We start from the raw sequence: 57,671 nt of genomic DNA on the forward strand, positions 1-57,671 counted from the left end.
GTAATGAATTACGTGTTCACTCGTTGAGACTTGGTATTCATTTAGTGTCCGAGGACATTAAGAATCCATGTCACTTTGAGTGCCCACACAGATTGTCTGATAAATTGTTAAAGAGCAGTACCGCTTCGTTTTCGCTGCGGCGCGGGGTGTGCATATTACGCTTTCCCGCTTCAGAGTCAAGCGTTTGTTTTGCTTTTCTCTGCTGACCCGGCGGCTTGCGTGCCGTTTTTCCGTGTCAGTGGAGGCGCATTATAGGGAGTTCTTCTGAAGTGACAAGAGGAAATTTAAAAAAAGTTTCTGACCGTGTTTTTTTTCACCAAAAGCGATGAGTTCAAGCTACAAATTGTTCTATTTGATGTATCTGCAACCACAATCACACCTGAGATGGCATAATTAACCGCATCAATATTTAAGGAATAAAAGCGATGCCATTAAGCGCACAACAGCTGGCAGCTCAAAAAAACCTGTCCTATGTGCTGGCAGAGAAACTGGCGCAGCTGATCTTAGCGGGTAAATATGCTCCAGGTAGCATCCTGCCAAGCGAGATGGAGCTGGGAGATCAGTTTGGCGTTAGCCGTACCGCCGTTCGCGAAGCGGTAAAAACATTAACGGCGAAAGGGATGGTGCTTCCACGCCCGCGCATTGGCACCCGCGTTATGCCTCAGGGAAACTGGAACTTTCTCGATCAGGAGTTACTCACCTGGTGGATGACCGAAGATAACTTTAATCAGGTCGTCGATCACTTTCTGGTCATGCGCAGCAGTCTTGAGCCTCAGGCCTGCCTGCTTGCCGCCACGCTCGGCACAGCAGAGCAAAAAGCGCAGCTCAATACTTTGATGGAAGAGATGGTGGATCTGAAAAAGCACTTTAACCGCGAGCGCTGGATAGCGGTCGATATGGCCTGGCATGAACATATCTATAATATGAGCGGAAATCCTTTCCTGACCTCCTTTGCTTCTTTATTCCATTCTGTGTACCACACTTACTTTACCTCTATTACGCAGGATGAGGTGGTGAAGCTGGATCTGCATCAGGCGATAGTCGATGCCATTCAGGAGAGCGACGGGCAGCGAGCCCTGAGTGCGTGCCAGGCGTTGCTGGCCGCGCCAACCCACCAGCAGGTAAATAAATGACAGAGAAAAAAGCACGCAGTATGGCCGGACTGCCGTGGATTGCAGCCATGGCGTTCTTTATGCAGGCACTGGATGCCACTATCCTCAATACCGCCCTTCCCGCCATAGCCCAAAGCCTTAACCGCTCCCCGCTGGCGATGCAATCCGCCATCATCAGCTACACCCTGACGGTGGCGATGCTTATTCCGGTCAGCGGCTGGCTGGCCGATCGTTTCGGCACACGCAAAGTGTTCATGCTGGCGGTGACGCTGTTCACGCTCGGTTCTCTGGCTTGCGCCCTCTCCACCTCTCTGACGGAACTGGTTATCTTCCGCGTTCTACAGGGGATAGGCGGCGCGATGATGATGCCCGTCGCGCGTCTGGCGTTATTACGCGCCTATCCGCGCAGCGAACTGCTCCCGGTGCTCAACTTTGTGACTATGCCGGGGCTGGTCGGCCCGATACTTGGCCCGGTTCTCGGCGGCGTACTGGTGACCTGGGCTAGCTGGCACTGGATCTTCCTGATTAATATTCCGATTGGTATGGCAGGGCTGATTTATGCCCGCAAATATATGCCGAACTTCACCACGCCAAGACGCAGCTTCGATATGGGTGGTTTCTTCCTGTTTGGCCTGAGCCTGGTCCTGTTCTCCAGCGGGATGGAGCTGTTTGGCGAGAAAATCGTAGCGACGTGGCTGGCGCTGGCCGTCATCCTCAGCGGTATTCTGCTGTTCCTTCTATATATACGTCATGCGCGTCGCCATCCGACACCGCTTATCTCTTTATCTCTGTTTAACACCCGAACGTTCTCCGTCGGGATCGCGGGCAATATTGCCTCGCGTCTGGGCACGGGCTGCGTACCGTTCCTGATGCCGCTGATGCTCCAGGTCGGTTTCGGCTATCCGGCCCTGATTGCTGGCTGCATGATGGCGCCCACGGCGATGGGCTCGATTCTGGCAAAATCGACGGTCACGCAGGTGCTGCGCTGGTTTGGCTATCGTAAGACGCTGGTTGGCGTGACGATCTTTATCGGATTGATGATTGCGCAGTTCTCCCTGCAATCTGCGGCGTTACCAATCTGGATGCTGATCCTGCCGCTGTTTGTGCTGGGTATGGCCATGTCGACGCAGTTTACGTCGATGAACACCATCACCCTTGCGGACCTCACCGACGAGAATGCCAGCAGCGGCAACAGCGTACTGGCGGTCACTCAACAGCTGTCGATCAGCCTCGGGGTTGCCGTGAGCGCGGCGGTACTGCGGTTTTATGAAGGGTTCGAGGGAACTAATACCGTTGAGCAGTTCCACTATACCTTTATCACTATGGGCGCGCTTACCGTGGTATCGGCGGTGGTCTTTATGTTGTTAAAACCAAAAGACGGCCGGAACCTGATTAAAGAGCGTCACAAAGAGAAGGCTAAACCGAACCGCGTTCCATCAGAACAGGAGTAAGCTGCAAACGTTGCTGTTGCAGCGTGGGCTGGGCCATGCGGTGGATCAACACATCGATGGCCAGCTCGCCCAGTTCATCCTTCGGCTGATGGATGGTGGTCAGTGGGGGCGTCATGTAGCGCGCCAGTTCGATATCATCGTAACCGACGATCGCCATGTCGTCCGGAACACGTAATCCCGCCTGATACAGCGCCTGATAAGCTCCGAATGCCATCGCATCGTTACCGATAAACACCGCCTGCGGGCGCAGCTCTTGCGCCAGCAGTTTCTGCATTGCTTCAAATCCACCGTTAAATTCGAAATCGCCGGTGATGCGATAGCCATCAGGAATGGCAAGCCCCGCCCGTTCCATGGCCGAAAGATAGCCTTCCAGACGCAAGCGCGCCGGGGTTTTATCCAGCGGGCCGGTAATACAGGCAATGCGGGTATGACCTTTATCGATCAGATGCTGAGTCGCCATATCGCCGCCCAGCAGCGAGTTATCCTGGATTAGATCGCTGGTGCCGTCGAACGGCGCCCAGTCCATCATCACCGTGGGAATAGAAGGGTAACGCTGGATGATCTCTTTCGAAGGTTGATGCGTTTCGGTACAGAGCAGCAGCAGCCCGTCGACGCGTTTTTGCATCAGCGTTTCCAGGTTACGGTTCATGCGCTGCTCATCGCCTTCGGTATTGCACAGCACCAGGCTGTAGCCGCGCTCGAAGCAGCTGCGCTCCACGCCGCGCACCAGTTCAGAATAAAAAGGGTTGGTACTGGCCGTGATCAGCATGCCGATGGTGCGCGTCTGGTTGAGCTTCAGGCTGCGGGCCAGCGCAGACGGCGCATAGTTGAGTTCTTTAATTGCAGCGTCAACTTTCTCCCGAATCGCCTCGCTGACGAAGCGATCGTTATTGATTACGTGGGAGACAGTCGAGGTAGAAACGCCCGCCATACGGGCGACATCTTTCATTGTGGCCAAGCGTTACCCCTGCTGACTTAAGAATTCATCAATCTCTTTACGCCATGGAACAGAAGGCTGAGCGCCTTTACGCGTCACCGCAATCGCAGCGGCGGCATGCGCGAAGCGGATCGCGTCATCCATTGCTTTTCCTTCCAGCAGCGCCGTTACCAGTGCACCGTTGAAGGTGTCTCCTGCGGCGATGGTATCAATGGCTTTGACCTTAAAGCCCGGTACGCGACGGCCTTCGCCATTGACGCTAGCCCACACCCCACGGCTGCCGAGGGTGATGATTACGGTGCCGATGCCTTTTTCATGCAGTGCAAGCGCGGCACGCGCTGCATCGTCATCATTTTCGACACGGATACCCGTCAGCTTTTCCGCTTCGGTTTCGTTCGGGGTAATGATATCCACCAGCGCCAGCAGCTCGTCTGATAATACACGGGCAGGCGCAGGGTTAAGTACGACAGGAGTATGATTTTCATGCGCAATTTTCGCGGCGGCCAGCACGCTTTCAACCGGTGACTCCAGCTGCATCAGCAGGGCTTCCGCTCCGGCGATGATTCCACGCTGCGCTTCGACGCGTTCAGTCGTTAACGCGGCATTAGCCCCCGCATGAATACCGATGACATTCTCACCTTCCGCATTGACGAAAATCAGCGCCACGCCGGTAGATTCCCCTGCAACCACGCTGACGGGTGCAATGTCGATGTTGTCGCTTGCCAGCTGTTTGCGTACGCGCTCGCCGGTATCGTCATCACCCGTACAGGCGATAAACGCGATATTCGCCCCGCTGCGTCCGGCGGCAACCGCCTGGTTTGCGCCCTTACCGCCGAACGCCACCTGATACTGATTGCCAGTGACGGTTTCGCCCGGAGTGGGGAACGTTTCAAGGTTAAGAATGTGATCGGCATTGATACTGCCAAGGACGACGAGGTTGCCTGCGGTTTTCATGTATTGAGGTGTCCATCTGAGAGCGCCACCGGTCTTACCCGGTGGCGTATGCCACACTTTTCTTTTATTTGGTGTCCCTCAGGCAGCCAGCGACTGCCTGAATCGCCTTTACTGCTTAATGACCAGTTTCAGGTCAACAGGATATTTGGCCTGAACTTTTTCGCCCTTCAGCACTTTATCGGCAGTTTGCACGCCAGTCGCGCCAATTTGCTCAGGCAGCTGAGCGATGGTCGCAGCCAGTTTGCCATCATTTACTGCTTTTTCACCATCCGGCGTGCCGTCAAATCCGACAACCATCACATCTGATTTACCCGCAGTCTGGAGCGCACGCAGCGCACCGAGCGCCATTTCGTCGTTCTGTGCGAATACCGCCTGCACATCAGGATGCGCGGTCAGCAGGTTCTGCATGACGTTCAGGCCCTTTGTACGGTCGAAGTCTGCCGGCTGGCTCGCCAGCACGTTGAATTTGTGCGCCGCTACAGCCTGCTGGAAACCTTCACCACGTTCACGGGCCGCGGAAGTCCCGGCGATCCCCTGCAACTCGATCACTTTCGCGCCTTCACCTGCTTTCTTCGCGATGTAGTCGCCAGCGATTTTACCGCCCAGTACGTTATCAGACGCAATGTGGCTGACCACATCCCCTTTCGTTGCCTGACGGTCAAGGGTGATGACCGGGATCTTCGCCTGGTTTGCCATCTTCACGGCGTTACCGACCGCGTCGGAATCGGTTGGGTTGATCAGCAGGATTTTGGTACCACGAACGGTTAAGTCCTGAACGTTAGCCAGCTCTTTCGCCGGGTTGTTCTGAGAATCCAGCACCACCAGGTTGTAGCCCAGTTTATCTGCTTCTTTCTGCGCGCCATCCTTCAGGGAGACGAAGAACGGGTTGTTCAGGGTAGAGACAACCAGCGCGATGGTGTCCTTCGCCATGGCGTTAGCACTTACGGTTGCGCTCAGCGCGACAGCAGAAACCAGGGTAGCCAGTTTTTTCATGTTCATATCTAAGATGTCCTGTAGTGTCGTCAGTTACTGTTTTTTGTTGTCTACCAGTACCGCCAGCAAAATCACCACTGCCTTAACGATCATCTGGTAATAGGAGGAAACACCTAACAAATTCAAACCATTATTCAGGAAACCGAGGATCAGTGCGCCGATCAATGTCCCAACAATGCGACCTTTACCACCCGCAAGGCTCGTACCGCCCAGAACCACTGCCGCGATGGCATCCAGCTCATAGCCCGTACCCGCCGTTGGCTGCGCGGAAGAGAGGCGCGCCACTTCGATGATGCCCGCCAGAGACGCCAGCAGGCCGCACAGGGAGTAAACGATAATTTTGACTTTATTAACGCTGATACCGGACAGGCGCGTTGCCGCTTCGTTACCGCCCAGCGCATAGATATAACGACCCAGACGGGTATGGTGCAGCATGTACCATGCCGCCAGGAAGACGATAGCCATGATCCAGACCGGGGTCGGGACACCCAGCGGGCGACCGATACCGAACCAGCCAAACAGATCGGCGTTATCGGTAAAACCGGTATTAATCGGGCTGCCGTTGGTGTACACCATGGTCACACCGCGCAGCAGCAGCATCATCACCAGCGTGGCGATGAACGCCTGAACGCGACCTTTCGCCACAATCACGCCGGTTACGGCGCCAATTGCCGCACCTGCCGCCAGGGCAGCGGCAACGGCCACCAGCGCGTTGACCTCAATACCAACAATCGACGCGGCGATCGCGCCGGTGAGGGCCAGCAGGGAACCGACGGACAGATCGATACCCGAGGTCAAAATCACCAGCGTCATCCCCACCGCCATAATGGCGTTGACGGAGGTCTGCTGAAGAATGTTGAACAGGTTATTGACGGTAAAAAAGTTCGGGCTCATGGTCGAGACAATCGCGATCAGCACCAGCAGGGCAATCAGCGATTTTTGTTCCATCAGCCATGCCTTTGTGAAATAGCGGCGACCAGAAACAGCCTGGGTAGTCATCTTCTTACTCCTGATTCACGCGATTAAGCTTGCCCACAGCGGCAGCCATCAGAACTTCCTGGGTGGCCTGCTCGCGAGTGAATTCACCGCCGAGATGCCCTTCATGCATGACGATAATGCGATCGCTCATGCCTAATACCTCTGGCATCTCGGAAGAGACCAGAATGATGCTCAGACCGTCGGCCTTGAACTGGTTAATCAGCTGATATATCTCTTTCTTCGCGCCCACGTCCACGCCGCGGGTGGGCTCATCCAGGATCAGCACTTTCGGGCGCGTCATCAGCCCGCGGGCAATCGCCACTTTCTGCTGATTCCCGCCGGACAACAGGCCAATAGCCTGCTCCATCGATGGGGTTTTAACGTTAAAGAGACGGATAAAATCGCTGACCGCCTGCTGCTCATCTTTGTGTTTCAGGCTGCCGCCGCTGCGGCTGAAATAGCCTAGCGCCGTCAGGGACATGTTCTCTTTCACCGACATGCCCAGCACTAAGCCGTCGCGCTTACGGTCTTCGGAAATATAGACAATGCCGTTCGCCAGGCCATCCTGCGGCGAGCGGGTGACCACCTCATGGCCGTCGAGGGTAACGTAGCCGCTGGTGCGCGGCAGTGCGCCATAGAGCACTTTCATCAGTTCGGTGCGCCCCGCGCCCATCAGGCCCGCGACGCCAAGGATCTCGCCCTTGCGCAGGGTAAAGGAGACGTCATTCACGCCCGGCCCGCAGAGATTATCCACCTTCAGGCGGATCTCTCCCGGCGCTTTGTCCAGATGCGGATACTGATCTTCGAGCTTACGTCCCACCATCATTTCAATCAGGGTATCTTCGGTCAGGGTTGCCACTTCGCGCTCGGCAATAAACTGCCCATCGCGAAAGACGGTGACGTCGTCGCAGATCTCGAAGATCTCTTTCATGCGGTGTGAGATATAGACAATGCCGCGGCCCTGGGATTTCAGCTCACGGATCACGCGGAACAGGGATTCGGTTTCGGTATCGGTCAGGGCGTCGGTCGGTTCATCCATAATGATGACCTTCGACTCGAAGCTCAGCACCTTCGCGATTTCCACCATCTGCTGATCGCCGATGGAAAGGTCGCCCACCAGTCGGTCGCTCTTAAAGCGCAGATTCAGCTTCGCCAGCAGTTTGTCCGCTTCGGCATACATGGTTTTCCAGTCGATTTTGCCAAACCGGTTCACGAACTCACGGCCGAGGAAGATGTTCTCCGCAATGGTGAGCTGCGGGATCAGGTTCAACTCCTGGTGGATGATGCCGATGCCCGCTTCCTGAGAGGATTTCGGGCCGTTAAAGGTGGTCTCTTTACCCAGCCACAGCAGCGAACCGGCATCGCGTTGGTAGATACCGGTCAGCACTTTCATCATGGTGGATTTGCCGGCGCCGTTTTCGCCCACCAGCGCCATGACGCGCCCGGAATAGACGTTCAGCGCCGCACCGGAGAGGGCTTTTACGCCCGGGAACGACTTATCGATCCCTTTGAGTTGCAGTAATGCGTCCATGATGGCCTCAGAAGGTGACGCCAGCACAGAGAATGATATTCGCATACGGGGAGCACTCCCCGCTGCGAATCACCGCCTGACTGTCTGCGGTTTGTTGTTTGAACTGCTCGTGCGTTGTGTAACGAATTTCTATGATGTTTCCCTGGTGCTGTTGCAGTTGCTCAATGTGGCTGAGCAACGTTTCGTGGAGTTGCGGATTATGTTGTTTGATTTCCGCCGCGAGAATGGCCGCCTCAACCTGCATCTCCGCGGTGACCACTTCCAGTACCTGCATGAACGAGGGTACGCCCTGCGTTAACGCCATATCGATACGGGTTGTGCTGCGCGGAACCGGTAAGCCTGCATCGCAAACCACCAGCGTATCGGTATGCCCAAGACGGGAAATCACCGATGAGATTTCTGAGTTGAGTACTGTGCCTTTCTTCATTTTTTGCTCCACTAGCGAAACGTTTCGCTAAAAACAGTGTAGCCGCAGAAGTGTTCAGAAAACCATCATGACGTAACGGATTTGTGATCAACGTCGAAACGTTTCGCTAAGTGAAATGCAATAGAGGAAAATTGCCCGGCGGCGCTACGCTTGCGCGGGCCTACGGGTCTGGTAGGCCGGGTAAGCGCAGCGCCACCCGGCATATTCAGAAGGGTTAAATCTCGACCTGCGTCCCCAGCTCAATCACGCGGTTAGGCGGGATCTCAAACTGGTCAGGCGCACGCAGGGCGTTACGTTGCAGAATGAGATACAGCTTGCCGCGCAGGCGCAGATACCATGGGCGCTTGCCGATGATCAGCGACTCATGGGACATAAAGAACGACGTCTCCATCATGCGGCAACTCAGGCCTTCCAGACCGCAGCGGTGGAACACCTCTTCCACGTTCGGCGTTTCGCGCCAGCCGTAGCTTGCCACCACGCGCCAGAAGGTTGGCGACAGCTGTTCAATCTGTACGCGACGCACGTTGTGAACGTACGGCGCATCTTCGGTACGCAGCGTCAGCAGGATCACGCGCTCGTGCAGCACTTTGTTGTGCTTGAGGTTATGCATCAGCGCAAATGGGATCACGTTCAGCGCGCGAGACATATACACCGCCGTGCCCGGCACGCGCACCGGTGGGGACTTCTCCAGCGAGGCGATCATCGCCTCCAGAGAGTTACCGTGCTCGTGCATACGACGCAGCAGGCGGAAACGTTCGCTCTTCCACGTCGTCATCACAATAAACATCACCAGACCCAGCGTCAGCGGCAGCCAGCCGCCGGAGACAATCTTGTCGAGGTTCGCAGAGAACAGCGGCACGTCGATGCAGAGGAAGCCAACCAGGATCAGCCCCACGAGGAACTTATTCCAGTGCCAGTTACGGTACGCCACGGTGGTGGAGAGAATAGAGGTCAACACCATCGTTCCGGTTACCGCGATACCGTACGCCGCCGCCAGATTACTGGAGTGCTCAAAGCTGACGATAACAATCACCACCGCGAAATAGAGCAGCCAGTTGACGAAGGGAATGTAGATCTGGCCAGACTCCATCTCCGAGGTATGGATAATGCGCATTGGGGAGAGATATCCCAGACGCACGGCCTGACGCGTCAGGGAGAATACGCCGGAAATGACAGCCTGAGAGGCAATGACCGTCGCCAGCGTCGCCAGGATCAGCATCGGAACCAGCGCCCAGTCCGGCGCCAGCAGGAAGAACGGGTTTTTAATCGCTTCAGGGTGTGCAAGCAGCAGCGCGCCCTGACCGAAGTAATTCAGCACCAGTGAAGGCAAGACCACGCTAAACCAGGCGACGCGAATAGGGAGTTTCCCGAAGTGGCCCATATCTGCATACAGCGCTTCAACACCGGTAATGGACAGCACCACCGCGCCCAGCGCCACAAACGACACCACTTTATATTCAAGGAAGAAATGCACCGCCCACATTGGGTTCAGCGCGTGCAGGACATCCGGGTTGGCGATAATACTGCGTAAGCCCAGCGCCGCCAGGATCAGGAACCAGGCCAGCATAATAGGCGCGAACAGCTTACCCACCAGCCCGGTACCGTGTTTTTGTATGGCAAACAGCAACGTCAGCACGATAATAGCGAGTGGCACCACCCACGTATCAAGCTGTGGCGCGACAATCTCCAGCCCCTCTATGGCCGACATTACAGAAATCGCCGGCGTAATCACGACTTCTCCATAGAAGAAGCTGCCGCCAATCAGGCCGATGATGACCAGCACGGAGGTCATTCTTGCGGACGTATTGCGCCCGGCAAGGGACATCAGGGTCAGAATACCGCCCTCGCCCGCGTTATCAGCCCGCATTACGAAAGAGAGATACTTAAGGGAGACCACCAGGATCAGCAGCCAGAAGATGAGCGAGAGGAAACCAAATACGGCGTCACGCTCTACACCAAAACCAAACTGACCGGACAGACATTCACGAAGCGTATAAAGCGGGCTGGTGCCGATATCACCGTAGACAACCCCGATCGCCGCAAGCGTTACAGCGGGTAATGATTGCTTATTATCAGTGCTCATAGACTAGTCTTTTCGTTTGAATAACAAATGTGTGCTTAGTCCCTTGGCCCACAAAAAGCGCACAGTATGCACGATTCAATGCAAAATCGTACCCCTAAATGCAGCCGCATTAATGTAGCGCAAAGAAAATAGCGCCGCACTTCAGCCTATTACCAGGCCAGACCGAAACGTCTATACTCGCTTCAATTAGCCGCCACGACGGCGAAAGGATGCAAAACTATTATGGCTCACTCACATTTATTAGCAGAAAGAATTTCCCGCCTCAGCAGTGCGCTGGAGAAAGGCCTTTACGAGCGTAGCCACGCCATTCGCCTCTGTTTACTGGCGGCGCTGAGTGGGGAAAGCGTATTTCTGCTGGGCCCGCCGGGCATTGCCAAAAGTCTGATCGCACGCCGCCTCAAATTCGCTTTCCAGAACGCGCGCGCATTCGAGTATTTGATGACGCGCTTCTCCACGCCGGAAGAAGTTTTCGGCCCACTCTCCATTCAGGCGTTAAAAGATGAGGGACGCTATGAACGTCTGACGGCGGGCTATCTTCCGGAAGCGGAAATCGTCTTTCTTGATGAGATCTGGAAAGCCGGCCCGGCCATACTGAATACCCTGTTGACGGCAATTAACGAACGCCGCTTCCGCAACGGCGCCAGCGAAGAGAAGATCCCCATGCGCCTGCTGGTGGCCGCGTCTAACGAATTGCCCGAAGCCGACAGCAGCCTGGAAGCGCTGTATGACCGTATGCTGATCCGCCTGTGGCTGGATAAAGTCCAGGATAAATCAAACTTCCGTTCTATGCTGGTAAGCCAGCAGGATGAAAACGAAAACCCGGTGGCAGCGTCATTGCAGGTCACGGACGAGGAATACCACCAGTGGCAGGAGGAGATCGGCAAGATAAAACTGCCCGATCCCGTTTTTGAGCTGATCTTTATGCTGCGCCAGCAGCTTGATTTGCTGCCTTCCGCGCCGTACGTCTCCGATCGTCGCTGGAAAAAAGCCATTCGCCTGCTCCAGGCAAGCGCGCTGTTTAGCGGCCGCGATGCTGTCGCCCCAATCGATCTGATCCTGCTGAAAGACTGCCTGTGGCACGACGCAGAAGGGATGAATCTGATGCAACAGCAGCTGGACGTTTTGATGACCGGACACGCGTGGGGTCAACAATCCATGCTTAATCAACTGGGCGCGATTGCCCAACGTCGCCTTCAGCTCCAGCAGCAGCAAAGTGACAAAACCGCGCTGAAGGTGAACCGTCTTGGCGGGATGTTTGCCCGTAAACCGCACTATGAACTGCCCGCCGGGCTGACTGACGCCTCGCTCACGCTTCTTCTTCAGCAACCGCTGAAGCTTCATGATATGCAGGTTGTGCACGTGACGATCGAACGCGTTGCGCTGGTTCAGTGGCTGGATAAAGGCGGTGAGATCCGCGGTAAACTCAACGGTATCGGCTTTGCACAGCCGCTGTCGATGGAAGTCGACAGCAGCCAGCACCTTGTGATCCGCGACGTCAGCCTTCAGGGATCGCGCCTGGCGCTGCCGGGCACGGCCTCCGATACTGTTCCGGAGGAGATCAAACAGCAGCTCGACGCGCTGGATAACGAATGGCATCAGCAGCACACGCGCTTCAGCGAACAGCAGAAATGCCTCTTTATCCATAGCGACTGGTTAGGTCGCATTGAAGCCAGCTTGCAGGATGTCAGCGCGCAGATCAAACAGGCGCGTCAATGCTAACGCTGGACACGCTTAACGTCATGCTGGCGGTTAGCGAGGAAGGGTTGATCGAAGAGGTCGTCATTACCCTGCTCGCTTCACCGCAGCTGGCGGCCTTCTTTGAAAAATTCCCGAAGCTCCGAAAAGCAATGACGGACGATCTGCCCCGCTGGCGCGATAACCTGCGACAGCGGTTTAAGGAGACGGAAGTCCCGCCGGAACTGACAGAGGAAGTGGCTGGTTACCAGCAGTGCCAGCGGCTTTCAACACCGCAGTTTATTGCCCAGCTACAGCAAACCCTGACGCTGCTTGATAACGTTCACTCCCCGTTTGCCAGCCAGGCCAGAGCGCTGGTCACTGACAACCCCAGCTTTACTCCCGCCCTGCATACGCTGTTTTTACAGCGCTGGCGTCTGAGCCTTGTGGTCCAGGCCACGGCCCTTAATCAGCAGTTGCTGGACGAAGAGCGCGAACAGTTGCTCAGTGAAGTCCAGGAGCGAATGACCCTGAGCGGCCAGTTAGAACAGGTGCTGGTGGAGAATGAAAACGCCGCCGGTCGACTCTGGGATATGAGTGCCGGCCAGTTAAAGCGGGGCGATTATCAGCTGATCGTGAAGTACGGCGACTTTCTGGCGCAACAGCCGGAGCTGATGAAGCTTGCAGAACAGCTCGGCCGCTCCCGGGAGGCCCGGTCGGTCCCAAAGAAAGATGCGCCGATGGAGACCTTCCGTACGCTGGTACGCGAACCCTCCACCGTACCGGAGCAGGTGGACGGGCTACAGCAAAGCGATGACATCCTGCGCCTGCTGCCCACGGAACTCAGCACGCTGGGAATGACCGAACTGGAGTATGAGTTTTATCGTCGGCTGGTGGAAAAACAGCTCATTACCTATCGACTGCATGGCGAAGCCTGGCGCGAGAAGATCAGCCAGCGTCCGGTAGTGCACCAGGATTTTGATGAGCAACCGCGCGGCCCATTTATTGTTTGCGTCGATACGTCCGGATCGATGGGGGGCTTTAATGAACAGTGCGCAAAAGCGTTCTGCCTGGCCCTGATGCGCGTGGCGCTCGCCGATCGTCGTCGCTGCTACATCATGTTATTTTCCAGCGAAGTGGTGGGGTATGAACTGACCAGCCCACAGGGGCTGGAGCAGGCGATCCGCTTTTTAAGCCAGCGCTTTCGCGGCGGCACCGATCTGGCCAGCTGTTTTCGCAGCATCATTGAGCGCATGCAGGGCGGAGACTGGTACGACGCGGATGCGGTGGTGATTTCCGATTTTATTGCCCAGCGGCTGCCGGACGACGTCGTGAATAAAGTGAAGGAGATGCAGCGCGTGCACCAGCACCGTTTCCATGCCGTGGCGATGTCTGCACATGGAAAACCCGGCATCATGCGCATCTTCGATCATATCTGGCGCTTTGATACCGGGTTGCGTAGCCGCCTGCTCAGACGCTGGCGACGTTAATTAAAGAAGAGAACCGACGCTCTCACGTACCTGCTGCGGCCAGACCCCACACTGTACCTGACCAATGTGAGAGAGTTGCAGCAGCAGCATGGTCAGACGAGACTGGCCAATACCACCGCCGATGGTCTGCGGCATTTCACCGCGCAGCAGTGCCTGGTGCCACTCCAGTTGCAGACGATCTTCATCACCGGTCACGGCCAGCTGACGCTTCAGTGCTTCAGCATCCACGCGGATCCCCATCGAAGAGAGTTCAAACGCATCTTCCAGAACCGGGTTCCAGACCAGAATATCGCCGTTCAGACCGGCATATTCGCTTTCGCCCACGGTGCTCCAGTCATCGTAATCCGGCGCACGGACGTCGTGACGTTTACCATCAGACAATTTCCCGCCAATGCCGATAAGGAATACCGCGCCCAGCTCTTTGGCGATCGCGCGTTCACGGCCTTTGGCATCCAGATCCGGGAAACGGCTCAGCAATTCCTGACTGTGAACAAAGTGGATCGTTTCCGGCAGGAACGGTGCCAGACCAAACTCTTTGCTCACGGCCGCTTCGGTTGCTTTGATCCCGGCGTAGATCGCCTCAACGGTGGATTTCAGCGTACCGACGTGACGCTCGCCATCTCCCATTACGCGCTCCCAGTCCCACTGGTCAACGTAGACAGAGTGAATCGGGGAAAGGCGGTCTTCATCGGGGCGAAGGGCTTTCATGTGCGTGTAAAGCCCTTCGCCCGCGCTGAAGTCGTGTTGTCCCAGGGTTTGACGCTTCCACTTCGCCAGGGAATGAACCACTTCGAACTGGGCGTCTGGCAGTGTTTTCACTTTTACCTGTACCGCTTTTTCGCAACCAGACAAGTTATCCTGCGTCCCGTCACCCACGCGGCTCAGAATCGGCGCCTGAACTTCAATAAGGCCAAGCTTCTCTTCCAGCTGGCGGGAAAAATGGGATTTTACGAAACTGATCTGGCGTTGTTTTGCGATGTAAGCGGTTTTCATTATTTATACTCCTGCGTCCTGTTGATACTGATTAAGCAACAGAACAGGCGCTTAATTCAATAACCCATCAACAAAAAGCCGCCTTCACTTTTTATTCGTTAAAATAAGACGCTAGAATAGAGGGAATCATTAATCTTCATAAGAAAAACCTATGGAAAATTATCAGATCGACAATCTGGACCGCGGCATTCTGGAAGCGCTAATGGCCAACGCACGCACCGCGTATGCCGAACTGGCGAAACAATTTGGCGTCAGCCCGGGGACCATTCACGTTCGCGTAGAGAAAATGAAGCAGGCCGGGATCATCACCGGCGCACGCATTGATGTCAGCCCGAAGCAGCTCGGCTATGACGTCTGCTGCTTCATTGGCATTATTCTGAAAAGCGCCAAAGATTACCCCTCCGCGCTGGAGAAACTGAACGCGCTGGATGAAGTCACCGAGGCGTACTACACCACCGGGCACTACAGCATCTTTATAAAGGTGATGTGCCGATCCATTGACGCCCTCCAGCAGGTACTTATCAACAAGATCCAAACAATCGATGAAATTCAGTCCACTGAAACCCTGATCTCCCTGCAAAACCCGATCATGCGTACTATCCGCCCGTGATCGGGCAATTTCATTCCCACATTTTCCACAGGTAGATCCCAGCTCGTTCACAGCGTACAATGGCCGCCTCTTTATCTGAGCGAGCGATCAATGGCGGACATTACTCTTATCAGCGGCAGCACCCTGGGCGGTGCGGAATATGTAGCGGAACATCTGGCTGAGAAGCTGGAAGATGCGGGCTTTTCTACACAAACGCTGCACGGACCGCTGCTGGAAGATCTCCCGACTGACGGGGTCTGGCTGCTGATCACCTCCACGCACGGCGCGGGCGATCTGCCGGATAACCTGCAACCTTTATATGACGAACTGCTGGAACAACAGCCCGATCTGTCAAACGTCCGGTTTGGCGCTGTGGGGATCGGCAGCCGTGAATATGACACTTTCTGTGGCGCCATAGAGAAAGTAGAAGCTGCGGTGACCGCCTGCGGAGCAAAACAGCTGGGTGAAACGCTGAAGATCAACATCCTCGATCATGACATTCCCGAAGATCCAGCCGAGATCTGGCTCGCGGAATGGAAAAATTTACTCAAAAACGATTAAAGATCGCGCGATCAGATGTGGATAACTCTGGTTAAAAGCTCGTATTAAGCCGTAGTTATCCAAAGAACAACGTTGGTTTAGTTTTTGACCTGTGTATAAAGTGGCGATCTGATCCCAGCTTATACGGTCCAGGATCACCGATCATTCACAGCAAACGATCCTTCCTAACTGCATGATCTTATTTATGGGATCGGACTTATCCACAGAGGTCTGCGATCCTAATAAGAGATCACAATAGAACAGATCTCTAAATAAAAAGATCTTCTTTTTAATAGCCCAGGATCCCAATGCTTTCTCGAAAGACTAAAGTTGAGTAGAATCCACGGCCCGGGCTTCAATCCATTTTCATACCGCTTTACGCGAGGCAGACCACCATGTTTTATCAGGATCCTTTTGACGTCATCATCATTGGCGGGGGTCACGCAGGCACTGAGGCCGCAATGGCCGCAGCGCGAATGGGTCAGCAGACCCTGCTTTTGACACACAATATCGACACGCTGGGACAAATGTCCTGTAATCCGGCGATTGGCGGCATTGGGAAAGGACACCTGGTAAAAGAAGTGGATGCGCTTGGCGGCCTGATGGCGAAAGCGATCGATCATGCGGGCATTCAGTTTAGGATACTAAACGCGAGTAAAGGTCCGGCTGTTCGCGCCACCCGTGCACAGGCAGACCGCGTGCTTTACCGTCAGGCTGTGCGCACCGCGCTGGAAAACCAACCGAACCTGATGATCTTCCAGCAGGCCGTAGAAGATCTTATCGTGGAGAACGATCGCGTCGTGGGTGCCGTAACCCAGATGGGGCTTAAGTTCCGCGCAAAAGCGGTGGTGCTGACGGTCGGGACATTCCTGGACGGTAAAATCCATATTGGTCTGGACAACTACAGCGGTGGCCGTGCTGGCGATCCGCCGTCGATTCCGTTATCTCGTCGTCTGCGTGAACTGCCGCTGCGCGTAAGCCGCCTGAAAACCGGTACGCCGCCGCGTATTGATGCGCGCACCATTGATTTCAGCGTGCTCGCACAGCAGCACGGCGATAACCCGATGCCGGTGTTCTCGTTCATGGGCAATGCGGCTCAGCATCCGCAGCAGGTGCCGTGCTACATCACGCACACCAATGAAAAAACCCATGACGTGATCCGCAATAACCTCGATCGCAGCCCAATGTACGCCGGTGTGATCGAAGGGATCGGCCCACGTTATTGCCCGTCGATCGAAGACAAGGTGATGCGATTTGCCGATCGTAACCAGCACCAGATCTTCCTCGAACCTGAAGGGCTGACCTCTAACGAAATTTATCCAAACGGCATCTCCACCAGCCTGCCGTTCGACGTGCAGATGCAGATTGTGCGTTCAATGCAGGGCATGGAAAACGCGAAGATCGTTCGTCCTGGCTACGCTATTGAGTACGATTTCTTCGATCCGCGCGACCTGAAGCCGACGCTGGAAAGCAAATTCATCCAGGGTCTGTTCTTCGCAGGCCAGATTAACGGTACCACCGGGTACGAAGAAGCTGCCGCACAAGGGTTGCTGGCCGGTTTGAACGCCGCTCGCTTCTCTGCCGAGAAAGAGGGCTGGGCACCGGCGCGTTCTCAGGCTTACCTGGGCGTTCTGGTCGACGATCTCTGCACGCTGGGGACCAAAGAACCGTACCGCATGTTTACTTCTCGTGCGGAATATCGCCTGATGCTGCGCGAAGACAATGCCGATCTGCGTCTGACTGAGGTGGGCCGTGAATTGGGTCTGGTGGATGACGAACGCTGGGCGCGCTTCAACGAGAAGCTGGAGCGTATCGAACAGGAACGTCAGCGCCTGAAAACCACCTGGGTGAATCCGCAGGCGGAAACCGCTGCCGAAGTAAACGCTCACTTAACAGCACCGCTGTCGCGCGAAGCCAGCGGGGAAGATCTGCTGCGTCGTCCTGAAGTCACTTACGAGAATCTGGTCAAACTGACCGCGTTCGCGCCGGGCCTTGAAGACGCGGAAGCGGCTGAACAGGTCGAGATCCAGGTGAAATACGAAGGCTACATCGCGCGTCAGCAGGATGAGATCGAAAAACAGCAGCGCAACGAAAACACGCTGCTGCCGGAAATGCTGGACTATCGTCAGGTGACGGGCCTTTCCAACGAAGTGATCGCTAAGCTGAACGATCACAAACCTGTGTCGATTGGCCAGGCCTCACGTATCTCCGGCGTCACACCTGCCGCGATTTCGATTCTGCTGGTGTGGCTGAAAAAGCAGGGTATGCTGCGCCGCAGCGCGTAATGCTCTGAAAATTGCCCGGTGGCGCTGCGCTTACCGGGCCTACTGAACCCGTAGGGCGGGTTAGCGAAGCGCCACCCGCCACTTAAGTTTCTCAACAGGTATCCACCGTGCTCAATAAACTCTCTCGTCTGCTGGAACAGGCAGGTATTTCGCTCACCGATCACCAGAAAAATCAGCTGGTGGCCTATGTCGATATGCTGAACAAATGGAATAAAGCGTACAACCTCACCTCCGTACGCGATCCCAACGAGATGCTGATTCGTCATATTCTCGATAGCATCGTCGTGGCGCCATATCTGAACGGGGAACGTTTTATCGACGTGGGCACCGGCCCGGGCTTGCCGGGCGTTCCGTTGTCTATTGTTCGACCGGAGAGTCAATTCACGCTGCTGGACAGCCTGGGTAAGCGCGTACGCTTTTTACGCCAGGTCCAGCATGAGCTGAAGCTGGAAAACATCACGCCCGTGCAGAGCAGGGTAGAGGAGTTCCCGGCTGAGCCACCGTTTGACGGCGTTATCAGCCGCGCATTTGCGTCACTCAATGACATGGTGAGCTGGTGCAAACACCTGCCGGCGGAGAAGGGGCGTTTTTATGCGCTGAAAGGGCAACTTCCGGGGGACGAAATCGAGCAGCTTCCGGACGGTTTTGCTGTCGAATCCATTGAGAAACTTCAGATCCCTCAGCTCGAAGGTGAGCGTCATCTGGTGATAATTAAGCCAAACACTTTTTAAAAATTAATAAAAAATGTGGAATTTGTGCTGTTCTGATCGTGTTAAAAAGCAGCACATCCCGTCTGTTTTGGCCGTTGTTAATTTAACCTTGTTGTTACCATGGGTTTTCTTATGGTTAACCTGAAGTGAGTTGTTCACTCTGAGGATAATCAACCATGAAAATATCAGCCTGCTAAAAGTGGGTAAAGGCAACAAGAATGGAATGTTAAATATTTATTAAGAATGTCAATAAAAGGTTTTTGTTGTATACGGCTCTGTTTTAAAAATAGTTGCGATTTTTTTGCTTTAATTTCATACAGATGAAATAACTCGTTTTACGTCTTTGATAAATACCACTTTATCGCAAATGTGTATTTTGTGATCTCGTGCACGCTTTATCACCAACGTTTCCGCGCTTTTTGCAGTTTTGCCTGAAGGTCGGCACTTAGGTCAAAAGTTGAAAAATAGGACTGGGGAAAAATATTTAAACATTTATTCACCTTTTCGCTACTTAATGTTTGAAATCACGGGTACGCACCGTATAATTTGACCGCTTTTTGATGCTTGACTCTGAGCCTTAAAGGACGTTTTATACGACACGCGGCATACCTCGAAGGGAGCAGGAGTAAAAACGTGATGTCTGTGTCGCTCTTGAGTAGAAACGTTGCTCGTAAGCTTCTGTTCATTCAGTTTCTGGCTGTGATAGCAAGTGGACTGCTGTTTAGCCTCAAAGACCCCTTCTGGGGCATCTCCGCCGCGTGCGGAGGTTTGGCGGTGGTTCTGCCAAACGTGTTGTTTATGATTTTTGCCTGGCGTCATCAGGCGCATACACCCGCCAAAGGCCGCGTGGCCTGGTCCTTCGCTCTCGGCGAAGTGTGTAAGGTGTTGCTGACCTTTGCTCTACTGGTGATGGCGCTGGCGGTTTTGAAAGTGGTATTCATGCCGCTGATAGCAACGTGGGTTTTGGTGCTGGTGGTACAAGTTCTGGCTCCAGCTGTAATCAATAACAAAGGGTAAAAGGCATCATGGCTTCAGAAAATATGACGCCGCAGGATTACATAGGTCACCATCTGAATAACCTTCAGCTGGACCTGCGTACATTCTCGCTGGTGGATCCACATAACCCCCCGGCCACCTTCTGGACGATCAACATCGACTCCATGTTCTTCTCGGTGGTTTTGGGTCTTCTGTTCCTGGCCATGTTCCGCAGCGTTGCTAAAAAGGCGACCAGCGGTGTTCCAGGGAAATTCCAGACGTTCATCGAGATGATCATCGGCTTCGTCCATGGCAGCGTGAAAGACATGTACCATGGTAAGAGCAAACTGATTGCTCCGCTGGCCCTGACCGTGTTCGTTTGGGTCTTCCTGATGAACCTGATGGACCTCCTGCCTATCGATTTCTTACCTTGGATCGGTGAGCACGTACTCGGCCTGCCTGCACTGCGCGTGGTTCCGTCTGCCGACGTGAACATCACCCTGTCTATGGCGCTGGGCGTATTTATCCTCATTCTGTTCTACAGCATCAAAATGAAAGGCGTAAGCGGCTTTGTGAAAGAGCTTACCTTGCAGCCGTTCAACCACTGGGCGTTTATTCCGGTCAACCTGATCCTGGAAGGCGTTAGCCTGCTGTCCAAACCTGTTTCACTGGGTCTGCGACTGTTCGGCAACATGTATGCGGGTGAGCTGATTTTCATTCTGATCGCGGGTCTTCTGCCGTGGTGGTCACAGTGGATTCTGAATGTGCCATGGGCCATTTTCCACATCCTGATCATTACGCTGCAAGCCTTTATCTTCATGGTTCTGACGATCGTCTATCTGTCGATGGCGTCTGAAGAGCACTGATTTTTTACCAACACTACTACGTTTTAATTGAAACAAACTGGAGACTGTCATGGAAAACCTGAATATGGATCTGCTGTACATGGCTGCCGCTGTGATGATGGGTCTGGCGGCTATCGGTGCTGCGATCGGTATCGGCATCCTCGGGGGCAAATTCCTGGAAGGCGCAGCGCGTCAACCTGATCTGATTCCTCTGCTGCGTACTCAGTTCTTTATCGTTATGGGTCTGGTGGATGCAATCCCAATGATCGCTGTAGGTCTGGGTCTGTACGTGATGTTTGCTGTCGCGTAGTAGTTGTTTTAAAACCCCAAGCCACAGAAATTTAAGAGGTATTGTGCTGTGAACATGAACGCAACAATCCTCGGCCAGGCCATCGCGTTTATTCTCTTTGTCTGGTTCTGCATGAAGTATGTATGGCCGCCTTTAATGGCTGCCATCGAAAAACGTCAGAAAGAAATTGCTGACGGTCTGGCTTCCGCAGAACGCGCTAAGAAAGATTTGGACCTTGCACAGGCCAACGCGACAGACCAGCTGAAAAAAGCGAAAGCTGAAGCTCAGGTAATCATTGAACAGGCTAACAAACGCCGTTCTCAGATCCTGGACGAAGCCAAAGCTGAAGCAGAACAGGAACGTACTAAGATCGTGACACAGGCTCAGGCTGAAATTGAAGCTGAGCGTAAACGTGCTCGTGAAGAACTGCGTAAGCAGGTTGCGATTCTGGCTGTTGCTGGCGCCGAGAAGATCATCGAACGTTCCGTGGATGAAGCTGCTAACAGCGACATCGTGGACAAACTTGTCGCTGAACTGTAAGGAGGGAGGGGCTGATGTCTGAATTTGTTACGGTAGCTCGCCCCTACGCCAAAGCAGCTTTTGACTTTGCTGTCGAACACCAAAATGTCGATCGCTGGCAGAATATGCTGGCGTTTGCCGCTGAGGTGACGAAAAACGAACAAATGGCCGAGTTGCTTTCTGGTGCGTTAGCGCCTGAAACTCTCGCCGCGTCGTTTATCGCCGTGTGCGGAGAGCAACTGGATGCCAACGGCCAGAACCTGATTAAGGTGATGGCGGAAAATGGTCGTCTCCGTGTGCTCCCGGATGTTCTCGAGCAGTTTGAGCACTTACGTGCCCTTAGTGAAGCTACCGCTGAAGTTGAAGTAACTTCTGCGACTGAACTGAGTAACGAACAGCTTGCGAAAATCACCGCCGCGATGGAAAAACGTCTGTCACGCAAAGTTAAGCTGAATTGCAAAATCGATAAGTCTGTAATGGCAGGCGTAATCATCCGCTCGGGTGATATGGTCATTGATGGCAGCGTACGCGGCCGTCTTGAGCGCCTTGCAGACGTCTTGCAGTCTTAAGGGGACTGGAGCATGCAACTGAATTCCACCGAAATCAGCGAACTGATCAAGCAGCGCATTGCTCAGTTCAATGTTGTGAGTGAAGCTCACAACGAAGGTACTATTGTTTCTGTAAGTGACGGTGTTATCCGCATCCACGGCCTGGCCGATTGTATGCAGGGTGAGATGATTTCCCTGCCGGGTAACCGTTACGCTATCGCACTGAACCTGGAGCGCGACTCCGTAGGTGCCGTTGTGATGGGTCCATACGCTGACCTTGCCGAAGGCATGAAGGTTAAGTGTACTGGCCGTATTCTGGAAGTACCGGTTGGCCGTGGCCTGCTGGGTCGCGTTGTTAACACCCTGGGTGCGCCAATCGACGGTAAAGGTCCGGTTGAGCATGATGGCTTCTCCCCAATCGAAGTTATCGCACCAGGCGTTATCGACCGTCAGTCCGTTGATCAGCCAGTGCAGACGGGTTATAAGTCCGTTGACGCCATGATCCCAATCGGTCGTGGTCAGCGTGAACTGATCATCGGTGACCGTCAGACCGGTAAAACCGCGATGGCAATCGACGCCATCATCAACCAGCGTGATTCCGGCATCAAATGTGTATACGTGGCTATCGGCCAGAAAGCGTCCACCATTTCCAACGTGGTTCGTAAACTGGAAGAGCACGGCGCACTGTCTAACACCATCGTTGTGGTAGCAACCGCGTCTGAATCTGCTGCACTGCAATACCTGGCGCCATACGCCGGTTGCGCAATGGGCGAATACTTCCGTGACCGCGGTGAAGATGCGCTGATCGTATACGATGACCTGTCTAAACAGGCCGTTGCTTATCGTCAGGTTTCCCTGCTGCTCCGTCGTCCACCAGGACGTGAAGCATTCCCGGGCGACGTATTCTACCTCCACTCTCGTCTGCTGGAGCGTGCTTCCCGCGTTAACGCGGAATACGTCGAGAACTTCACCAAAGGTGAAGTGAAGGGTAAAACAGGTTCTCTGACCGCTCTGCCGATCATTGAAACCCAGGCGGGTGACGTTTCTGCGTTCGTTCCGACCAACGTAATCTCCATTACCGATGGTCAGATCTTCCTGGAAACCAACCTGTTTAACTCCGGTATTCGTCCGGCGGTTAACCCGGGTATCTCCGTATCCCGTGTGGGTGGTGCTGCTCAGACCAAGATCATCAAGAAACTGTCCGGTGGTATCCGTACCGCGCTGGCACAGTATCGTGAACTGGCTGCGTTCTCTCAGTTCGCATCCGATCTGGACGAAGCAACCCGTAAACAGCTGAGCCACGGTCAGAAAGTGACCGAGCTGCTGAAGCAGAAACAGTACGCGCCAATGTCTGTTGCTCAGCAGGGCCTGGTACTGTTCGCGGCTGAACGCGGTTACCTCGAAGATGTGGAACTGGCGAAAATCGGTAGCTTCGAAGCCGCTCTGCTGGCTTACGTCGACCGTGATCACGCTCCGCTGATGCAAGAGATCAACCAGACCGGTGGCTATAACGACGAAATCGAAGGCAAGCTGAAAGCTATCCTCGATTCCTTCAAAGCAACCCAATCCTGGTAATCGTCCGGCGGCTTGTCTTAGGACAAGCCGTCTGGCATTGAGGAGAAGCTCATGGCCGGCGCAAAAGAGATACGTAGTAAGATCGCAAGCGTCCAGAACACGCAAAAGATCACTAAAGCGATGGAGATGGTCGCCGCTTCCAAAATGCGTAAATCGCAGGATCGCATGGCGGCCAGCCGTCCTTATGCAGAGACCATGCGCAAAGTGATTGGTCACCTTGCGAACGGTAATCTGGAATATAAGCACCCTTACCTGGAAGAACGCGACGTTAAGCGCGTGGGCTACCTGGTGGTGTCGACTGACCGTGGTCTGTGTGGCGGCTTGAACATTAACCTGTTCAAAAAACTGCTGGCGGATATGAAAGGCTGGTCCGATAAAGGCGTTCAGTGCGATCTGGCACTGATTGGCTCTAAAGGCGTCTCTTTCTTTAACTCCGTTGGCGGCAACATTGTCGCTCAGGTGACCGGTATGGGTGATAACCCGTCCCTGTCCGAACTGATCGGCCCGGTTAAAGTGATGTTGCAGGCCTACGATGAAGGCCGTCTGGACAGACTGTACGTTGTCAGCAACAAATTTATTAACACCATGTCTCAGGTGCCTACGCTCACTCAGATGCTGCCGTTACCGGCATCAGAAGATGACGAGCTGAAACAGAAAGCCTGGGATTACCTGTATGAACCCGATCCGAAACCGCTGCTGGATACCCTGCTGCGTCGTTACGTTGAATCTCAGGTTTATCAGGGCGTTGTAGAAAACCTGGCCAGCGAGCAGGCCGCACGAATGGTGGCGATGAAAGCCGCGACCGATAATGGCGGCAGCCTGATTAAAGAGCTGCAGTTGGTTTACAACAAAGCTCGTCAGGCCAGCATTACTCAGGAACTCACCGAGATCGTCTCGGGGGCCGCCGCGGTTTAACCAGGTTTACGAATTACGTAGAGGATTCAAGATGGCTACTGGAAAGATTGTCCAGGTAATCGGCGCCGTGGTGGACGTCGAGTTCCCTCAGGACGCCGTACCACGCGTGTACGACGCGCTTGAGGTACAGAATGGTAACGAGAGCCTGGTGCTGGAAGTTCAGCAGCAGCTCGGCGGCGGTATCGTGCGTACCATCGCCATGGGTTCTTCCGACGGTCTGCGTCGTGGTCTGGAAGTAAAAGACCTTGAGCACCCGATCGAAGTCCCGGTAGGTAAAGCAACACTGGGTCGTATCATGAACGTATTGGGTCAGCCAATCGACATGAAAGGCGACATCGGTGAAGAAGAGCGTTGGGCTATCCACCGCGCGGCACCTTCCTACGAAGAGCTGTCCAGCTCTCAGGAACTGCTGGAAACCGGCATCAAAGTTATCGACCTGATGTGTCCGTTCGCGAAGGGCGGTAAAGTCGGTCTGTTCGGTGGTGCGGGTGTAGGTAAAACCGTAAACATGATGGAGCTGATCCGTAACATCGCGATCGAGCACTCCGGTTACTCCGTGTTTGCGGGCGTGGGTGAACGTACTCGTGAGGGTAACGACTTCTACCACGAAATGACCGACTCCAACGTTCTGGATAAAGTATCCCTGGTTTACGGCCAGATGAACGAGCCACCAGGAAACCGTCTGCGCGTTGCGCTGACCGGCCTGACGATGGCTGAGAAGTTCCGTGACGAAGGTCGTGACGTTCTGCTGTTCGTTGATAACATCTACCGTTACACCCTGGCCGGTACTGAAGTATCTGCACTGCTGGGTCGTATGCCTTCAGCGGTAGGTTATCAGCCTACGCTTGCGGAAGAGATGGGTGTTCTTCAGGAACGTATCACCTCTACCAAAACCGGTTCTATCACCTCCGTTCAGGCGGTATACGTACCTGCGGATGACTTGACTGACCCATCCCCAGCCACCACCTTTGCTCACTTAGATGCAACCGTGGTACTGAGCCGTCAGATCGCGTCTCTGGGTATCTACCCGGCCGTTGACCCGCTGGACTCCACCAGCCGTCAGCTGGATCCACTGGTTGTTGGCCAGGAGCACTACGACACCGCGCGTGGCGTACAGTCCCTGCTGCAACGTTATCAGGAACTGAAAGACATCATCGCCATCCTGGGTATGGATGAACTGTCTGAAGAAGACAAACTGGTGGTAGCACGTGCGCGTAAGATCCAGCGCTTCCTGTCCCAGCCGTTCTTCGTTGCGGAAGTATTCACCGGTGCACCTGGTAAATACGTTTCCCTGAAAGACACCATCCGTGGCTTTAAAGGCATCATGGAAGGCGAATACGATCACCTGCCAGAGCAGGCGTTCTACATGGTTGGTTCCATCGAAGAAGCCGTGGAAAAAGCCAAAAAACTTTAACGCCTTAATCGGAGGGTGATATGGCAATGACTTACCACCTGGACGTCGTCAGCGCAGAGCAACAAATGTTCTCTGGTCTGGTCGAGAAAATCCAGGTAACGGGTAGTGAAGGTGAACTGGGTATTTTCCCGGGTCACGCACCGCTGCTCACCGCCATTAAGCCTGGTATGATCCGCATCGTTAAACAGTTCGGTCATGAAGAGTTTATCTATCTGTCCGGCGGCATTCTTGAAGTGCAGCCAGGCAGTGTGACCGTTCTGGCCGATACCGCTATTCGTGGCCAGGATCTCGACGAAGCGCGAGCCCTGGAATCGAAGCGTAAGGCTGAAGAGCACATTAGCAGCTCTCATGGTGACGTGGATTACGCTCAGGCGTCTGCGGAGCTGGCCAAAGCGATCGCGAAACTGCGCGTTATCGAGTTGACCAAAAAAGCGATGTAACACCGGCTTGAAAAGCACAAAAGCCAGTCTGGATCCCAGGCTGGCTTTTTTTTTCGGCCTTAATTCATGATGAAAAAGATGTAGAATTTTAAGCATCAAACGTTTTTACTTCTCACACAAACTACCGTCAGGATGCGTATGTTAAACAGTGCGATGAGCGTGGTGATCCTTGCCGCAGGCAAAGGTACCCGCATGTATTCCGATCTGCCTAAGGTGCTCCACACGCTGGCAGGAAAGCCAATGGTTCAGCATGTTATTGATGCAGCGAATGAATTAGGCGCCAGCCAGGTGCATCTGGTTTATGGACATGGCGGCGACCTGCTGAAAAAAACGCTGCATGACGACAATCTCAACTGGGTGCTACAGGCAGAACAGTTGGGTACAGGCCATGCGATGCAGCAGGCTGCACCCTTCTTCGCTGATGATGAAGATATCCTGATGCTCTACGGCGACGTCCCGCTGATCTCCGTTGAAACCCTCACTCGCCTGCGTGAAGCCAAACCGCAGGGCGGCATCGGTTTGTTGACCGTCGTGCTGGACGATCCAACCGGCTATGGCCGCATTACGCGTGAAAACGGCAAGGTAACCGGGATTGTTGAGCATAAAGATGCCACTGACGAACAGCGCCAGATTCAGGAGATCAACACCGGCATCCTGATTGCGAACGGTGCGGATATGAAGCGCTGGCTGTCCAGACTCAACAATACCAACGCGCAGGGTGAATACTACATCACCGACATCATTGCGATGGCTTACCAGGAAGGGCGTGAGATTGCCGCCGTTCACCCGGCTCGCATCAGCGAAACGGACGGGGTAAACAACCGTCTCCAGCTTTCTCGCCTGGAGCGTATTTACCAGTCCGAGCAGGCAGAAAAGCTGTTGCTCGCGGGCGTTATGCTGCGCGATCCGGCGCGTTTCGATCTGCGTGGCACGCTGACCCACGGGCGCGACGTTGAAATAGATACTAACGTTATCCTGGAAGGTAACGTCACGCTGGGCAACCGCGTCAAAATCGGCACTGGCTGCGTGATTAAAAACAGCGTGATCGGTGACGACTGCGAAATCAGCCCGTACAGCGTGGTGGAAGATGCCCATCTTGAGGCGGCATGTACCATCGGCCCGTTTGCGCGTCTGCGCCCGGGCGCTGAGCTGCTGGAAGGCGCTCACGTAGGTAACTTTGTGGAAATGAAAAAAGCGCGTCTGGGTAAGGGCTCGAAAGCCGGTCATCTGACCTATCTGGGCGATGCGGAAATTGGCGACAACGTAAACATCGGTGCTGGAACCATCACCTGTAACTATGACGGTGCCAATAAGTTTAAAACCATCATCGGTGATGATGTGTTTGTAGGCTCCGATACCCAGCTGGTGGCGCCTGTCACCGTGGGCAAAGGCGTGACCATTGCCGCCGGGACAACCGTTACGCGCGATGTGGCCGAGAACGAGCTGGTGTTAAGCCGTGTGCCGCAGGTCAGCAAGCAGGGCTGGAAACGCCCGGTGAAGAAGAAGTAACAACAAGGCGGGTGGCGCTATGCTTACCCGCCCTACGATTGAGTAGGCCTGATAAGGCGTAGCCGACATCAGGCAAACCCGGGAGAGGAGATAAATATATATCTCCCCCCACAAGCAGTACCCATAAAAATAACCCCACTCTCTACAAGGCTCGGGGCGGCCCGGAAAGGGCAAATACAGGTCAGCGACAACGCATGGCATAACGCCATAATCAGGAAATCTAACTATGTGTGGAATTGTTGGCGCAGTTGCGCAGCGTGATATTGCTGAAATCCTTCTCGAAGGTTTACGTCGTCTGGAATACCGTGGTTACGACTCAGCCGGTCTGGCTGTGGTCGATGCAGAAGGTCATATGACCCGTCTGCGTCGTCTCGGTAAAGTGCAGATGCTGGCCCAGGCTGCGGAAGAACATCCGCTGCACGGTGGCACCGGTATTGCACATACCCGCTGGGCGACCCACGGTGAGCCATCTGAAGGCAACGCACACCCGCATGTGTCTGAACACATCGTGGTGGTGCACAACGGCATTATCGAAAACCACGAACCGCTGCGTGAAGAACTGAAAGCGCGCGGCTATACCTTCGTCTCTGAAACCGATACCGAAGTGATTGCTCACCTGGTGCACTGGGAGCTGGCAAAGGGCGGTACACTGCGTGATGCGGTGCTGCGCGCTATTCCTCAGCTGCGTGGTGCTTACGGTACGGTGATCATGGATTCCCGCGACCCGTCCACGCTGCTGGCCGCGCGTTCCGGTAGCCCGATGGTGATTGGTCTGGGCATGGGTGAAAACTTTATTGCTTCCGACCAGCTGGCGCTGCTGCCGGTTACCCGTCGCTTTATCTTCCTGGAAGAGGGAGACATTGCCGAGGTGACACGTCGCAGCGTCACCGTATTCGACACCAAAGGCGAGCAGGTTAAGCGTCAGGAGATCGAATCAAACCTGCAATACGACGCGGGCGACAAAGGCGCTTACCGTCACTACATGCAGAAAGAGATCTACGAACAGCCAAACGCCATTAAAAACACCCTGACCGGTCGCATCAGCCATGGTGAAGTGGATCTGAGCGAGCTGGGCGCCAATGCCAACGAACTGCTGAGCAAAGTCGAGCACATTCAGATCGTGGCCTGCGGTACCTCTTATAACTCCGGTATGGTCTCGCGCTACTGGTTTGAATCCCTGGCGGGCGTGCCGTGTGATGTGGAAATCGCGTCTGAGTTCCGCTATCGAAAATCTGCGGTGCGTCGTAACAGCCTGATGATCACCCTTTCTCAGTCTGGCGAAACGGCTGATACCCTGGCGGCGCTGCGTCTGTCTAAAGAGTTGGGTTACCTGGGCTCGCTGGCCATCTGTAACGTGCCGGGCTCTTCGCTGGTACGTGAATCCGATCTGGCGCTGATGACCAAAGCCGGTACTGAAATTGGCGTGGCTTCCACCAAGGCGTTCACCACTCAGTTGACCGTTCTGCTGATGCTGGTGGCGAAACTGGCGCGTCTGAAAGGTCTGGATGCCTCCGTTGAACACGACATTGTGCATGGCCTTCAGGCGCTGCCGAGCCGTATCGAGCAGATGCTGTCTCAGGACAAACGCATTGAGGCGCTGGCGGAAGATTTCTCTGACAAACATCACTCCCTGTTCCTGGGGCGTGGCGATCAGTATCCGATTGCGCTGGAAGGCGCACTGAAGCTGAAAGAGATCTCTTACATTCACGCTGAAGCTTACGCGGCAGGTGAACTGAAACATGGCCCGCTGGCGCTGATCGACGCGGATATGCCGGTTATCGTGGTGGCACCGAACAACGAACTGCTGGAAAAACTGAAATCTAACATCGAAGAAGTGCGCGCCCGTGGTGGTGTTCTGTACGTCTTTGCGGATAAAGATGCCGGTTTCGCCAGCAGCGACAACATGCACATCATCGAGATGCCGCATGTGGAAGAGGTGATTGCGCCGATCTTCTACACTGTTCCGCTGCAACTGCTGGCTTATCACGTCGCGCTGATCAAAGGCACCGACGTTGACCAGCCGCGAAATCTGGCGAAGTCTGTTACCGTAGAATAACTCCTTCAGACTCCACCTTCGGGTGGAGTTTTTTTTATGACAACCTGTCATTTTCAGCTATTTTTTCAGTGTCACATAAAGAAAATATTACTGAAATCCTGCCGTCACGTTCCCATTTAAGTGGGTGATAATTAAAGATATTTTTGGTTTTCTTTAAGTGAAACTTTCTTTGTCATAAAACTGTCATATTTCGTACATTTATCTGTCACCTGTTTGTCCTATTTTGCTCATCGTAGCCACTTAAACAATGATTTACGAAATCCTTGCAGGAGACATTATGAAAGTTATGCGTACCACTGTCGCAACTGTTGTCGCCGCGACCTTATCAATGAGCGCTTTCTCTGCCTTTGCAGCAGCAAGCCTGACTGGCGCTGGTGCAACCTTCCCTGCGCCGGTGTATGCCAAATGGGCGGATACCTACCAGAAAGAGACCGGTAACAAGGTCAACTATCAGGGTATCGGCTCCTCCGGTGGCGTAAAACAAATTACCGCGAATACCGTTGATTTCGGCGCATCCGACGCTCCGCTGTCTGATGAGAAACTGAATCAGGAAGGCCTGTTCCAGTTCCCGACCGTGATCGGCGGCGTTGTGCTGGCTGTTAACATCCCTGGCCTGAAATCAGGCGAGCTGGTGCTGGACGGCAAAACCCTGGGTGACATCTACCTGGGCAAAATCAAAAAATGGGATGACGAAGCCATCACTAAGCTGAACCCGGGCGTTAAGCTGCCTTCGCAGAATATCGCGGTGGTTCGTCGTGCTGACGGCTCTGGTACCTCTTTCGTGTTCACCAGCTACCTGGCGAAAGTGAACGAAGAGTGGAAATCTAAAGTCGGTTCCGGCTCTACCGTTAACTGGCCAACCGGTCTGGGCGGTAAAGGCAACGACGGTATCGCAGCCTTCGTACAGCGTCTGCCAGGCTCCATCGGTTACGTAGAATACGCTTACGCTAAGCAGAACAACCTGGCTTACACCAAACTGGTTTCTGCCGACGGCAAACCGGTTAGCCCGACCGAAGAGAATTTCGCCAACGCCGCGAAAGGCGCTGACTGGAGCAAATCCTTCGCGCAGGACCTGACCAACCAGAAAGGCGACGATGCATGGCCTATCACGTCTACCACCTTCATTCTGGTCCACAAAGAGCAGAAGAAACCTGAGCAGGGTGCTGAAGTGCTGAAGTTCTTCGACTGGGCATATAAAAATGGCGGCAAACAGGCTAACGATCTGGATTACGCCAGCCTGCCAGACAGCGTGGTTGAGCAGATCCGTGCTGCATGGAAAACCAACGTGAAAGACAGCAGCGGTAAAGCGCTGTACTAACAGGATATATTTAACGAAGATGGCGGGTGGCGCTGCGCTTACCCGCCCTACGGTTTACTCTGTAGGCCCGGTAAGCGTCAGCGCCACCGGGCATATTCGTAAAAACGTCTCAAACAGAAGAGTAATTTATGGCTGCAACCAAGCCTGCATTTAACCCTCCGGGTAAAAAAGGTGACATGATTTTCAGCGCGCTGGTGAAACTGGCTGCGCTGATTGTGCTATTGCTGCTGGGCGGCATTATCGTGTCCCTGATTTTCTCCTCCTGGCCGAGCATTCAAAAATTTGGTTTCGCCTTCCTGTGGACCAAAGAGTGGGATGCGCCGAACGATATTTACGGTGCGCTGGTGCCGATTTACGGCACGCTGGTGACCTCTTTTATCGCCCTGTTGATTGCGGTTCCGGTGAGCTTTGGTATTGCCCTGTTCCTGACGGAACTGGCGCCAGGCTGGCTGCGACGTCCGCTGGGTATCGCCATTGAACTGCTGGCGGCCATCCCAAGTATCGTCTACGGCATGTGGGGCCTGTTTATCTTCGCGCCGCTGTTTGCGACGTACTTCCAGGAGCCGGTCGGTAACGTTCTCTCTGCCATTCCGTTTGTGGGGGCGCTGTTCTCCGGCCCGGCATTCGGTATCGGCATTCTGGCGGCAGGTGTGATCCTCGCCATCATGATTATTCCGTACATTGCGGCGGTCATGCGCGATGTCTTCGAACAAACCCCGGTGATGATGAAAGAGTCCGCCTACGGCATCGGCTGCACCACCTGGGAAGTTATCTGGCGCATCGTCCTTCCGTTCACCAAAAATGGGGTGATTGGCGGCATTATGCTGGGCTTAGGTCGCGCGCTGGGTGAAACCATGGCGGTCACCTTTATCATCGGCAACACCTACCAGCTCGACAGCGCCTCGCTTTATATGCCGGGGAACAGTATTACCTCTGCGCTGGCGAACGAATTTGCCGAAGCGGAATCCGGGCTGCACGTCGCCGCGCTGATGGAACTGGGTCTGATCCTGTTTGTTATCACCTTTATTGTGCTGGCTATCTCCAAGCTGATGATTATGCGTCTGGCTAAAAACGAGGGGGCACGCTAATGGCGACTCTCGACATGCAAAACACCGCTCAGCTTGCGGAATCCCGTCGCAAAATGCAGTCAAAGCGCCGGATTAAAAACCGCATTGCGTTGACGCTTTCCATGGCGACGATGGCGTTCGGCCTGTTCTGGCTGATCTGGATCCTGATGTCCACCATCACCCGGGGTATTGATGGAATGTCCCTGGCGCTGTTCACCGAGATGACGCCGCCGCCGAACACGGCGGGTGGTGGTCTGGCAAACGCCCTGGCGGGCAGCGGCCTGCTGATCCTGTGGGCGACCGTTTTCGGTACGCCGTTGGGCATCATGGCGGGTATCTATCTGGCGGAATATGGCCGCAAGTCCTGGATCGCTGAAGTCATCCGCTTCATTAACGACATTCTGCTTTCTGCCCCGTCGATTGTCGTGGGTCTGTTTGTTTACACCATCGTGGTGGCGCAAATGGAACACTTCTCCGGCTGGGCGGGTGTGATTGCGCTGGCGCTGTTGCAGGTGCCTATCGTTATTCGTACCACTGAAAACATGCTGAAACTGGTGCCGGACAGCCTGCGTGAAGCGGCTTACGCGCTGGGTACGCCTAAATGGAAGATGATTTCGGCGATCACCCTGAAAGCGTCCGTCTCGGGGATCATGACCGGTATCCTGCTGGCTATCGCCCGTATCGCCGGTGAAACCGCACCGCTGCTGTTTACCGCCCTCTCCAATCAGTTCTGGAGCACGGACATGATGCAGCCGATCGCCAACCTGCCGGTGACGATCTTTAAATTTGCGATGAGCCCATTCGCGGAATGGCAGCAGCTGGCCTGGGCCGGGGTGCTGATCATCACCCTTTGCGTACTGTTGCTGAACATTCTGGCGCGCGTCATTTTCGCGAAGAAGAAACACGGTTAAATTTTTACGGCGCGGCACATCGCGGCGCCGAATGAGGAAATGAGTCAATGAGTATGGTTGATACTGCCCCGGGTAAGATTCAGGTTCGTGATTTGAACTTCTACTACGGCAAATTCCATGCCCTGAAGAATATCAACCTGGATATCGCAAAGAACCAGGTAACGGCATTCATCGGTCCGTCCGGCTGTGGCAAATCCACGCTGCTGCGCACCTTTAACAAAATGTATTCGCTCTATCCGGAGCAGCGCGCAGAAGGTGAAATTCTGCTGGACGGTGACAACATCCTGACCAATACCCAGGATATCGCCCTGCTGCGTGCGAAAGTGGGGATGGTATTCCAGAAACCCACGCCGTTCCCGATGTCGATCTATGACAACATCGCCTTTGGTGTGCGTCTGTTTGAGAAGCTCTCCCGTGCGGATATGGACGAGCGCGTGCAGTGGGCATTGACCAAGGCCGCATTATGGAACGAAACCAAAGATAAACTTCACCAGAGTGGGTACTCTCTCTCCGGTGGTCAGCAGCAGCGTCTGTGCATTGCGCGCGGTATCGCCATTCGCCCGGAAGTCTTGCTGCTGGATGAGCCGTGCTCAGCCCTGGACCCGATCTCAACCGGGCGTATCGAAGAGCTGATCACCGAGCTGAAGCAGGATTACACCGTGGTGATCGTGACCCACAACATGCAGCAGGCTGCACGTTGTTCTGACCACACGGCGTTTATGTACCTGGGCGAGTTGATTGAGTTCAGCGATACGGACGCGCTGTTCACTCGTCCGGCGAAGAAACAAACCGAAGATTATATTACTGGCCGCTACGGTTGATTTGCCTTAGTGCATGTGGAGAAACCATGGACAACCTCAATCTTAATAAACACATTTCCGGCCAGTTTAACGCAGAGCTGGAAAGCATTCGCACCCAGGTGATGACCATGGGCGGCATGGTCGAGCAGCAGCTTTCTGACGCGATCACGGCGATGCACAACCAGGACAGCGAGCTGGCGAAGCGCGTTATTGAAGGCGACCACAACGTCAATATGATGGAAGTCGCCATCGACGAAGCCTGCGTGCGCATCATTGCGAAGCGTCAGCCGACGGCGAGCGACCTGCGTCTGGTGATGGCGATCATCAAAACCATCGCCGAGCTGGAGCGTATCGGTGACGTGGCGGATAAAATCTGCCGTACCGCGCTGGAGAAATTCTCCCAGCAGCACCAGCCGCTGCTGGTGAGCCTGGAGTCTCTCGGGCGCCACACCGTGCAGATGCTGCACGACGTGCTGGACGCTTTCGCGCGCATGGATCTGGACGAAGCGGTCCGTATCTACCGTGAAGACAAGAAAGTTGACCAGGAATACGAAGGCATTGTGCGTCAGCTGATGACCTACATGATGGAAGATTCTCGTACCATTCCAAGCGTACTGACCGCGCTGTTCTGTGCGCGCTCCATCGAGCGTATCGGTGACCGTTGCCAGAACATTTGCGAATACATCTTCTATTTCGTGAAGGGGCAGGATTTCCGACACGTGGGCGGCGACGAGCTGGACAAGCTGCTGGCAGGCAAAGATCCGAAAGAGTAATGTGTGTGGCGGGTGGCGCTAACGCTTACCCGCCCTACGTTAATTCAACGCGTAATATCCCACCCGCGCGCCTTCCACAACGCTGGCAACTGCGCCAGATCGGTAAAGGTCGTCACTTTTGGATGATCGATCGGCTTGTTGTGCGGATCGGCGCAGAAGTAAAACACCTCCATCCCCGCATCAATCCCTGACTGCGCGCCCGCAGACGAGTCATCCACCAGAATGCAGTTCTCCACGTTGACGTTCATCGCCTTCGCCGCGTGGAACATCAGCGCCGGATCGGGCTTCCAGCGCTGGATATCGTAGCCGCTGAACAGTTTTTCCGGGAAGTGGTGCAACATGTCCAGCTTGCCGAGCGAGTGCTGCATTTTGCTGACCGGGCCGTTAGAGACCACGCAGATCGGCACCGTCATCGCATCCAGCAGCGCGTTAGCGCCGGCGATAACTTCCAGCTCGGCGTCGAAGAGGCGTGCGACCTCGGCGCGGTACACCGGTTCCAGATCCGCTTTCGCCAGATCCACCCCGTGCTCTTCGTTAATGATGTCGATGATCTCGTACAGCTTCACGCCCTTAAAGCGTTTAAACACCTCTTCGAGATCGAGCGTAATGCCAAATTCCTGGAACATGGCGACATACGCGCGGGAACAAATGACCTCACTGTCGACCAGCGTACCGTCACAGTCGAAAAATACCGCTTCAATTCCGGACATGCCTTTCCCTTTTAACAAGTTTAACGTTTTCGTACGGCAGTTCACCGGGACGCAATCGTTGCCGTATAAGCAAAATCAATGAAAAAAGTATCCCGTAACCGCCACTATTGTCGCATTTTGGTATAGGATAGCGACGAATTTTCCCTCCTTGTTCGGAAATTGATGATGAGTCAACAACACACTACCCAGACGTCTGGTCAGGGGCTGCTTGAGCGCGTGTTCAAACTGCGCGAGCACGGCACAACGGCACGCACCGAAGTGATCGCCGGTTTTACTACCTTCCTGACGATGGTCTATATCGTTTTCGTTAACCCGCAAATTCTGGGCGTGGCTGGCATGGACACCAGCGCCGTCTTTGTAACCACCTGTCTGATCGCAGCCCTTGGCAGCATCCTGATGGGTGTTTTCGCTAATCTGCCCGTGGCGCTGGCCCCGGCAATGGGTCTGAATGCGTTCTTTGCGTTCGTGGTGGTTCAGGCGATGGGCCTGCCGTGGCAGGTTGGGATGGGCGCTATTTTCTGGGGCGCGGTCGGCCTGCTGCTGCTGACCATCTTCCGCGTGCGCTACTGGATGATTGCGAACATTCCCGTGAGCCTGCGCGTGGGCATCACCAGCGGTATCGGTCTGTTCATCGGCATGATGGGGCTGAAAAACGCTGGCGTTATCGTGGCGAACCCGGAAACGCTGGTGAGCATTGGTAACCTGACCTCTCACAGCGTGCTGCTGGGCGTGCTGGGCTTCTTTATCATCGCGATCCTGGCATCGCGCAACATCCATGCTGCGGTGCTGGTCTCTATCATTGTGACCACGCTGCTGGGCTGGATGCTGGGTGACGTGCATTACAACGGTATCGTCTCTGCGCCACCGAGCGTCTCTACCGTGATTGGCCACGTTGATCTGGCGGGCTCGCTGAACCTGGGACTGGCCGGGGTGATTTTCTCCTTCATGCTGGTCAACCTGTTTGACTCCTCCGGTACGCTGATTGGCGTGACCGACAAAGCGGGTCTGGCAGATGAAAAAGGCAAATTCCCGCGCATGAAGCAGGCGCTGTATGTGGATAGCATCTCTTCCGTTGCTGGCTCTTTCATCGGTACCTCGTCTGTTACCGCTTACATTGAATCCTCTTCCGGTGTGTCCGTGGGTGGTCGTACCGGCCTGACGGCGGTAGTTGTGGGTCTGCTGTTCCTGCTGGTGATCTTCCTCTCTCCGCTGGCGGGGATGGTGCCACCATACGCGGCAGCCGGCGCGCTGATCTACGTCGGCGTGCTGATGACCTCAAGCCTGGCGCGCGTGAAGTGGGAAGATCTGACGGAAGCCGTTCCGGCATTTATTACCGCGGTGATGATGCCGTTCAGCTTCTCGATCACCGAAGGTATCGCGCTGGGCTTTATCTCTTACTGCGTGATGAAGATCGGTACTGGCCGCTTCCGCGAACTCAGCCCGTGCGTGATTATTGTGGCGCTGCTGTTTGTGCTGAAGATTGTGTTTATTGATGCACACTAAGATGCTGGTGGTGTCAGGTGGCGCTTCGCTTACCTGACCTACTGACGAATGTAGGCCCGGTAAGCGCTAGCGCCACCGGGCTTTTTTATCAGGCCTTCACCCGCTTAATATAATCCCCAAACGCGGTCAGCTGGCCAGAGAGATGGTCACGCGTACTCTGATCCACCACTTCACCCGTCTGCGGGTCGACCTTGTTCTGAATCACGCCGCCCATAAATTCCGGCTTGTTCATCACCATCGCATCCAGGAACACCAGGATCTGACGCAGGTGATACTGGCAGCGCGCGCCGCCGATGGCGCCCATTGAGCTGGTCTGGATCAGCACAGGTTTACCAGACAGCGGCTGCTCCGGTAAACGGGACAGCCAGTCAATGGCGTTCTTCAGACCACCCGGCACCGAGTAGTTATACTCAGGCGTCACAATCACCACGCCGTCAGCCTGACGGATCTGCTCGGCTATCGCTTCCACGCTCTGCGGGAACCCTTCTTCCTGCTGAACGTCAGCATCATAAAGCGGGATGTCGCCAATGGACGGCAGGGCACTGATCTCCATTCCCGCAGGCGCCAGCTGCGGCAGCGTACGGGCAACCATCCCGTTAAAAGAACCTTTGCGCAGGCTTCCCAGTAACGTAACAACTTTCAACGTATCAGACATGATTACTCCTGTTTCATCATGATGACCCTGGACGGATCAGCTATGGGTGTATGCTTTTTCTGCCGGTAAACTGGTTAATCGCATCAGGCGCGCGGCGGGCTCGTTGGCGCGCTCAGGGACATCCGGAAGACTACGCCAACCGCGAGTGCTGTCAAACTCCCAGATTTTCAGCCGTTCGATGGCGGGTGTCACCGCAACGGACCAGATCAGCACGTCCTCAGCGTCGCTGAGCGCCTCTACCAGCGAGGCTTTTGTCGCGCGCAGGCGTCCGGAGCCGGGGAGCAGCTGCAACAGGCTGGCGTCGTCTGACGCCGCGCCGCTCAGTTTGCGGATGCTCTGGCGAAGGGTGATGAGCTGCGCTCTGGCTTCAACGGGGTCGTTCTGGTTACGTATCCACAGCTTCTCATTGCTTGAGAGCGGGTATTCATCGAGCGCGTTCGCACCATGGAAGCTGCGCGTGACGCGTTGTAGCTCCATATCCAGGCCGCAATCACCTTCCGTCGTCAGCGCGACGCCAACAATGTTGCCGGTGTACGCAATGGAAAAATGGGGGAGTGCCGGGTCCGCAAAAACCGGGCGACCTTCTGGCTGGGTGAGTATGTCCGGTAATTCGCTGGTGCCGTAGAGCATAAAAAGCAGTTCTGCGAGGAGCGCTCTGGAAGCTAAAAACCGCGTCCTGCGGTGTTCAGGTAGTTTGAGCGCCTCACTGTGACAGGCTGAAGAAAGTCTGGCCGATACGAGATGCCCTTCCGTTAATGTTCCTCGTGCAAAATGCGTAGCCATTTTTCGCTCCTTGATAATGGTCGTAGTCGGTTAAACGGTTACATGATTATCGCTTAACTCAGCTTCTGTTTTAATCAGTAAATGGAAATAAGAGAAGCCTGAGCACCGAACTTTACATTATCTTAGGCAAAAACCTGACCTGATGCGGTATACAGCGCTTTGATCGTCTCGCGCAGCCAGAGGATTTTCGGATTATGGCTGTTCCGTTTATGCCAGATCAGCGTGAAGGGGACGGTGAGCTTTTCTGCCTGCGCCTCATCGATGGGAATGGGAAGACAGACCAGATTACGCTGGTGGAGTTGATTGTAGTGATGGCAGTAGTGCGGCGCAGTGGCAATGTAGTTGTGATCCGGCTGGGCCGCCATAAACATCGACTGCTCAAAACCGGGCAAACTCATGGCGATGTTACGCTCCCGCCCCATCTCCCTTAGCACCTCGTCGAGCGCCCAGGTGTCGCTGCGTTCCCAGAAGATGCTGATATGCGGGTAGCGCAGAAACGTCTCCAGATCCCACGCTTCCTGGAGCGCGGGATGATCCTCGCGCAAATACACGCACGGACGGTCACTGAACAGGATTTCGTAGTCGATAAACCACGGCATCAGCTTTAGCAGTTCGCGCGAGCGAGGGTGCGTTTCACGCCCGGTGAAGCCCAGATCCACTTCTCCGCGCGTAATGGCGTCCAGCGAATCGTAATCCCATTGGCGCAGCTTCACCGTCGCCTGTGGGTAGCGTTCATTCACCTGCTCCAGCAGGGTATTAAAGCGGATCAGCATCAGCGGTGTTTCGGCGGCGAGCACAAACTTAAGCCCGCCTGGAGAGCTATGGTGGAATTTATCGAGGATCTGGTTGCCAATCTGCATCCAGTCGGCCAAATCCTGTTCCAGACTCACCGTCAGCGGTGTGGGCAATAGCCCTAAAGGCGTTTTCACAAACAGCGGATCGTCGAACCAGTCGCGCAGCTTCGCCAGCGATTTACTCACCGCGGACGGCGTCACGTTCATCCGCTTCGCGGCTTTGGTGACGCTGCGCTCCTGCAACAAAAGTTGCAGGCAAAGTAAAAGATTAAGATCGAGACTGCTGATGGGCTTCTTCATAGTGCGCCGCGGGCTGGATGACCATAAGTAAGGTAATGCAGAGTATGCTACAGCCAATCAGAACCCCGATCAGCATATTCAGCGCGTTAAGGCCGATCACCGCCGCCAGCCAAATCCACAGTGACGAACCGCAGACCTGCGCAATGCCCAGCACCGAGCTTGCCACGCCAGCCCGCAGCGAAAACGGGCCAAGCGCCTGACTCATCGCCACACCAAAGCCGACGGAGAATCCGGCGCAGATCAGAGTAATGCCCACCAGCATTACAGCGTGTGAGGTGGCGGTCGCCAGGATCACGCCTGCGGCGAGGAACAGCGTCTGTGAGGTGAGCATCAGCGTGCGCTGGCGGAAGATGTTGAGCGCAAAGGGCGTGGAGAATGAAACCGCCATGCTCACCATCGCGGTTAGCGCCATCACCGTCGAATACTCACCGCGATCGAAGCCCATCGTCTCCATCAGCAACACCGGGGAAACGTTTACATAGGTGAGGATCACCGCCACGCTAAGCGTGGTGATTGCCAGCCGACTCAGGAAAAAGCGATTCATCAGCTTTTCAGCCGGATGGAGGGTTGCGGTGTGATATGGCTGTTGCGAACCGGGATGGGTCTCTTTCAGCACCGTCACGGACAGGATAAAGACGATGGCGCCCATTGCGGCCATGGTCCAGAAAAGACTCTGCCACGGAAATTTAAGCATAATCAGGTAGCCTACAACCGGTGCCAGCACCGGGATGATGCAGGTAATGCCGTTCAGCATCGACAGCACTTTAGCGCGGCGCTGGGCGCTTAAGGTATCGCGAAGAATAGCAAACGCCACCACGTAACAGCCACCCGCGCCAATGCCCTGGATAAAACGGCCTGACAGGAACATTGTGCTTTCCTGAGCCACTGAAGATAGTACTGATGCCAGCGCAAAGATAACTGCACCCGTAATGGCGACAGGCTGACGGCCAGCCTTATCCGCGATCTTCCCGGCAAAGACCATCGACGACGCCATCCCCGCGAGGTAGGCCGAAAACGCGATATGCAGCTGCGCTTCGCTGGCGCCCAGATCGCGGGCGATGTGCGGTAATCCCACCAGATACATATCAATGCCGGACGGATACAGCAGAACTAATGCGAAACTACAAAACAGAAAACGCGCCATAAACCCCCCATAGATGCAGGCATGCAGGATAGGGGGCGTGGAGGGATTAAGCGAGTTGCCATTTGGACAATGGTGATTTCCCTGGAGGAAATCACCCTGTATTAACGGGAATTACTTACCAATGCAGAAGCTCGAGAAAATCCGACCCAGCAGATCGTCCGACGTAAACTCCCCGGTGATCTCACTCAGGTTCTGCTGCGCCAGACGCAGCTCTTCCGCCAGCAGTTCACCGGCCCACGCGCCGATCAGCTGGGCTTTACCCTGCTCAAGGTGGCGAGCCGCCTCTTCCAGCGCCTGCAAGTGACGACGACGTGCCAGGAAGCCGCCCTCCATACTGGTGTCGAAGCCCATGCTCTGTTTGAGATGGCTACGCAGGGCTTCCACGCCTTCACCGGTACGGGCCGACAGGCGAATAAGTGAGTGACCATTCACATCGCTGATGCCCAGCGTTTCGCCGGTAACGTCGGCCTTGTTGCGCACCACGGTGATCGGCAGTTTAGCCGGGAGACGGGCGATAAAGTCTGGCCAGATTTCAGCCGGGTCAACGGCGTCGGTTGTCGTGCCGTCCACCATAAACAGCACGCGGTCGGCCTGCTCGATCTCCTGCCAGGCGCGTTCGATACCGATACGCTCGACTTCATCGCTCGCATCGCGCAGGCCAGCGGTGTCGATGATGTGCAGCGGCATGCCGTCGATATGGATATGCTCGCGCAGGACATCGCGGGTGGTGCCGGCTATGTCGGTCACGATCGCCGCTTCACGGCCCGCCAGGGCGTTCAGCAGGCTCGATTTTCCGGCATTGGGGCGACCAGCAATCACCACCTTCATTCCTTCACGTAGCAGGCTGCCCTGGCGCGCTTCGGCGCGAACGGCATCGAGATCGTTCATCACCTGATTGAGCTGAGCTTCAATTTTACCGTCTGAGAGGAAGTCGATCTCCTCGTCCGGGAAGTCGATAGCCGCTTCGACATAGATTCGCAGGTGAGTAAGTGCTTCCACAAGGTGATTCACGCGTGCGGAAAATGCCCCCTGCAACGAGTTCAGCGCGGAGCGGGCTGCCTGTTCGGAACTGGCGTCGATCAGATCAGCAATCGCCTCGGCCTGCGCCAGGTCGAGCTTATCGTTGAGGAAAGCACGCTCGGAGAACTCACCCGGCTTTGCAATGCGCAGGCCAGGCAGGGTCAGAATACGTTTTAACAGCAGGTCGAGGATCACCGGGCCGCCGTGACCCTGAAGCTCCAGCACATCTTCGCCGGTAAAGGAGTTTGGGCCGGGGAACCACAGCGCGATGCCCTGGTCCAGCGGTGTGCCGTCGGCATCCTTAAACGGCAGATAATCAGCGTAGCGCGGCTTTGGCAGTTTACCCAGCACCGCTTCGGCCACCTCACGCGCCTTCAGGCCGGAGATGCGCAGAATGCCTACACCACCGCGTCCCGGTGGGGTTGCCTGGGCGACGATAGTGTCGTTATGGCTCATGGTTGCTCTCGTTCAATACAAATAAAAAAGGCGGTCAATCGACCGCCCTTATTTTAGCGTTAAGTTACCGAATCAGGACTTTTTCTTTTCGCGGCTATGCAGGCCACGTTTTTCCAGACCACGGTAAATCAGCTGCTGCTGGATGATGGTCACCAGGTTGCTGACGATATAGTACAGCACCAGACCTGACGGGAACCACAGGAAGAACACGGTGAAGATGACCGGCATAAAGGTCATGATCTTCTGCTGCATCGGGTCGGTCACGGTGGTCGGAGACATCTTCTGAATGAAGAACATCGTCACGCCCATCAGGATCGGCAGGATGTAGTACGGGTCCTGTGCGGACAGGTCATGGATCCACAGAGCGAACGGCGCGTGGCGCAGCTCAACGGAACCCATCAGCATGTAGTACAGCGCAAGGAAGATTGGCATCTGAATCAGCAGCGGGAAGCAACCACCCAGTGGGTTCACTTTCTCTGCTTTATACAGGGCCATCATCTCCTGGCTCTGACGCTGTTTGTCATCGCCCAGACGCTCACGCATAGCCTGAATCTTCGGCTGTAGCATACGCATCTTCGCCATGGAGGTGTACTGCGCTTTAGTCAGCGGGTACATGATGCCACGAACGATAAAGGTGATAACGATGATGGAGAAGCCCCAGTTACCCAGGAAGCTGTGGATGAACTTCAGCAGCTTAAACAGCGGCTGAGAGATGAACCACAACCAACCGTAATCGACGGTCAGATCCAGGTGCGGCGCAACGGCAGCCATTTTGTCCTGGATTTCCGGACCGACCCACAGGGTGCTTGCCAGTTTCCCGGTTTGACCCGGCTGCACCAGAACCGGCTGAGATTTGTAGCCGATGGCTGCAATACCGTTGCCGAGGTTCGCGGTGTAGAAGTTGTTCGTACCGTCGTTATTCGGTACCCACGCCGTCGCGAAATACTGTTGCAGCATTGCGACCCAACCGCCTTTAGAGCTGACGTTCAGGTTTTCGTTATCGGCAATGGTGTCGAATTTGTATTTCTCGTACTTGGTATCTGGCGTGGAGTAAGCCGCGCCACGGAAGGTATGCAGCGCAAAGTTGCTGCTTCCGGTGTCACGGTGAGACGGCAGATTGATGGACTGCTTCAACTGACCAAAGGTAGAGATTTCCAGTGGTTTCGCACCGGCGTTCTGTACGCTGTAGCCCACGTTCACCGCATACTCACCGCGTTTCAGGGTGAAGGTTTTGGTGAAGGTGTTGCCTGCCGCGTCGGTGTAGGTCATCGGGATAACCAGTTCGTTCTGACCATCAGCCAGCACAAACGTGTCATTCTCGACGTTATACAGTGGACGCGCACCGTTAGCCGGGTTATCCGGGCCATCACGACCGGTCAGGCCGCTCTGCGCCTGGTAGATAAATTCAGGCGTGGTTTCCAGTAACTGGAACGGTTCGGTAGACTTCAGCTCTTTCGGGTAGGTCAACAGCAGCGCCTGCTCAACATCACCACCACGGGTGTTGATAGTCAGCTCAAGCACATCGGTCTTAACCGTAATCTGTTTCCCCTGGCCACTGGCCGGTACGCCCTGGTCGGCGGCGCTACCCGCTGCGGTGGTCGTGGTCTGCGTGGTCTGCTGCTGGGGTTGAGGATTTTTATCCTGCTCCCATGCCTGCCAGATCATGAAAGACACGAACAACAAAGCGATGATAAGAAGATTGCGTTGCGAATCCATCGTTAGTGTTCTCTGGTATCAAAAGGTCCTGGAGGGACGGGGTCGTCTCCACCTGGGTGTAAAGGGTGGCATTTTAATACGCGTTTCACCGTCAACCAACTGCCTTTTATCACTCCAAACCTGCGCAATGCCTCAATTCCGTAGCTTGAGCATGTTGGCGTGAAACGGCAGTGTGGCCCGAGTAGCGGACTAATCAGGCGTTGATAGACCCGAATGAGGGCTATCAGGACCCGCGAGCCAGGCGACAGTGGCGGCGCCATAATTTTTCCAACGCTTCCGAGAGAGCACGGTTATCGAGGTCGGCAACCCCTTTTTTAGCCACCACCACGAAATCCATTGAAGGCAGTTCGTGCTGACGTAAACGGAAGCTTTCACGCGTCAGACGTTTAATCCGGTTGCGTTCATGCGCACGCTTAACGTTTTTCTTGGCGACTGTGAGACCGATGCGGGGATGCCCCAGCGAATTTTGGCGGCCGAGGATGGTGATTTGCGGCGTGCCAGCCCGTAATGGCTGCTGGAAGACGAAAGTGAAATGAGTGGGAGTTAACAAACGTAACTCCCTGGGAAATGCGAGCTTAACCACTCAGGGGTTAGCTTTATTACTTGGAAACGGTCAGACGAGCGCGGCCTTTAGCACGACGACGTGCCAGAACCTGACGACCATTTTTAGTAGCCATACGAGCACGGAAGCCGTGAGAACGGTTGCGCTTCAGTACAGACGGTTGAAAAGTGCGTTTCATGGCGATTTCTACCTAAACTTGAAAAAAATTCATGACTTTTGCGGATGCCCGACCGAGTTTCGAATGACGGACGCCGAAGCCGTGGGTGATTAAAGAGGCCGGATTGTAATAATTGTACACTCCGGAGTCAATTCTCTTTCCTTAAATCCCTGTGTATTTCCGCAAGTTTTCGCGTGGAAAATGAGCAGCGGACGACGCAGGAAGATGAGCATCACGCGCCGGGTCGAGGATTATACGGGCTCAACGATAAAGCGCAAGGATCGTCCCGGATCTTCGTTAGATCATTTAAGCCAAAAATTGTCTGTGCTCATTAAATTTTCCAATATGCGGCCTAAATCGCGAGGCACTCGCGTCAGGATCGTTTACACTTACCCGATTCCGGATCTTCCTGTGGATAAATCGGGAAGAATCTGTGAGAAACAGAAGATCTCTGGCTCAGTTTAGGCTATGATCCGCGGTCCCGATCGGGATCCAGCGATCCTGGTCGGGCATAAACACAACATCGTTCAGGTTGTATCAACGATAGCGTGTATAACCGCAGATAGCGGTTCGCACATCACCCTGATGGGGTCATGTCGATGTGCGCCAACAATCATGAATATTCAATAGTTTTCTTTTATTGTTCGAGTGGAGTCCGCCGTGTCACTTTCGCTTTGGCAGCAGTGTCTTGCCCGATTGCAGGATGAGTTACCAGCCACAGAATTCAGTATGTGGATCCGCCCGTTGCAGGCGGAACTGAGCGATAACACGCTGGCTTTGTATGCGCCAAACCGTTTCGTGCTCGATTGGGTAAGGGATAAATACCTTAATAACATCAATGGACTGCTGAACGATTTCTGCGGGTCAGATGCCCCACAGCTGCGTTTTGAAGTGGGCACAAAGCCGGTCACCCAAACCGTTCGTGAAGTTGTCAATGTGGCAGCCCCTGCACAGGCGGCGCCCGCTCCAGCGCCTCGCGTTGCACCGGTTCGTCAGGGCTGGGATAACGTTCCGGCCCCCGCTGAGCCTACCTACCGCTCTAACGTTAACGTGAAACACACGTTCGATAACTTCGTTGAAGGTAAGTCGAACCAGCTGGCACGCGCGGCGGCTCGTCAGGTTGCCGATAACCCCGGTGGCGCTTACAACCCGCTGTTCCTGTATGGCGGCACGGGTCTCGGTAAAACGCACCTGCTGCATGCGGTGGGCAACGGCATTATGGCGCGTAAGCCCAATGCCAAAGTGGTGTATATGCACTCCGAACGCTTCGTTCAGGACATGGTAAAAGCCCTGCAAAACAATGCGATCGAAGAGTTTAAACGCTACTACCGTTCCGTTGATGCGCTGCTGATCGATGACATTCAGTTCTTTGCCAATAAAGAACGATCGCAGGAAGAGTTTTTCCATACCTTTAACGCCCTGCTGGAAGGCAATCAGCAGATCATTCTGACCTCGGATCGTTATCCAAAAGAGATCAACGGCGTTGAAGATCGTCTCAAATCCCGCTTCGGCTGGGGCCTGACCGTGGCGATCGAGCCGCCGGAGCTGGAAACCCGCGTCGCGATCCTGATGAAAAAAGCCGACGAGAACGACATTCGCCTGCCGGGTGAAGTGGCGTTCTTCATTGCCAAGCGCCTGCGTTCCAACGTGCGTGAGCTGGAAGGGGCGCTGAACCGCGTTATCGCCAACGCCAACTTCACCGGTCGGGCGATCACCATCGATTTTGTGCGTGAAGCGCTGCGCGATTTATTGGCTTTGCAGGAAAAACTGGTCACTATCGACAATATTCAGAAGACGGTGGCTGAGTACTACAAGATCAAAGTGGCAGATTTACTGTCTAAACGTCGTTCCCGCTCGGTGGCGCGTCCGCGTCAGATGGCGATGGCGCTGGCAAAAGAGCTAACCAACCACAGCCTGCCGGAAATCGGTGATGCGTTTGGTGGCCGTGACCATACGACCGTGCTGCACGCCTGTCGCAAGATCGAGCAGTTACGCGAAGAAAGCCACGACATAAAAGAAGATTTTTCCAATTTAATCAGAACATTATCATCGTGACGCTATGAAATTTACCGTTGAACGTGAACATTTATTAAAACCGCTGCAACAGGTGAGTGGCCCATTAGGCGGCCGCCCTACGCTGCCTATTCTTGGAAACCTGCTGCTTCAGGTCGCGGACGGTACGCTGTCGCTGACCGGCACAGATCTGGAAATGGAAATGATCGCGCGCGTTACGCTGACTCAGCCGCACGACGCGGGCGCGACCACGGTTCCGGCACGTAAATTCTTTGATATTTGCCGTGGGCTGCCGGAAGGCGCTGAAATCGCCGTGCAGCTGGAGGGCGACCGCATGCTGGTGCGCTCTGGCCGCAGCCGTTTCTCCCTCTCCACGCTGCCCGCTGCGGACTTCCCGAACCTGGATGACTGGCAGAGCGAAGTTGAATTTACCCTGCCGCAGGCGACGATGAAGCGTCTGATTGAAGCCACGCAGTTCTCCATGGCGCATCAGGACGTCCGTTACTACTTAAACGGCATGCTGTTCGAAACCGAAGGTGAAGAGCTGCGTACCGTGGCGACCGACGGTCACCGTCTGGCGGTTTGTTCCATGCCGATTGGCGATTCACTGCCAAACCATTCGGTGATCGTACCGCGTAAAGGCGTAATTGAACTGATGCGTATGCTCGACGGCGGTGAAACGCCGCTGCGCGTGCAGATCGGCAGCAACAATATTCGTGCCCACGTGGGCGATTTTGTCTTCACATCGAAGCTGGTAGACGGTCGTTTCCCGGATTATCGCCGCGTATTGCCGAAGAACCCGGATAAAACGCTGGAGGCGGGTTGCGACATCCTCAAGCAGGCGTTCGCGCGTGCCGCTATTCTCTCCAACGAGAAATTCCGCGGCGTACGTCTGTACGTGAGTGAAAACCAGATCAAAATCACCGCCAACAACCCGGAGCAGGAAGAGGCAGAAGAGATTCTGGACGTCACCTACGCCGGGGCTGAGATGGAAATCGGCTTCAACGTCAGCTATGTGCTGGATGTGCTGAATGCACTGAAATGCGAGAACGTTCGCATCCTGCTGACTGACTCCGTTTCGAGCGTACAGATTGAAGATGCCGCATCGCAGTCGGCTGCTTATGTTGTCATGCCAATGAGACTGTAATGTCGCTCACCCGTCTGTTGATCCGCGACTTTCGCAATATCGAAAGCGCGGATCTCGCTTTATCCCCTGGCTTTAATTTCCTGGTTGGCGCGAACGGCAGCGGCAAAACCAGCGTGCTGGAAGCCATCTATACGCTCGGCCACGGCCGGGCGTTTCGCAGTTTGCAGATTGGTCGCGTGATTCGCCACGAGCAGGAATCTTTTGTTCTGCACGGGCGTTTGCAGGGCGCAGAGCGGGAAACCGCCATCGGCCTGACCAAAGACAAGCAGGGCGACAGCAAGGTGCGCATCGACGGCACCGATGGCCACAAAGTGGCGGAGCTGGCGCTGCTGATGCCGATGCAGCTGATTACGCCCGAGGGGTTTACTTTACTCAACGGCGGCCCCAAATACAGAAGAGCGTTCCTCGACTGGGGATGCTTTCACAATGAAGCCGGTTTCTTTAACGCCTGGAGCAACCTGAAGCGTCTGCTTAAACAGCGTAACGCCGCATTGCGCCAGGTCACGCGCTACGCTCAGCTGCGTCCGTGGGACATGGAACTCATCCCTCTTGCGGAACAAATCAGCCGCTGGCGTGCCGAATACAGCGCAGGTATCGCCGAAGACATGGCCGACACCTGCAAACAGTTTTTACCCGAGTTCTCTCTCACCTTCTCTTTCCAGCGTGGCTGGGAAAAAGAGACGGATTATGCCGAGGTGTTAGAGAGAAGCTTCGAGCGCGATCGCATGTTGACCTACACCGCGCACGGCCCGCACAAGGCGGATTTCCGCATTCGTGCCGACGGTGCGCCGGTGGAAGACACGCTGTCGCGCGGGCAGCTGAAGCTCCTGATGTGCGCGCTGCGCCTGGCGCAGGGGGAGTTCCTCACTCGAGAGAGCGGGCGACGCTGCCTGTACCTGATAGATGATTTTGCCTCGGAACTTGACGACGCGCGGCGCGGGCTGCTTGCCAGCCGCTTAAAAGCCACGCAGTCGCAGGTTTTCGTCAGCGCCATTAGCGCTGAACACGTTATAGACATGTCGGACGAAAATTCGAAGATGTTTACCGTGGAAAAGGGTAAAATAACGGATTAACCCAAGTTGAAATGAGCGAGAAACGTTGATGTCGAATTCTTATGACTCCTCCAGTATCAAAGTCCTGAAAGGGCTGGATGCGGTGCGTAAGCGCCCGGGTATGTATATCGGCGACACGGATGACGGCACCGGTCTGCACCACATGGTATTCGAGGTGGTAGATAACGCTATCGACGAAGCGCTCGCGGGTCACTGTAAAGACATCGTGGTCACGATCCATGCGGACAACTCCGTGTCCGTTACCGATGACGGTCGTGGTATCCCAACCGGTATTCACCCGGAAGAGGGCGTATCTGCTGCGGAAGTCATCATGACCGTTCTGCACGCAGGCGGGAAGTTCGATGATAACTCCTATAAAGTTTCCGGCGGTCTGCACGGCGTAGGCGTATCCGTAGTAAACGCCCTGTCGCAGAAGCTGGAGCTGGTTATCCAGCGCGAAGGCAAAATTCACCGTCAGATCTACCAGCATGGCGTGCCTGAAGCGCCGCTGGCCGTCACGGGCGATACCGAGAAAACCGGTACCATGGTGCGTTTCTGGCCGAGCCTCGAAACCTTCACCAACGTCACCGAATTCGAGTACGACATTCTGGCGAAACGCCTGCGTGAACTGTCGTTCCTGAACTCCGGCGTGTCGATTCGTCTGCGCGACAAACGCGACAACAAAGAAGACCACTTCCATTACGAAGGTGGTATCAAGGCGTTCGTTGAGTATCTGAACAAGAACAAAACGCCAATTCACCCGAATATCTTCTACTTCTCTACTGAAAAAGACGGTATCGGCGTGGAAGTGGCCTTGCAGTGGAACGACGGTTTCCAGGAAAACATCTACTGCTTCACCAACAACATTCCACAACGCGATGGCGGTACGCACCTGGCGGGCTTCCGCGCGGCGATGACCCGAACCCTGAACGCCTACATGGACAAAGAAGGCTACAGCAAAAAAGCGAAAGTCAGCGCCACCGGTGACGATGCCCGTGAAGGCCTGATTGCCGTGGTCTCCGTGAAGGTGCCGGATCCGAAGTTCTCCTCACAGACCAAAGACAAGCTGGTCTCTTCTGAGGTGAAATCGGCGGTTGAACAGCAGATGAACGAACTGCTGAGCGAATACCTGCTGGAAAACCCGTCCGACGCGAAAATCGTGGTGGGTAAAATTATCGATGCGGCGCGTGCCCGTGAAGCGGCGCGTAAAGCGCGTGAAATGACCCGTCGTAAAGGCGCGCTGGACCTGGCAGGCCTGCCGGGCAAACTGGCTGACTGTCAGGAACGCGACCCGGCGCTGTCTGAACTGTACCTTGTGGAAGGGGACTCCGCGGGCGGTTCTGCGAAGCAGGGCCGTAACCGCAAGAACCAGGCGATTCTGCCGCTGAAGGGTAAAATCCTTAACGTTGAGAAAGCGCGCTTCGACAAGATGCTCTCTTCTCAGGAAGTGGCGACGCTCATCACCGCGCTCGGCTGCGGCATTGGTCGCGACGAGTACAACCCGGACAAACTGCGCTATCACAGCATCATCATCATGACCGATGCGGACGTCGACGGCTCGCACATTCGTACGCTGCTGTTGACCTTCTTCTATCGTCAGATGCCGGAAATCGTTGAGCGCGGCCACGTCTACATTGCCCAGCCGCCGCTGTACAAAGTGAAGAAAGGCAAGCAGGAACAGTACATTAAAGATGACGACGCGATGGATCAGTACCAAATCGCGATCGCCCTTGATGGTGCGACCCTGCACGCAAATTCCAGCGCGCCAGCGCTGGCCGGTGAGCCGCTGGAGCGTCTGGTCTCCGAGTTCAACGCCACGCAGAAAATGATTGGCCGTATGGAGCGTCGCTATCCGAAAGCGCTGCTGAAAGAGCTGATTTACCAGCCGACCCTGACCGAAGCCGATCTGAGCAACGAGCAGACCGTCACCCGCTGGGTGAACACCCTGGTGAGCGAGCTGAACGAGAAAGAGCAGCACGGCAGCCAGTGGAAGTTCGACGTTCAGCAGAACGCTGAGCAGCAGTTCGAGCCGATCGTCCGCGTGCGTACCCACGGCGTCGATACCGACTACCCGCTGGAGCACGAATTTGTGACCGGTCCGGAATACCGCCGTATCTGCACCCTCGGCGAGAAGCTGCGCGGTCTGATCGAAGACGATGCGTTTATCGAACGTGGCGAACGTCGTCAGCCGGTAGCCAGCTTCGAACAGGCGCTGGAGTGGCTGGTAAAAGAGTCCCGTCGTGGTCTCTCTATTCAGCGTTATAAAGGCCTGGGCGAAATGAACCCGGATCAGCTGTGGGAAACCACCATGGATCCGGAAAGCCGTCGCATGTTGCGCGTCACCGTTAAAGACGCAATCGCAGCGGATCAGCTGTTCACGACCCTGATGGGCGATGCGGTTGAACCACGTCGCGCCTTCATCGAAGAGAACGCCCTGAAGGCGGCGAATATCGATATTTAATCGTCGCTTTACGACAGCATAACTGGCCGCGCTTCAGCGCGGCTTTTTTATGGACGCAGGAAACTCCAGCGACATCACTGCCGGTAAACGTTTGACCAGCATATCTATGGCAATTCTTACCCTTAGCGGCAGGTGTGGCGTCTGCTGCCAGACGGCATGAACGTCGAAGCGTACATCCGGGGCCTGCTTTAAGAGCGGGACAAGATCTCCCTGCTGAATTTCTTTAATGACCATCCAGCAGGGTAGCCACGCAAGGCCGTGGCCGGCCAGCGCCGCGTCGCAGATCGCCTGTAAATCATCCATATTGAGCGATGAGCGGGGAATAAACGTGCGCGACGTGCCATCGTAATCCATCAGCTGCCAGGGTAGGACTCTGCCCGCACGCGTGTAGTTAATGGCCGTATGCTGGCGTAGATCATCAACGGTTTGCGGCTGGCCATTCTTAAACAGGTAATCCGGCGCGGCGCACAGCACCATCCGGTGCTCCCCCAGCCTTCTGGCGACCAGCACGCTGCTGTCAGCCAGAGCGCCATTGCGCACCGCCATATCAAACCCTTCTTCCACGAGATCCACGACGCGGTCGCTGAAGGACATTTCAAGCTCAAGCCCGGGATGCTCCTGCGCCAGCTCTATTAGCAGCGGGGCGATACACTGGCGACCAAACAGCACCGGCACGGCAACACGCAGCCGACCGCTGACCTGATGTTTTCCGGTTTCAAGCTGCGATTCAGCGCCACGGATCTCCTCCAGCGCGCGCAGGCAGCGTTCATAAAAAAGCGCGCCGTTATCGGTCAGCCTCTGACTGCGGGTGGTCCGGTGAAACAGACGAACCCCCAGCCTCTCTTCAAGACGAGCAATGCTTTTTCCTACCGCCGAGCGCGACAAATGCAGACGGACGGCGGCCTGGGCAAAACTTCCTGCCTCAACGGAGGCAACGAAGACGGGAATATCTTTCAGCGTATCGGTCATGGACGGATTGTGTCAATTTGGTCATCAATGAAGGGAAAACTTATCGCCACTGGCGACGCTGAGTCAACGGTAGACTGTCAGAACTGAAAATCATCTGATGACAGGAGAAAAAAATGACTGAAACAATGCAACGCTGGTCAATGGATGCCCTTGGTCGTGAAAGCCTCAGGCTCGTTCAGGAGCCTGTTCCACAGCCAGGCCCGGGGGAGGTTCGCGTAAGGGTTAATGCCGTTGCGCTCAACTACCGGGATAAAATGGTGATTGAAGGCACGATGCCGATTCCGCTTTCCTTCCCGTTTACCCCAGCATCTGACATGGCAGGCGTAGTGGACAGCACCGGCGAAGGCGTTACGCGTTTCAAGCCCGGCGCACGCGTCATCTCAACCTTCTTCCCGGAATGGATCGACGGCAAGCCGCAGGCAGACGCGCGCGATTTGCCCTATAAAACGTCCGGTGGATACTTCCAGGGCATGCTGGCCGAATATGTGATTGTGAGTGAAAACGCGCTGGTGGCGTCCCCGGAAAGCCTGGATGACGCTGAGGCCAGCACGCTTCCTTGCGCGGGGCTCACCGCCTGGTTTGCGCTGGTGGAGCGCGGTCATTTACGCGCCGGGCAATCGGTGCTGGTACAAGGGACGGGCGGTGTGGCGCTATTCGCTTTGCAGATAGCAAAAGCGCACGGCGCAGAAGTTATTGTTACGTCGGGGAGTGATGAAAAACTGGCGCGGGCCAAAAAGCTGGGGGCCAGCCAGGGCATCAACCGACTGAAAGGCGACTGGGCTGAAAATACGCTGGCACTGACGCAGGATCGCGGCATCGACCATATTATCGAAACGGTGGGTGGGGAGAACCTGAGACATTCCCTGCGCGCCGTTGCCGTTCATGGGCGGATATCGGTCATTGGCGTGCTGGCCGGAACAGAAATTTCTCTGCCTGCAAGCGAGCTGTTGCTGAAATCTCCCGTCATTCAGGGGATTGGGGTTGGACACCGCCGGGCGCTGGAAGATTTTGTCCGTGCTGTTGATGTCACGGAGTTAAAACCGGTGATTGAGCATCGCTACCGCTTTGACGAGCTGGAACAGGCGCTTGAACATCTGGATCGCGGTGCGTTTGGCAAAATCGTTCTCACCCGCGAGTGAGTTCCCGTTCCCGGGATAAACGTAAAAGGGGCTTTTTGTTGCGCAAGGTAGCTCTATTTTTGTGTGCTTAATCGCGTTAGCATGAGGTAGCACTCATTTATCCCGGGGACCTCATGGCTATCAAACTCATTGCAATCGATATGGACGGCACGCTGCTGCTGCCAGACCACACTATCTCTCCTGCCGTTAAAAATGCGATCGCCGCCGCACGCGAAAAAGGCGTGAACGTGGTGCTCACCACCGGACGCCCGTATGCCGGGGTGCACAGTTACCTGAAAGAGCTGCACATGAACCAGCCTGGCGATTACTGCATCACCTATAACGGCGCGCTGGTGCAAAAGGCAGCCGATGGCAGCACGGTGGCGCAAACTGCACTGAGCTATGATGACTACCGTTTCCTGGAAAAACTCTCCCGCGACGTGGGCTCTCACTTCCACGCGCTCGATCGCAATACGCTTTACACCGCCAACCGCGATATCAGCTACTACACGGTGCACGAGTCCTACGTTGCAACCATTCCACTGGTGTTCTGCGAAGCGGAGAAAATGGACCCGGCGACCCAGTTCCTGAAAGTGATGATGATTGATGAACCTGCGGTTCTCGACAAAGCCATCTCACGCATTCCGGCTGAGGTAAAAGAGAAATACACCGTGCTGAAAAGTGCGCCGTACTTCCTCGAAATCCTCGATAAACGCGTCAATAAAGGCACGGGCGTCAAATCGCTTGCCGATGCGCTGGGCATCAAGCCTGAGGAGATCATGGCGCTGGGCGACCAGGAAAACGATATTGCGATGATCGAATATGCGGGCATGGGCGTGGCGATGGATAACGCCATCCCGTCGGTAAAAGAAGTGGCGAACTTCGTGACTAAATCTAACCTGGAAGACGGCGTTGCCTGGGCGATCGAGAAATTCGTTCTGTCGTAACAAGTGCTTTGAAAGATTAGCCCCGGTTATTAACCGGGGCTTTTTTTGGCCCTGAATTTATCAAATTGTTCTTTTTGTGATCTGTATTGTAGTACAACATTAACTGATTGTACTACATTGTCACCACGGCAAAGACGAAAGGCCTCACGTTTGTACTGCAAAAGTGAGGCGAAATTCAGCGGTCGCGGTAAAGTAGTGATGGACTTACAGAGCACAAGGACTCTCCATGACACTCAATAAAACCGATCGCATTGTCATCACGCTGGGCACTCAGATTGTGGGTGGCAAATACGTTCCCGGTTCGCCGCTGCCAGCAGAGGCGGAACTGTGCGAGGAGTTTGAAACCTCGCGCAACATCATTCGGGAAGTGTTCCGCTCGCTGATGGCGAAGCGGCTGATTGAAATGAAGCGCTATCGCGGCGCGTTTGTGGCGCCGCGTAACCAGTGGAACTACCTCGATACCGATGTTCTGCAATGGGTGCTGGAAAACGACTACGACCCACGGCTCATCGGCGCGATGAGCGAAGTTCGAAATCTGGTGGAACCGGCCATCGCCCGCTGGGCGGCAGAGCGCGCAACGTCAGGTGACCTGGCACAGATTGAGTCGGCTTTAAACGACATGATCGCCAATAACCAGAATCGGGAGGCGTTCAACGAAGCGGACATTCGTTACCACGAAGCGGTATTGCAGTCGGTGCATAACCCGGTTTTACAGCAGCTTAGCGTGGCGATCAGCTCGCTACAGCGAGCAGTATTTGAACGTACCTGGATGGGCGATGAGGCCAACATGCCGAAAACGCTTCAGGAACATAAAGCGCTGTTCGATGCGATACGGCATCAGGACGGCGATGCGGCAGAGCAGGCGGCGCTGACCATGATCGCCAGCTCGACACGAAGGTTGAAGGAAATCACATGACATCACGCTACATCGCAATTGACTGGGGATCGACCAATCTGCGCGCCTGGCTCTACCAGGGTGAGCAGTGCCTGGAAAGCAGGCAATCAGAAGCAGGTGTGACGCGCCTGAACGGTAAATCCCCCGCAGCGGTGTTAGCAGAAGTGACACAAAACTGGCGCGACGGTACTACGCCAGTGGTGATGGCCGGAATGGTCGGCAGTAACGTGGGGTGGAAGGTCGCGCCTTACCTGTCAGTTCCGGTGCATTTCACCGCCGTTGGCGAGCAGTTAACGTCCGTTGTCGACAATGTCTGGATTATTCCCGGTTTATGCGTCTCTCGCGACGATAACCATAATGTGATGCGCGGCGAAGAGACGCAGCTGCTCGGGGCGCGCACCCTTTCTCCTTCTTCCGTCTACGTCATGCCCGGGACGCACTGCAAATGGGTCCAGGCGGATGCTGAGCAAATTCATGATTTCCGCACCGTGATGACCGGCGAACTGCACCACTTGCTGCTTAAGCATTCGCTGGTGGGGGCCGGTTTGCCGGAGCAGACCCCTTCGCCGGAAGCGTTTGCCGCCGGGCTTGAGCGCGGGATCGCATCCCCTGCCGTTTTGCCGCAACTTTTTGAGGTTCGCGCCTCGCACGTGCTGGGAAATCTTCCGCGCGAACAGGTCAGCGAATTTCTGTCCGGCCTGCTGATTGGCGCAGAAGTCGCCACTCTGAGCGACGCGTTCGCCGGGCAGCAGGCCATCACGCTCGTCGCGGGTTCATCGCTGACGTCTCGTTACCGCCAGGCGTTCCACGCTATCGGACGGGATGTTGCTGCGGTGGAAGGCGACACGGCATTTCAGGCAGGCATAAGGAGCATCGCTCATGCAGTGGCAAACTGAACTTCCCCTGATCGCGATTTTGCGCGGTATCACGCCCGGAGAGGCCTTAGCGCACGTTGGCGCGGTGATCGACGCCGGGTTCGACGCGGTGGAAATCCCGCTCAACTCCCCGGAGTGGGAAAAAAGCATTCCGGCAGTTGTGAAGGCGTTTGGTGATAAGGCGCTGATTGGCGCTGGCACCGTATTACAGCCGGAGCAGGTGGATGAACTGGCGAAAATGGGCTGCAAGCTTATCGTCACACCGAATATCAACCCCGAGGTGATCCGCCGGGCGGTGGATTACGGCATGACCGTCTGCCCGGGTTGCGCCACGGCCACAGAAGCCTTTGCCGCCCTCGATGCGGGCGCACAGTCTCTCAAAATTTTCCCGTCGTCGGCCTTTGGTCCGGATTACATCAAAGCGCTGAAAGCGGTCTTACCCGTCAGCGTGCCGGTCTTTGCCGTGGGCGGCGTCACGCCGGAAAACCTGGGCCAGTGGATGAGCGCGGGCTGTGTGGGCGCGGGGCTGGGCAGCGATCTCTATCGTGCAGGTCAGCCCGTTGAGCGTACCGCACAGCAGGCGGCAGCATTTGTGAAAGCGTATCGAGAGGCAGTGCAATGAAAATAACCAAACTCACCACGTACCGTTTACCCCCGCGTTGGATGTTCCTGAAAATCGAAACCGACGAAGGCGTGGTTGGCTGGGGCGAGCCGGTGATTGAAGGCCGTGCGCGAACCGTTGAAGCCGCGGTTCACGAGCTGGGCGAATACCTGATTGGCCAGGATCCGGCGCGCATCAACGACCTGTGGCAGGTCATGTACCGGGCGGGCTTCTACCGCGGGGGGCCGATTCTGATGAGCGCAATCGCCGGTATTGATCAGGCGCTGTGGGATATCAAAGGCAAAGTGCTCAATGCCCCGGTCTGGCAATTAATGGGCGGCCTGGTGCGCGACAAAATCAAAGCCTACAGCTGGGTGGGCGGTGACCGCCCTGCGGAAGTGATCGACGGTATCCGGCAACTGCGCAACATCGGTTTTGACACCTTCAAACTCAACGGCTGCGAAGAAATGGGCGTTATCGACAACTCGCGCGCGGTAGACCGGGCGGTGAATACCGTGGCGCAAATCCGTGAAGCCTTCGGCAACGAGATTGAGTTTGGTCTGGATTTCCACGGCCGCGTCAGCGCGCCAATGGCCAAAGTGCTGATTAAAGAGCTGGAGCCGTATCGCCCGCTGTTTATCGAAGAGCCGGTGCTGGCCGAGCAGGCGGAATACTATCCGAAACTGGCTGAACAGACGCACATTCCCATCGCGGCGGGGGAACGCATGTTCTCGCGCTTCGAGTTTAAACGCGTGCTGGAAGCGGGCGGCATTGCGATCCTGCAACCGGACCTCTCCCACGCGGGCGGCATCACCGAATGCTACAAAATTGCCGGAATGGCAGAAGCCTACGATGTGGCGCTGGCGCCGCACTGTCCGCTTGGGCCGATTGCGCTGGCGGCCTGCCTGCACGTCGACTTCGTCTCCCGCAATGCGGTGTTCCAGGAACAAAGCATGGGCATACACTATAACAAGGGCGCGGAGCTGCTCGACTTTGTGAAAAACAAAGAAGACTTCAGCATGGAAGGTGGTTTCTTTAAACCGTTAACAAAGCCGGGCCTTGGCGTGGAGATCGACGAAGCCAAAGTCATTG

Annotated in this window: 54 protein-coding genes (1 of these 54 running past the window's edge); 35 read left to right on the top strand and 19 right to left on the bottom strand. The window is 55.2% G+C overall.

All coding sequences use genetic code 11. From position 1 onward, the window contains the following. Positions 1-425 precede the first annotated feature (425 nt). Both ACOTX5_RS18745 and mdtD read left to right on the top strand, forming a co-directional pair. Positions 426-1,133, top strand: a complete 708-nt coding sequence (locus ACOTX5_RS18745) for a FadR/GntR family transcriptional regulator (protein WP_003862405.1) — start codon at positions 426-428, stop codon at positions 1,131-1,133. Further along, positions 1,130-2,563: a multidrug transporter subunit MdtD gene (mdtD, locus tag ACOTX5_RS18750; RefSeq protein ID WP_045911549.1), complete on the top strand. Its 1,434-nt coding sequence runs from the start codon at positions 1,130-1,132 to the stop codon at positions 2,561-2,563. The genes ACOTX5_RS18745 and mdtD overlap by 4 nt, the downstream gene beginning before the upstream one ends. Here the strand turns inward: mdtD and rbsR are convergent. From rbsR to kup, 7 genes are all read right to left on the bottom strand, one after another. Beyond that, entirely contained in the window at positions 2,529-3,521 is a 993-nt protein-coding gene (gene rbsR, locus ACOTX5_RS18755) for a ribose operon transcriptional repressor RbsR (protein ID WP_017694038.1), read from the bottom strand. The genes mdtD and rbsR overlap by 35 nt on opposite strands. Positions 3,522-3,524: 3 nt before the next feature. Continuing rightward, entirely contained in the window at positions 3,525-4,454 is a 930-nt protein-coding gene (gene rbsK, locus ACOTX5_RS18760; protein ID WP_045911550.1) for a ribokinase, read from the bottom strand. A gap of 108 nt (positions 4,455-4,562) precedes the next feature. Then, complete coding sequence (rbsB, locus tag ACOTX5_RS18765; RefSeq protein ID WP_003862397.1) at positions 4,563-5,453, bottom strand: ribose ABC transporter substrate-binding protein RbsB; 891 nt, start codon at positions 5,451-5,453, stop codon at positions 4,563-4,565. Between the two features lie 27 nt (positions 5,454-5,480). Then, positions 5,481-6,446: a ribose ABC transporter permease gene (gene rbsC, locus ACOTX5_RS18770; protein ID WP_003862395.1), complete on the bottom strand. Its 966-nt coding sequence runs from the start codon at positions 6,444-6,446 to the stop codon at positions 5,481-5,483. Between the two features lie 4 nt (positions 6,447-6,450). Then, complete coding sequence (gene rbsA / locus ACOTX5_RS18775) at positions 6,451-7,956, bottom strand: ribose ABC transporter ATP-binding protein RbsA (RefSeq protein ID WP_045911551.1); 1,506 nt, start codon at positions 7,954-7,956, stop codon at positions 6,451-6,453. A 7-nt stretch (positions 7,957-7,963) separates the two neighbouring features. Next, entirely contained in the window at positions 7,964-8,383 is a 420-nt protein-coding gene (gene rbsD, locus ACOTX5_RS18780; protein ID WP_045911552.1) for a D-ribose pyranase, read from the bottom strand. Positions 8,384-8,597: 214 nt separating this feature from the next. Further along, positions 8,598-10,466 (bottom strand): low affinity potassium transporter Kup, encoded by a 1,869-nt coding sequence (gene kup, locus ACOTX5_RS18785; protein ID WP_006808744.1) that lies wholly within the window; start codon positions 10,464-10,466, stop codon positions 8,598-8,600. Positions 10,467-10,688: 222 nt separating this feature from the next. On the opposite strand from kup, the gene ravA reads away from it, so the two are divergent. After that, positions 10,689-12,185 (top strand): ATPase RavA, encoded by a 1,497-nt coding sequence (gene ravA, locus ACOTX5_RS18790; protein WP_003862389.1) that lies wholly within the window; start codon positions 10,689-10,691, stop codon positions 12,183-12,185. Next, positions 12,179-13,630 (top strand): ATPase RavA stimulator ViaA, encoded by a 1,452-nt coding sequence (viaA, locus tag ACOTX5_RS18795; protein WP_015570153.1) that lies wholly within the window; start codon positions 12,179-12,181, stop codon positions 13,628-13,630. The genes ravA and viaA overlap by 7 nt, the downstream gene beginning before the upstream one ends. Here the strand turns inward: viaA and asnA are convergent, their stop codons facing one another. Continuing rightward, positions 13,631-14,623 carry an aspartate--ammonia ligase gene (asnA, locus tag ACOTX5_RS18800; protein WP_003862385.1) on the bottom strand — a complete coding sequence of 331 codons (993 nt, stop codon included), beginning with the start codon at positions 14,621-14,623 and terminating at the stop codon, positions 13,631-13,633. It lies immediately after the preceding gene. Positions 14,624-14,774: 151 nt separating this feature from the next. Here asnA and asnC point away from each other — a divergent pair, with 151 nt between their 5' ends. From asnC to phoU, 20 genes are all read left to right on the top strand, one after another. After that, entirely contained in the window at positions 14,775-15,233 is a 459-nt protein-coding gene (gene asnC / locus ACOTX5_RS18805; protein WP_003862383.1) for a transcriptional regulator AsnC, read from the top strand. Between the two features lie 90 nt (positions 15,234-15,323). Further along, a complete protein-coding gene (gene mioC, locus ACOTX5_RS18810) occupies positions 15,324-15,773 on the top strand; it encodes an FMN-binding protein MioC (RefSeq protein ID WP_003862381.1) in 450 nt (149 codons plus the stop codon). Positions 15,774-16,147: 374 nt separating this feature from the next. Beyond that, entirely contained in the window at positions 16,148-18,037 is a 1,890-nt protein-coding gene (gene mnmG / locus ACOTX5_RS18815; RefSeq protein ID WP_003862379.1) for a tRNA uridine-5-carboxymethylaminomethyl(34) synthesis enzyme MnmG, read from the top strand. 107 nt (positions 18,038-18,144) lie between these two features. Continuing rightward, positions 18,145-18,768: a 16S rRNA (guanine(527)-N(7))-methyltransferase RsmG gene (gene rsmG, locus ACOTX5_RS18820; protein ID WP_017694037.1), complete on the top strand. Its 624-nt coding sequence runs from the start codon at positions 18,145-18,147 to the stop codon at positions 18,766-18,768. 615 nt (positions 18,769-19,383) lie between these two features. Next, the gene (gene atpI / locus ACOTX5_RS18825; protein ID WP_003862375.1) at positions 19,384-19,764 is read left to right on the top strand and encodes a F0F1 ATP synthase subunit I; all 381 of its coding nucleotides are present in this window, start codon (positions 19,384-19,386) and stop codon (positions 19,762-19,764) included. Between the two features lie 8 nt (positions 19,765-19,772). Further along, positions 19,773-20,588 (top strand): F0F1 ATP synthase subunit A, encoded by an 816-nt coding sequence (gene atpB / locus ACOTX5_RS18830; RefSeq protein ID WP_003862373.1) that lies wholly within the window; start codon positions 19,773-19,775, stop codon positions 20,586-20,588. A 49-nt stretch (positions 20,589-20,637) separates the two neighbouring features. Then, entirely contained in the window at positions 20,638-20,877 is a 240-nt protein-coding gene (gene atpE, locus ACOTX5_RS18835) for a F0F1 ATP synthase subunit C (RefSeq protein ID WP_000429386.1), read from the top strand. Positions 20,878-20,925: 48 nt separating this feature from the next. Next, positions 20,926-21,396 carry a F0F1 ATP synthase subunit B gene (gene atpF / locus ACOTX5_RS18840; protein ID WP_003862370.1) on the top strand — a complete coding sequence of 157 codons (471 nt, stop codon included), beginning with the start codon at positions 20,926-20,928 and terminating at the stop codon, positions 21,394-21,396. A 14-nt stretch (positions 21,397-21,410) separates the two neighbouring features. Further along, positions 21,411-21,944, top strand: a complete 534-nt coding sequence (atpH, locus tag ACOTX5_RS18845) for a F0F1 ATP synthase subunit delta (protein WP_015570151.1) — start codon at positions 21,411-21,413, stop codon at positions 21,942-21,944. Between the two features lie 12 nt (positions 21,945-21,956). Then, positions 21,957-23,498, top strand: a complete 1,542-nt coding sequence (gene atpA / locus ACOTX5_RS18850; RefSeq protein ID WP_003862367.1) for a F0F1 ATP synthase subunit alpha — start codon at positions 21,957-21,959, stop codon at positions 23,496-23,498. A 51-nt stretch (positions 23,499-23,549) separates the two neighbouring features. Then, a complete protein-coding gene (gene atpG, locus ACOTX5_RS18855; RefSeq protein ID WP_003862364.1) occupies positions 23,550-24,413 on the top strand; it encodes a F0F1 ATP synthase subunit gamma in 864 nt (287 codons plus the stop codon). Between the two features lie 31 nt (positions 24,414-24,444). After that, positions 24,445-25,827 (top strand): F0F1 ATP synthase subunit beta, encoded by a 1,383-nt coding sequence (gene atpD, locus ACOTX5_RS18860; protein ID WP_015570150.1) that lies wholly within the window; start codon positions 24,445-24,447, stop codon positions 25,825-25,827. A gap of 20 nt (positions 25,828-25,847) precedes the next feature. After that, positions 25,848-26,267: a F0F1 ATP synthase subunit epsilon gene (locus tag ACOTX5_RS18865; RefSeq protein ID WP_006177560.1), complete on the top strand. Its 420-nt coding sequence runs from the start codon at positions 25,848-25,850 to the stop codon at positions 26,265-26,267. Positions 26,268-26,405: 138 nt separating this feature from the next. Next, positions 26,406-27,776 carry a bifunctional UDP-N-acetylglucosamine diphosphorylase/glucosamine-1-phosphate N-acetyltransferase GlmU gene (gene glmU / locus ACOTX5_RS18870; protein WP_045911553.1) on the top strand — a complete coding sequence of 457 codons (1,371 nt, stop codon included), beginning with the start codon at positions 26,406-26,408 and terminating at the stop codon, positions 27,774-27,776. A 226-nt stretch (positions 27,777-28,002) separates the two neighbouring features. After that, complete coding sequence (gene glmS, locus ACOTX5_RS18875) at positions 28,003-29,832, top strand: glutamine--fructose-6-phosphate transaminase (isomerizing) (protein WP_023298944.1); 1,830 nt, start codon at positions 28,003-28,005, stop codon at positions 29,830-29,832. Positions 29,833-30,109: 277 nt separating this feature from the next. Next, the gene (gene pstS, locus ACOTX5_RS18880; RefSeq protein ID WP_017383706.1) at positions 30,110-31,150 is read left to right on the top strand and encodes a phosphate ABC transporter substrate-binding protein PstS; all 1,041 of its coding nucleotides are present in this window, start codon (positions 30,110-30,112) and stop codon (positions 31,148-31,150) included. 128 nt (positions 31,151-31,278) lie between these two features. Beyond that, complete coding sequence (gene pstC, locus ACOTX5_RS18885; RefSeq protein ID WP_015570141.1) at positions 31,279-32,238, top strand: phosphate ABC transporter permease PstC; 960 nt, start codon at positions 31,279-31,281, stop codon at positions 32,236-32,238. Further along, complete coding sequence (pstA, locus tag ACOTX5_RS18890) at positions 32,238-33,128, top strand: phosphate ABC transporter permease PstA (protein WP_003861156.1); 891 nt, start codon at positions 32,238-32,240, stop codon at positions 33,126-33,128. Before pstC ends, pstA begins: the two co-directional genes overlap by 1 nt. A gap of 47 nt (positions 33,129-33,175) precedes the next feature. After that, positions 33,176-33,949 carry a phosphate ABC transporter ATP-binding protein PstB gene (gene pstB, locus ACOTX5_RS18895; protein ID WP_003861154.1) on the top strand — a complete coding sequence of 258 codons (774 nt, stop codon included), beginning with the start codon at positions 33,176-33,178 and terminating at the stop codon, positions 33,947-33,949. Between the two features lie 26 nt (positions 33,950-33,975). After that, positions 33,976-34,701, top strand: a complete 726-nt coding sequence (phoU, locus tag ACOTX5_RS18900) for a phosphate signaling complex protein PhoU (RefSeq protein WP_003861153.1) — start codon at positions 33,976-33,978, stop codon at positions 34,699-34,701. Positions 34,702-34,745: 44 nt separating this feature from the next. On the opposite strand, the gene yieH is transcribed toward phoU, so the two are convergent. Further along, the gene (gene yieH, locus ACOTX5_RS18905) at positions 34,746-35,411 is read right to left on the bottom strand and encodes a 6-phosphogluconate phosphatase (protein WP_045911554.1); all 666 of its coding nucleotides are present in this window, start codon (positions 35,409-35,411) and stop codon (positions 34,746-34,748) included. 165 nt (positions 35,412-35,576) lie between these two features. Here yieH and adeP point away from each other — a divergent pair, with 165 nt between their 5' ends. Further along, on the top strand, positions 35,577-36,914 hold the full coding sequence (gene adeP, locus ACOTX5_RS18910; protein WP_017383704.1) for an adenine permease AdeP: 1,338 nt from the start codon (positions 35,577-35,579) through the stop codon (positions 36,912-36,914). An 88-nt stretch (positions 36,915-37,002) separates the two neighbouring features. Here the strand turns inward: adeP and ACOTX5_RS18915 are convergent, their stop codons facing one another. The 9 genes from ACOTX5_RS18915 to rpmH all read right to left on the bottom strand — a co-directional run bounded on the left by ACOTX5_RS18915 (position 37,003) and on the right by rpmH (position 44,522). Continuing rightward, positions 37,003-37,569, bottom strand: a complete 567-nt coding sequence (locus ACOTX5_RS18915; protein ID WP_003861147.1) for an NADPH-dependent FMN reductase — start codon at positions 37,567-37,569, stop codon at positions 37,003-37,005. Between the two features lie 36 nt (positions 37,570-37,605). Continuing rightward, positions 37,606-38,352, bottom strand: a complete 747-nt coding sequence (locus ACOTX5_RS18920) for a 4'-phosphopantetheinyl transferase family protein (protein ID WP_045911555.1) — start codon at positions 38,350-38,352, stop codon at positions 37,606-37,608. Positions 38,353-38,474: 122 nt separating this feature from the next. Beyond that, the gene (yidZ, locus tag ACOTX5_RS18925) at positions 38,475-39,446 is read right to left on the bottom strand and encodes an HTH-type transcriptional regulator YidZ (protein WP_045911556.1); all 972 of its coding nucleotides are present in this window, start codon (positions 39,444-39,446) and stop codon (positions 38,475-38,477) included. After that, a complete protein-coding gene (locus ACOTX5_RS18930) occupies positions 39,415-40,590 on the bottom strand; it encodes an MFS transporter (protein WP_023302811.1) in 1,176 nt (391 codons plus the stop codon). The genes yidZ and ACOTX5_RS18930 overlap by 32 nt, the downstream gene beginning before the upstream one ends. 111 nt (positions 40,591-40,701) lie before the next feature. Further along, on the bottom strand, positions 40,702-42,066 hold the full coding sequence (gene mnmE / locus ACOTX5_RS18935) for a tRNA uridine-5-carboxymethylaminomethyl(34) synthesis GTPase MnmE (RefSeq protein WP_015570136.1): 1,365 nt from the start codon (positions 42,064-42,066) through the stop codon (positions 40,702-40,704). A 72-nt stretch (positions 42,067-42,138) separates the two neighbouring features. Then, complete coding sequence (gene yidC / locus ACOTX5_RS18940; protein ID WP_003861138.1) at positions 42,139-43,782, bottom strand: membrane protein insertase YidC; 1,644 nt, start codon at positions 43,780-43,782, stop codon at positions 42,139-42,141. 2 nt (positions 43,783-43,784) lie between these two features. After that, positions 43,785-44,042 carry a membrane protein insertion efficiency factor YidD gene (gene yidD, locus ACOTX5_RS18945; RefSeq protein ID WP_001307474.1) on the bottom strand — a complete coding sequence of 86 codons (258 nt, stop codon included), beginning with the start codon at positions 44,040-44,042 and terminating at the stop codon, positions 43,785-43,787. Continuing rightward, the gene (gene rnpA, locus ACOTX5_RS18950) at positions 44,006-44,365 is read right to left on the bottom strand and encodes a ribonuclease P protein component (RefSeq protein ID WP_006808764.1); all 360 of its coding nucleotides are present in this window, start codon (positions 44,363-44,365) and stop codon (positions 44,006-44,008) included. Before rnpA ends, yidD begins: the two co-directional genes overlap by 37 nt. 16 nt (positions 44,366-44,381) lie before the next feature. Further along, the gene (gene rpmH / locus ACOTX5_RS18955) at positions 44,382-44,522 is read right to left on the bottom strand and encodes a 50S ribosomal protein L34 (RefSeq protein WP_000831330.1); all 141 of its coding nucleotides are present in this window, start codon (positions 44,520-44,522) and stop codon (positions 44,382-44,384) included. A 639-nt stretch (positions 44,523-45,161) separates the two neighbouring features. Between rpmH and dnaA the strand changes: the two genes are divergently transcribed. The 4 genes from dnaA to gyrB are packed head-to-tail and all read left to right on the top strand — an operon-like array spanning position 45,162 to position 51,174. Further along, positions 45,162-46,556, top strand: a complete 1,395-nt coding sequence (dnaA, locus tag ACOTX5_RS18960; protein ID WP_017383700.1) for a chromosomal replication initiator protein DnaA — start codon at positions 45,162-45,164, stop codon at positions 46,554-46,556. 4 nt (positions 46,557-46,560) lie between these two features. Further along, complete coding sequence (dnaN, locus tag ACOTX5_RS18965) at positions 46,561-47,661, top strand: DNA polymerase III subunit beta (protein ID WP_015570134.1); 1,101 nt, start codon at positions 46,561-46,563, stop codon at positions 47,659-47,661. Continuing rightward, positions 47,661-48,734, top strand: coding sequence for a DNA replication/repair protein RecF (gene recF, locus ACOTX5_RS18970; RefSeq protein WP_000060091.1), 1,074 nt, complete (start codon positions 47,661-47,663; stop codon positions 48,732-48,734). The genes dnaN and recF overlap by 1 nt, the downstream gene beginning before the upstream one ends. 28 nt (positions 48,735-48,762) lie before the next feature. Further along, positions 48,763-51,174: a DNA topoisomerase (ATP-hydrolyzing) subunit B gene (gyrB, locus tag ACOTX5_RS18975; RefSeq protein WP_003861119.1), complete on the top strand. Its 2,412-nt coding sequence runs from the start codon at positions 48,763-48,765 to the stop codon at positions 51,172-51,174. A gap of 33 nt (positions 51,175-51,207) precedes the next feature. Here the strand turns inward: gyrB and ACOTX5_RS18980 are convergent, their stop codons facing one another. After that, a complete protein-coding gene (locus ACOTX5_RS18980; RefSeq protein WP_017383699.1) occupies positions 51,208-52,143 on the bottom strand; it encodes a LysR family transcriptional regulator in 936 nt (311 codons plus the stop codon). A gap of 113 nt (positions 52,144-52,256) precedes the next feature. Here ACOTX5_RS18980 and ACOTX5_RS18985 point away from each other — a divergent pair, with 113 nt between their 5' ends. From ACOTX5_RS18985 to dgoD, 6 genes are all read left to right on the top strand, one after another. After that, entirely contained in the window at positions 52,257-53,282 is a 1,026-nt protein-coding gene (locus ACOTX5_RS18985) for a zinc-dependent alcohol dehydrogenase family protein (protein WP_045910992.1), read from the top strand. A gap of 113 nt (positions 53,283-53,395) precedes the next feature. Continuing rightward, positions 53,396-54,208 (top strand): sugar-phosphatase, encoded by an 813-nt coding sequence (yidA, locus tag ACOTX5_RS18990; RefSeq protein ID WP_023295661.1) that lies wholly within the window; start codon positions 53,396-53,398, stop codon positions 54,206-54,208. Between the two features lie 226 nt (positions 54,209-54,434). After that, on the top strand, positions 54,435-55,124 hold the full coding sequence (dgoR, locus tag ACOTX5_RS18995) for a D-galactonate utilization transcriptional regulator DgoR (protein ID WP_003861109.1): 690 nt from the start codon (positions 54,435-54,437) through the stop codon (positions 55,122-55,124). After that, positions 55,121-55,999, top strand: a complete 879-nt coding sequence (locus tag ACOTX5_RS19000; RefSeq protein ID WP_033487036.1) for a 2-dehydro-3-deoxygalactonokinase — start codon at positions 55,121-55,123, stop codon at positions 55,997-55,999. Before dgoR ends, ACOTX5_RS19000 begins: the two co-directional genes overlap by 4 nt. Further along, positions 55,983-56,600 carry a 2-dehydro-3-deoxy-6-phosphogalactonate aldolase gene (locus ACOTX5_RS19005; RefSeq protein ID WP_045333540.1) on the top strand — a complete coding sequence of 206 codons (618 nt, stop codon included), beginning with the start codon at positions 55,983-55,985 and terminating at the stop codon, positions 56,598-56,600. Before ACOTX5_RS19000 ends, ACOTX5_RS19005 begins: the two co-directional genes overlap by 17 nt. Next, positions 56,597-57,671: the 5' portion of a galactonate dehydratase gene (gene dgoD, locus ACOTX5_RS19010; protein ID WP_017694024.1), read on the top strand. Its footprint extends 74 nt past the window's final position; 1,075 of the gene's 1,149 nt are visible here — the first part of the coding sequence; its start codon is at positions 56,597-56,599; its stop codon lies beyond the right edge, outside the window. Before ACOTX5_RS19005 ends, dgoD begins: the two co-directional genes overlap by 4 nt.

The sequence above is a fragment of the Enterobacter cloacae complex sp. IR5441 genome (assembly GCF_049238215.1).
GTDB classification, from domain to species: Bacteria; Pseudomonadota; Gammaproteobacteria; order Enterobacterales; family Enterobacteriaceae; genus Enterobacter; species Enterobacter hormaechei_C.

What these genes read in the sequence shown, in the direction of transcription:
- asnA (WP_003862385.1), bottom strand. Translation starts at nt 14,623, where the DNA reads ATGAAAACCGCTTACATCGCAAAACAACGCCAGATCAGTTTCGTAAAA.
- yidA (WP_023295661.1), top strand. Translation starts at nt 53,396, where the DNA reads ATGGCTATCAAACTCATTGCAATCGATATGGACGGCACGCTGCTGCTG.
- atpB (WP_003862373.1), top strand. Translation starts at nt 19,773, where the DNA reads ATGGCTTCAGAAAATATGACGCCGCAGGATTACATAGGTCACCATCTG.
- yidZ (WP_045911556.1), bottom strand. Translation starts at nt 39,446, where the DNA reads ATGAAGAAGCCCATCAGCAGTCTCGATCTTAATCTTTTACTTTGCCTG.
- atpD (WP_015570150.1), top strand. Translation starts at nt 24,445, where the DNA reads ATGGCTACTGGAAAGATTGTCCAGGTAATCGGCGCCGTGGTGGACGTC.
- atpG (WP_003862364.1), top strand. Translation starts at nt 23,550, where the DNA reads ATGGCCGGCGCAAAAGAGATACGTAGTAAGATCGCAAGCGTCCAGAAC.
- pstS (WP_017383706.1), top strand. Translation starts at nt 30,110, where the DNA reads ATGAAAGTTATGCGTACCACTGTCGCAACTGTTGTCGCCGCGACCTTA.
- ACOTX5_RS18980 (WP_017383699.1), bottom strand. Translation starts at nt 52,143, where the DNA reads ATGACCGATACGCTGAAAGATATTCCCGTCTTCGTTGCCTCCGTTGAG.
- rbsD (WP_045911552.1), bottom strand. Translation starts at nt 8,383, where the DNA reads ATGAAGAAAGGCACAGTACTCAACTCAGAAATCTCATCGGTGATTTCC.
- asnC (WP_003862383.1), top strand. Translation starts at nt 14,775, where the DNA reads ATGGAAAATTATCAGATCGACAATCTGGACCGCGGCATTCTGGAAGCG.
- phoU (WP_003861153.1), top strand. Translation starts at nt 33,976, where the DNA reads ATGGACAACCTCAATCTTAATAAACACATTTCCGGCCAGTTTAACGCA.
- yidD (WP_001307474.1), bottom strand. Translation starts at nt 44,042, where the DNA reads ATGGCGCCGCCACTGTCGCCTGGCTCGCGGGTCCTGATAGCCCTCATT.
- kup (WP_006808744.1), bottom strand. Translation starts at nt 10,466, where the DNA reads ATGAGCACTGATAATAAGCAATCATTACCCGCTGTAACGCTTGCGGCG.
- rbsA (WP_045911551.1), bottom strand. Translation starts at nt 7,956, where the DNA reads ATGGACGCATTACTGCAACTCAAAGGGATCGATAAGTCGTTCCCGGGC.
- dnaN (WP_015570134.1), top strand. Translation starts at nt 46,561, where the DNA reads ATGAAATTTACCGTTGAACGTGAACATTTATTAAAACCGCTGCAACAG.
- atpH (WP_015570151.1), top strand. Translation starts at nt 21,411, where the DNA reads ATGTCTGAATTTGTTACGGTAGCTCGCCCCTACGCCAAAGCAGCTTTT.
- viaA (WP_015570153.1), top strand. Translation starts at nt 12,179, where the DNA reads ATGCTAACGCTGGACACGCTTAACGTCATGCTGGCGGTTAGCGAGGAA.
- rbsB (WP_003862397.1), bottom strand. Translation starts at nt 5,453, where the DNA reads ATGAACATGAAAAAACTGGCTACCCTGGTTTCTGCTGTCGCGCTGAGC.
- ACOTX5_RS18920 (WP_045911555.1), bottom strand. Translation starts at nt 38,352, where the DNA reads ATGGCTACGCATTTTGCACGAGGAACATTAACGGAAGGGCATCTCGTA.
- rbsC (WP_003862395.1), bottom strand. Translation starts at nt 6,446, where the DNA reads ATGACTACCCAGGCTGTTTCTGGTCGCCGCTATTTCACAAAGGCATGG.
- glmU (WP_045911553.1), top strand. Translation starts at nt 26,406, where the DNA reads ATGTTAAACAGTGCGATGAGCGTGGTGATCCTTGCCGCAGGCAAAGGT.
- ACOTX5_RS19005 (WP_045333540.1), top strand. Translation starts at nt 55,983, where the DNA reads ATGCAGTGGCAAACTGAACTTCCCCTGATCGCGATTTTGCGCGGTATC.
- atpE (WP_000429386.1), top strand. Translation starts at nt 20,638, where the DNA reads ATGGAAAACCTGAATATGGATCTGCTGTACATGGCTGCCGCTGTGATG.
- yieH (WP_045911554.1), bottom strand. Translation starts at nt 35,411, where the DNA reads ATGTCCGGAATTGAAGCGGTATTTTTCGACTGTGACGGTACGCTGGTC.
- dgoR (WP_003861109.1), top strand. Translation starts at nt 54,435, where the DNA reads ATGACACTCAATAAAACCGATCGCATTGTCATCACGCTGGGCACTCAG.
- pstC (WP_015570141.1), top strand. Translation starts at nt 31,279, where the DNA reads ATGGCTGCAACCAAGCCTGCATTTAACCCTCCGGGTAAAAAAGGTGAC.
- adeP (WP_017383704.1), top strand. Translation starts at nt 35,577, where the DNA reads ATGAGTCAACAACACACTACCCAGACGTCTGGTCAGGGGCTGCTTGAG.
- mioC (WP_003862381.1), top strand. Translation starts at nt 15,324, where the DNA reads ATGGCGGACATTACTCTTATCAGCGGCAGCACCCTGGGCGGTGCGGAA.
- ACOTX5_RS18915 (WP_003861147.1), bottom strand. Translation starts at nt 37,569, where the DNA reads ATGTCTGATACGTTGAAAGTTGTTACGTTACTGGGAAGCCTGCGCAAA.
- mnmG (WP_003862379.1), top strand. Translation starts at nt 16,148, where the DNA reads ATGTTTTATCAGGATCCTTTTGACGTCATCATCATTGGCGGGGGTCAC.
- pstA (WP_003861156.1), top strand. Translation starts at nt 32,238, where the DNA reads ATGGCGACTCTCGACATGCAAAACACCGCTCAGCTTGCGGAATCCCGT.
- ACOTX5_RS18865 (WP_006177560.1), top strand. Translation starts at nt 25,848, where the DNA reads ATGGCAATGACTTACCACCTGGACGTCGTCAGCGCAGAGCAACAAATG.
- pstB (WP_003861154.1), top strand. Translation starts at nt 33,176, where the DNA reads ATGAGTATGGTTGATACTGCCCCGGGTAAGATTCAGGTTCGTGATTTG.
- mnmE (WP_015570136.1), bottom strand. Translation starts at nt 42,066, where the DNA reads ATGAGCCATAACGACACTATCGTCGCCCAGGCAACCCCACCGGGACGC.
- atpI (WP_003862375.1), top strand. Translation starts at nt 19,384, where the DNA reads ATGTCTGTGTCGCTCTTGAGTAGAAACGTTGCTCGTAAGCTTCTGTTC.
- ACOTX5_RS18745 (WP_003862405.1), top strand. Translation starts at nt 426, where the DNA reads ATGCCATTAAGCGCACAACAGCTGGCAGCTCAAAAAAACCTGTCCTAT.
- yidC (WP_003861138.1), bottom strand. Translation starts at nt 43,782, where the DNA reads ATGGATTCGCAACGCAATCTTCTTATCATCGCTTTGTTGTTCGTGTCT.
- mdtD (WP_045911549.1), top strand. Translation starts at nt 1,130, where the DNA reads ATGACAGAGAAAAAAGCACGCAGTATGGCCGGACTGCCGTGGATTGCA.
- rbsK (WP_045911550.1), bottom strand. Translation starts at nt 4,454, where the DNA reads ATGAAAACCGCAGGCAACCTCGTCGTCCTTGGCAGTATCAATGCCGAT.
- glmS (WP_023298944.1), top strand. Translation starts at nt 28,003, where the DNA reads ATGTGTGGAATTGTTGGCGCAGTTGCGCAGCGTGATATTGCTGAAATC.
- atpA (WP_003862367.1), top strand. Translation starts at nt 21,957, where the DNA reads ATGCAACTGAATTCCACCGAAATCAGCGAACTGATCAAGCAGCGCATT.
- ACOTX5_RS19000 (WP_033487036.1), top strand. Translation starts at nt 55,121, where the DNA reads ATGACATCACGCTACATCGCAATTGACTGGGGATCGACCAATCTGCGC.
- ACOTX5_RS18930 (WP_023302811.1), bottom strand. Translation starts at nt 40,590, where the DNA reads ATGGCGCGTTTTCTGTTTTGTAGTTTCGCATTAGTTCTGCTGTATCCG.
- ACOTX5_RS18985 (WP_045910992.1), top strand. Translation starts at nt 52,257, where the DNA reads ATGACTGAAACAATGCAACGCTGGTCAATGGATGCCCTTGGTCGTGAA.
- rpmH (WP_000831330.1), bottom strand. Translation starts at nt 44,522, where the DNA reads ATGAAACGCACTTTTCAACCGTCTGTACTGAAGCGCAACCGTTCTCAC.
- gyrB (WP_003861119.1), top strand. Translation starts at nt 48,763, where the DNA reads ATGTCGAATTCTTATGACTCCTCCAGTATCAAAGTCCTGAAAGGGCTG.
- recF (WP_000060091.1), top strand. Translation starts at nt 47,661, where the DNA reads ATGTCGCTCACCCGTCTGTTGATCCGCGACTTTCGCAATATCGAAAGC.
- ravA (WP_003862389.1), top strand. Translation starts at nt 10,689, where the DNA reads ATGGCTCACTCACATTTATTAGCAGAAAGAATTTCCCGCCTCAGCAGT.